Source organism: Metabacillus niabensis, assembly GCF_020524345.1.
GTDB lineage: Bacteria > Bacillota > Bacilli > Bacillales > Bacillaceae > Metabacillus > Metabacillus niabensis_B.
Window position 1 is genome coordinate 57,672 of sequence record NZ_JAIVLH010000019.1, and the last position, 56,266, is coordinate 113,937.

66 protein-coding genes and 1 riboswitch (2 of these 67 only partly in view) are annotated in these 56,266 nt (G+C 36.3%); of the genes, 31 read left to right on the forward strand and 35 right to left on the reverse strand.

Annotated features, from left to right (window positions below; genetic code table 11):
- Together LC095_RS19420 and LC095_RS19425 are read right to left on the reverse strand one after the other, a co-directional pair.
- Nucleotides 1–305, reverse strand: the beginning of a protein-coding gene (locus tag LC095_RS19420; protein WP_226529732.1) for a chromate transporter. Its footprint begins 880 nt before the window's first position; 305 of the gene's 1,185 nt are visible here — the first part of the coding sequence; its start codon is at nt 303–305; its stop codon lies beyond the left edge, outside the window.
- 19 nt (nt 306–324) lie between these two features.
- Nucleotides 325–633: a PadR family transcriptional regulator gene (locus tag LC095_RS19425; protein ID WP_226529733.1), complete on the reverse strand. Its 309-nt coding sequence runs from the start codon at nt 631–633 to the stop codon at nt 325–327.
- Between the two features lie 263 nt (nt 634–896).
- On the opposite strand from LC095_RS19425, the gene LC095_RS19430 reads away from it, so the two are divergent.
- On the forward strand, nt 897–1,481 hold the full coding sequence (locus LC095_RS19430) for a YdhK family protein (RefSeq protein WP_226529734.1): 585 nt from the start codon (nt 897–899) through the stop codon (nt 1,479–1,481).
- A gap of 55 nt (nt 1,482–1,536) precedes the next feature.
- Here the strand turns inward: LC095_RS19430 and LC095_RS19435 are convergent, their stop codons facing one another.
- The 3 genes from LC095_RS19435 to LC095_RS19445 form a co-directional block, all read right to left on the reverse strand.
- The gene (locus LC095_RS19435) at nt 1,537–2,223 is read right to left on the reverse strand and encodes a response regulator transcription factor (protein ID WP_226529735.1); all 687 of its coding nucleotides are present in this window, start codon (nt 2,221–2,223) and stop codon (nt 1,537–1,539) included.
- The gene (locus LC095_RS19440) at nt 2,198–3,589 is read right to left on the reverse strand and encodes a sensor histidine kinase (protein ID WP_226529736.1); all 1,392 of its coding nucleotides are present in this window, start codon (nt 3,587–3,589) and stop codon (nt 2,198–2,200) included. Before LC095_RS19440 ends, LC095_RS19435 begins: the two co-directional genes overlap by 26 nt.
- Before the next feature lie 135 nt (nt 3,590–3,724).
- A complete protein-coding gene (locus LC095_RS19445; RefSeq protein WP_226529737.1) occupies nt 3,725–4,054 on the reverse strand; it encodes a four-helix bundle copper-binding protein in 330 nt (109 codons plus the stop codon).
- 191 nt (nt 4,055–4,245) lie between these two features.
- Here LC095_RS19445 and LC095_RS19450 point away from each other — a divergent pair, with 191 nt between their 5' ends.
- From LC095_RS19450 to LC095_RS19495, 10 genes are all read left to right on the forward strand, one after another.
- Nucleotides 4,246–5,157 (forward strand): ferritin family protein, encoded by a 912-nt coding sequence (locus tag LC095_RS19450; protein ID WP_226529738.1) that lies wholly within the window; start codon nt 4,246–4,248, stop codon nt 5,155–5,157.
- 259 nt (nt 5,158–5,416) lie between these two features.
- Entirely contained in the window at nt 5,417–5,791 is a 375-nt protein-coding gene (locus LC095_RS19455; RefSeq protein ID WP_226529739.1) for a hypothetical protein, read from the forward strand.
- A gap of 14 nt (nt 5,792–5,805) precedes the next feature.
- Nucleotides 5,806–6,069 carry a metal-sensitive transcriptional regulator gene (locus LC095_RS19460; RefSeq protein ID WP_226529740.1) on the forward strand — a complete coding sequence of 88 codons (264 nt, stop codon included), beginning with the start codon at nt 5,806–5,808 and terminating at the stop codon, nt 6,067–6,069.
- 84 nt (nt 6,070–6,153) lie between these two features.
- Nucleotides 6,154–6,381: a sulfurtransferase TusA family protein gene (locus LC095_RS19465; protein ID WP_226529741.1), complete on the forward strand. Its 228-nt coding sequence runs from the start codon at nt 6,154–6,156 to the stop codon at nt 6,379–6,381.
- Nucleotides 6,382–6,431: 50 nt separating this feature from the next.
- Nucleotides 6,432–6,911, forward strand: coding sequence for a DsrE/DsrF/DrsH-like family protein (locus LC095_RS19470; protein WP_078435516.1), 480 nt, complete (start codon nt 6,432–6,434; stop codon nt 6,909–6,911).
- A gap of 44 nt (nt 6,912–6,955) precedes the next feature.
- Nucleotides 6,956–7,318 carry a rhodanese-like domain-containing protein gene (locus tag LC095_RS19475; RefSeq protein WP_226529742.1) on the forward strand — a complete coding sequence of 121 codons (363 nt, stop codon included), beginning with the start codon at nt 6,956–6,958 and terminating at the stop codon, nt 7,316–7,318.
- A 15-nt stretch (nt 7,319–7,333) separates the two neighbouring features.
- A complete protein-coding gene (locus LC095_RS19480) occupies nt 7,334–7,630 on the forward strand; it encodes a rhodanese-like domain-containing protein (RefSeq protein WP_226529743.1) in 297 nt (98 codons plus the stop codon).
- A gap of 50 nt (nt 7,631–7,680) precedes the next feature.
- Complete coding sequence (locus LC095_RS19485) at nt 7,681–8,256, forward strand: sulfurtransferase TusA family protein (RefSeq protein WP_226529744.1); 576 nt, start codon at nt 7,681–7,683, stop codon at nt 8,254–8,256.
- A 46-nt stretch (nt 8,257–8,302) separates the two neighbouring features.
- Complete coding sequence (locus LC095_RS19490) at nt 8,303–9,430, forward strand: MBL fold metallo-hydrolase (RefSeq protein ID WP_226529745.1); 1,128 nt, start codon at nt 8,303–8,305, stop codon at nt 9,428–9,430.
- A gap of 70 nt (nt 9,431–9,500) precedes the next feature.
- The gene (locus LC095_RS19495) at nt 9,501–10,277 is read left to right on the forward strand and encodes a sulfite exporter TauE/SafE family protein (RefSeq protein WP_226529746.1); all 777 of its coding nucleotides are present in this window, start codon (nt 9,501–9,503) and stop codon (nt 10,275–10,277) included.
- 74 nt (nt 10,278–10,351) lie between these two features.
- Here LC095_RS19495 and LC095_RS19500 read toward each other — a convergent pair whose 3' ends face one another.
- Together LC095_RS19500 and LC095_RS19505 are read right to left on the reverse strand one after the other, a co-directional pair.
- Nucleotides 10,352–11,650 carry a voltage-gated chloride channel family protein gene (locus LC095_RS19500; RefSeq protein WP_226529747.1) on the reverse strand — a complete coding sequence of 433 codons (1,299 nt, stop codon included), beginning with the start codon at nt 11,648–11,650 and terminating at the stop codon, nt 10,352–10,354.
- An 86-nt stretch (nt 11,651–11,736) separates the two neighbouring features.
- Entirely contained in the window at nt 11,737–12,057 is a 321-nt protein-coding gene (locus LC095_RS19505; RefSeq protein WP_226529748.1) for a YnfA family protein, read from the reverse strand.
- 267 nt (nt 12,058–12,324) lie between these two features.
- Between LC095_RS19505 and wrbA the strand changes: the two genes are divergently transcribed.
- The 5 genes from wrbA to LC095_RS19530 all read left to right on the forward strand — a co-directional run bounded on the left by wrbA (nt 12,325) and on the right by LC095_RS19530 (nt 16,655).
- Nucleotides 12,325–12,990 carry an NAD(P)H:quinone oxidoreductase gene (gene wrbA / locus LC095_RS19510; protein ID WP_226529749.1) on the forward strand — a complete coding sequence of 222 codons (666 nt, stop codon included), beginning with the start codon at nt 12,325–12,327 and terminating at the stop codon, nt 12,988–12,990.
- Between the two features lie 103 nt (nt 12,991–13,093).
- Nucleotides 13,094–13,945, forward strand: coding sequence for a VOC family protein (locus LC095_RS19515; protein WP_226529750.1), 852 nt, complete (start codon nt 13,094–13,096; stop codon nt 13,943–13,945).
- A gap of 61 nt (nt 13,946–14,006) precedes the next feature.
- A complete protein-coding gene (locus LC095_RS19520) occupies nt 14,007–14,762 on the forward strand; it encodes a GTP cyclohydrolase II (protein WP_226529751.1) in 756 nt (251 codons plus the stop codon).
- Nucleotides 14,763–15,056: 294 nt separating this feature from the next.
- Nucleotides 15,057–15,542 carry a PCYCGC domain-containing protein gene (locus tag LC095_RS19525; protein WP_226529752.1) on the forward strand — a complete coding sequence of 162 codons (486 nt, stop codon included), beginning with the start codon at nt 15,057–15,059 and terminating at the stop codon, nt 15,540–15,542.
- Nucleotides 15,543–15,785: 243 nt separating this feature from the next.
- The gene (locus tag LC095_RS19530) at nt 15,786–16,655 is read left to right on the forward strand and encodes a cation diffusion facilitator family transporter (RefSeq protein ID WP_226529753.1); all 870 of its coding nucleotides are present in this window, start codon (nt 15,786–15,788) and stop codon (nt 16,653–16,655) included.
- Between the two features lie 45 nt (nt 16,656–16,700).
- Here LC095_RS19530 and LC095_RS19535 read toward each other — a convergent pair whose 3' ends face one another.
- Entirely contained in the window at nt 16,701–17,567 is an 867-nt protein-coding gene (locus tag LC095_RS19535; protein ID WP_226529754.1) for a Cof-type HAD-IIB family hydrolase, read from the reverse strand.
- Nucleotides 17,568–17,749: 182 nt separating this feature from the next.
- Here LC095_RS19535 and LC095_RS19540 point away from each other — a divergent pair, with 182 nt between their 5' ends.
- A complete protein-coding gene (locus LC095_RS19540) occupies nt 17,750–18,736 on the forward strand; it encodes a Gfo/Idh/MocA family protein (RefSeq protein WP_226529755.1) in 987 nt (328 codons plus the stop codon).
- A gap of 202 nt (nt 18,737–18,938) precedes the next feature.
- Here the strand turns inward: LC095_RS19540 and LC095_RS19545 are convergent, their stop codons facing one another.
- Nucleotides 18,939–20,645 (reverse strand): catalase, encoded by a 1,707-nt coding sequence (locus tag LC095_RS19545; protein ID WP_413467523.1) that lies wholly within the window; start codon nt 20,643–20,645, stop codon nt 18,939–18,941.
- A gap of 133 nt (nt 20,646–20,778) precedes the next feature.
- Between LC095_RS19545 and LC095_RS26920 the strand changes: the two genes are divergently transcribed.
- Nucleotides 20,779–20,907, forward strand: coding sequence for a hypothetical protein (locus LC095_RS26920; RefSeq protein WP_264196121.1), 129 nt, complete (start codon nt 20,779–20,781; stop codon nt 20,905–20,907).
- A gap of 59 nt (nt 20,908–20,966) precedes the next feature.
- On the opposite strand, the gene LC095_RS19550 is transcribed toward LC095_RS26920, so the two are convergent.
- Nucleotides 20,967–21,713 carry an STAS domain-containing protein gene (locus LC095_RS19550; RefSeq protein WP_226529757.1) on the reverse strand — a complete coding sequence of 249 codons (747 nt, stop codon included), beginning with the start codon at nt 21,711–21,713 and terminating at the stop codon, nt 20,967–20,969.
- 13 nt (nt 21,714–21,726) lie between these two features.
- Nucleotides 21,727–22,371: a B12-binding domain-containing protein gene (locus LC095_RS19555; protein WP_226529758.1), complete on the reverse strand. Its 645-nt coding sequence runs from the start codon at nt 22,369–22,371 to the stop codon at nt 21,727–21,729.
- A gap of 331 nt (nt 22,372–22,702) precedes the next feature.
- Here LC095_RS19555 and LC095_RS19560 point away from each other — a divergent pair, with 331 nt between their 5' ends.
- From LC095_RS19560 to LC095_RS19570, 3 genes are all read left to right on the forward strand, one after another.
- Nucleotides 22,703–23,599 carry a YitT family protein gene (locus tag LC095_RS19560; RefSeq protein WP_226529759.1) on the forward strand — a complete coding sequence of 299 codons (897 nt, stop codon included), beginning with the start codon at nt 22,703–22,705 and terminating at the stop codon, nt 23,597–23,599.
- Nucleotides 23,600–23,714: 115 nt separating this feature from the next.
- Nucleotides 23,715–24,311, forward strand: a complete 597-nt coding sequence (locus LC095_RS19565; protein WP_226529760.1) for a DedA family protein — start codon at nt 23,715–23,717, stop codon at nt 24,309–24,311.
- A 254-nt stretch (nt 24,312–24,565) separates the two neighbouring features.
- Nucleotides 24,566–24,718, forward strand: coding sequence for a transcriptional regulator SplA domain-containing protein (locus LC095_RS19570; RefSeq protein ID WP_226529797.1), 153 nt, complete (start codon nt 24,566–24,568; stop codon nt 24,716–24,718).
- Between the two features lie 75 nt (nt 24,719–24,793).
- Here the strand turns inward: LC095_RS19570 and sda are convergent, their stop codons facing one another.
- The 3 genes from sda to LC095_RS19585 form a co-directional block, all read right to left on the reverse strand.
- Nucleotides 24,794–24,967 carry a sporulation histidine kinase inhibitor Sda gene (gene sda / locus LC095_RS19575; protein ID WP_319005823.1) on the reverse strand — a complete coding sequence of 58 codons (174 nt, stop codon included), beginning with the start codon at nt 24,965–24,967 and terminating at the stop codon, nt 24,794–24,796.
- Between the two features lie 203 nt (nt 24,968–25,170).
- Nucleotides 25,171–26,217 carry a ribonucleotide-diphosphate reductase subunit beta gene (locus LC095_RS19580; RefSeq protein WP_226529762.1) on the reverse strand — a complete coding sequence of 349 codons (1,047 nt, stop codon included), beginning with the start codon at nt 26,215–26,217 and terminating at the stop codon, nt 25,171–25,173.
- A gap of 305 nt (nt 26,218–26,522) precedes the next feature.
- On the reverse strand, nt 26,523–28,799 hold the full coding sequence (locus LC095_RS19585) for a ribonucleoside-diphosphate reductase subunit alpha (RefSeq protein WP_264196122.1): 2,277 nt from the start codon (nt 28,797–28,799) through the stop codon (nt 26,523–26,525).
- A 133-nt stretch (nt 28,800–28,932) separates the two neighbouring features.
- Nucleotides 28,933–29,109: riboswitch (cobalamin riboswitch) on the reverse strand.
- Between the two features lie 316 nt (nt 29,110–29,425).
- Here LC095_RS19585 and LC095_RS19590 point away from each other — a divergent pair.
- Complete coding sequence (locus LC095_RS19590; protein WP_226529763.1) at nt 29,426–29,602, forward strand: hypothetical protein; 177 nt, start codon at nt 29,426–29,428, stop codon at nt 29,600–29,602.
- Between the two features lie 30 nt (nt 29,603–29,632).
- Here the strand turns inward: LC095_RS19590 and LC095_RS19595 are convergent, their stop codons facing one another.
- Nucleotides 29,633–30,379: a hypothetical protein gene (locus LC095_RS19595; protein ID WP_226529764.1), complete on the reverse strand. Its 747-nt coding sequence runs from the start codon at nt 30,377–30,379 to the stop codon at nt 29,633–29,635.
- A gap of 66 nt (nt 30,380–30,445) precedes the next feature.
- On the reverse strand, nt 30,446–30,700 hold the full coding sequence (locus tag LC095_RS19600; RefSeq protein WP_078435545.1) for a hypothetical protein: 255 nt from the start codon (nt 30,698–30,700) through the stop codon (nt 30,446–30,448).
- Between the two features lie 200 nt (nt 30,701–30,900).
- Here LC095_RS19600 and gsiB point away from each other — a divergent pair, with 200 nt between their 5' ends.
- The gene (gene gsiB, locus LC095_RS19605) at nt 30,901–31,290 is read left to right on the forward strand and encodes a KGG domain-containing protein (RefSeq protein ID WP_226529765.1); all 390 of its coding nucleotides are present in this window, start codon (nt 30,901–30,903) and stop codon (nt 31,288–31,290) included.
- Nucleotides 31,291–31,424: 134 nt separating this feature from the next.
- Here gsiB and LC095_RS19610 read toward each other — a convergent pair whose 3' ends face one another.
- The gene (locus LC095_RS19610) at nt 31,425–32,654 is read right to left on the reverse strand and encodes a helix-turn-helix domain-containing protein (protein WP_226529766.1); all 1,230 of its coding nucleotides are present in this window, start codon (nt 32,652–32,654) and stop codon (nt 31,425–31,427) included.
- Nucleotides 32,655–32,896: 242 nt separating this feature from the next.
- Between LC095_RS19610 and LC095_RS19615 the strand changes: the two genes are divergently transcribed.
- The 3 genes from LC095_RS19615 to LC095_RS19625 all read left to right on the forward strand — a co-directional run bounded on the left by LC095_RS19615 (nt 32,897) and on the right by LC095_RS19625 (nt 37,278).
- Complete coding sequence (locus tag LC095_RS19615) at nt 32,897–34,408, forward strand: MFS transporter (protein ID WP_226529767.1); 1,512 nt, start codon at nt 32,897–32,899, stop codon at nt 34,406–34,408.
- Nucleotides 34,409–34,477: 69 nt separating this feature from the next.
- Nucleotides 34,478–36,286 carry a beta-glucuronidase gene (uidA, locus tag LC095_RS19620; protein WP_226529768.1) on the forward strand — a complete coding sequence of 603 codons (1,809 nt, stop codon included), beginning with the start codon at nt 34,478–34,480 and terminating at the stop codon, nt 36,284–36,286.
- Nucleotides 36,287–36,477: 191 nt separating this feature from the next.
- Nucleotides 36,478–37,278, forward strand: a complete 801-nt coding sequence (locus tag LC095_RS19625) for a peptidoglycan-binding protein (protein WP_226529769.1) — start codon at nt 36,478–36,480, stop codon at nt 37,276–37,278.
- A 99-nt stretch (nt 37,279–37,377) separates the two neighbouring features.
- Here the strand turns inward: LC095_RS19625 and LC095_RS19630 are convergent, their stop codons facing one another.
- From LC095_RS19630 to LC095_RS19660, 7 genes are all read right to left on the reverse strand, one after another.
- Nucleotides 37,378–37,599, reverse strand: a complete 222-nt coding sequence (locus LC095_RS19630; RefSeq protein WP_226529770.1) for a hypothetical protein — start codon at nt 37,597–37,599, stop codon at nt 37,378–37,380.
- A 216-nt stretch (nt 37,600–37,815) separates the two neighbouring features.
- The gene (amyS, locus tag LC095_RS19635) at nt 37,816–39,363 is read right to left on the reverse strand and encodes an alpha-amylase (RefSeq protein ID WP_226529771.1); all 1,548 of its coding nucleotides are present in this window, start codon (nt 39,361–39,363) and stop codon (nt 37,816–37,818) included.
- 424 nt (nt 39,364–39,787) lie between these two features.
- Nucleotides 39,788–40,330 (reverse strand): DinB family protein, encoded by a 543-nt coding sequence (locus tag LC095_RS19640; protein WP_226529772.1) that lies wholly within the window; start codon nt 40,328–40,330, stop codon nt 39,788–39,790.
- A gap of 103 nt (nt 40,331–40,433) precedes the next feature.
- Nucleotides 40,434–41,810 (reverse strand): Na+/H+ antiporter NhaC, encoded by a 1,377-nt coding sequence (gene nhaC, locus LC095_RS19645; RefSeq protein ID WP_226529773.1) that lies wholly within the window; start codon nt 41,808–41,810, stop codon nt 40,434–40,436.
- 185 nt (nt 41,811–41,995) lie between these two features.
- A complete protein-coding gene (locus LC095_RS19650; RefSeq protein ID WP_226529774.1) occupies nt 41,996–43,306 on the reverse strand; it encodes a globin-coupled sensor protein in 1,311 nt (436 codons plus the stop codon).
- A 124-nt stretch (nt 43,307–43,430) separates the two neighbouring features.
- A complete protein-coding gene (locus LC095_RS19655) occupies nt 43,431–43,958 on the reverse strand; it encodes a universal stress protein (RefSeq protein WP_226529775.1) in 528 nt (175 codons plus the stop codon).
- Between the two features lie 133 nt (nt 43,959–44,091).
- Nucleotides 44,092–44,412, reverse strand: coding sequence for a hypothetical protein (locus tag LC095_RS19660; RefSeq protein ID WP_226529776.1), 321 nt, complete (start codon nt 44,410–44,412; stop codon nt 44,092–44,094).
- A 207-nt stretch (nt 44,413–44,619) separates the two neighbouring features.
- On the opposite strand from LC095_RS19660, the gene LC095_RS19665 reads away from it, so the two are divergent.
- On the forward strand, nt 44,620–44,823 hold the full coding sequence (locus LC095_RS19665) for a hypothetical protein (RefSeq protein WP_226529777.1): 204 nt from the start codon (nt 44,620–44,622) through the stop codon (nt 44,821–44,823).
- On the forward strand, nt 44,804–45,121 hold the full coding sequence (locus tag LC095_RS19670) for a YbjQ family protein (RefSeq protein ID WP_026560356.1): 318 nt from the start codon (nt 44,804–44,806) through the stop codon (nt 45,119–45,121). The genes LC095_RS19665 and LC095_RS19670 overlap by 20 nt, the downstream gene beginning before the upstream one ends.
- Nucleotides 45,122–45,152: 31 nt before the next feature.
- On the opposite strand, the gene LC095_RS19675 is transcribed toward LC095_RS19670, so the two are convergent.
- The 3 genes from LC095_RS19675 to LC095_RS19680 all read right to left on the reverse strand — a co-directional run bounded on the left by LC095_RS19675 (nt 45,153) and on the right by LC095_RS19680 (nt 46,407).
- On the reverse strand, nt 45,153–45,773 hold the full coding sequence (locus tag LC095_RS19675) for an NAD(P)-dependent oxidoreductase (protein ID WP_226529778.1): 621 nt from the start codon (nt 45,771–45,773) through the stop codon (nt 45,153–45,155).
- A 93-nt stretch (nt 45,774–45,866) separates the two neighbouring features.
- Complete coding sequence (locus LC095_RS26925) at nt 45,867–45,992, reverse strand: hypothetical protein (RefSeq protein ID WP_264143627.1); 126 nt, start codon at nt 45,990–45,992, stop codon at nt 45,867–45,869.
- A gap of 196 nt (nt 45,993–46,188) precedes the next feature.
- A complete protein-coding gene (locus tag LC095_RS19680; RefSeq protein ID WP_078435568.1) occupies nt 46,189–46,407 on the reverse strand; it encodes an alpha/beta-type small acid-soluble spore protein in 219 nt (72 codons plus the stop codon).
- 377 nt (nt 46,408–46,784) lie between these two features.
- Between LC095_RS19680 and LC095_RS19685 the strand changes: the two genes are divergently transcribed.
- Complete coding sequence (locus tag LC095_RS19685) at nt 46,785–47,027, forward strand: hypothetical protein (RefSeq protein WP_226529779.1); 243 nt, start codon at nt 46,785–46,787, stop codon at nt 47,025–47,027.
- A 48-nt stretch (nt 47,028–47,075) separates the two neighbouring features.
- Here LC095_RS19685 and LC095_RS19690 read toward each other — a convergent pair whose 3' ends face one another.
- The 8 genes from LC095_RS19690 to LC095_RS19725 all read right to left on the reverse strand — a co-directional run bounded on the left by LC095_RS19690 (nt 47,076) and on the right by LC095_RS19725 (nt 54,693).
- Complete coding sequence (locus tag LC095_RS19690; protein ID WP_226529780.1) at nt 47,076–48,188, reverse strand: ABC transporter ATP-binding protein; 1,113 nt, start codon at nt 48,186–48,188, stop codon at nt 47,076–47,078.
- Nucleotides 48,189–48,315: 127 nt separating this feature from the next.
- A complete protein-coding gene (locus LC095_RS19695) occupies nt 48,316–49,212 on the reverse strand; it encodes a PucR family transcriptional regulator (RefSeq protein WP_226529781.1) in 897 nt (298 codons plus the stop codon).
- Nucleotides 49,213–49,303: 91 nt separating this feature from the next.
- Nucleotides 49,304–49,495, reverse strand: a complete 192-nt coding sequence (locus tag LC095_RS19700) for a hypothetical protein (RefSeq protein ID WP_226529782.1) — start codon at nt 49,493–49,495, stop codon at nt 49,304–49,306.
- Nucleotides 49,496–49,542: 47 nt separating this feature from the next.
- Nucleotides 49,543–49,752 carry a YheE family protein gene (locus LC095_RS19705; protein WP_216776014.1) on the reverse strand — a complete coding sequence of 70 codons (210 nt, stop codon included), beginning with the start codon at nt 49,750–49,752 and terminating at the stop codon, nt 49,543–49,545.
- A 58-nt stretch (nt 49,753–49,810) separates the two neighbouring features.
- Complete coding sequence (locus tag LC095_RS19710) at nt 49,811–50,857, reverse strand: YheC/YheD family protein (protein ID WP_226529783.1); 1,047 nt, start codon at nt 50,855–50,857, stop codon at nt 49,811–49,813.
- A complete protein-coding gene (locus tag LC095_RS19715; protein WP_226529784.1) occupies nt 50,844–52,217 on the reverse strand; it encodes a YheC/YheD family protein in 1,374 nt (457 codons plus the stop codon). Before LC095_RS19715 ends, LC095_RS19710 begins: the two co-directional genes overlap by 14 nt.
- Nucleotides 52,210–53,307, reverse strand: a complete 1,098-nt coding sequence (locus LC095_RS19720; RefSeq protein WP_226529785.1) for a YheC/YheD family protein — start codon at nt 53,305–53,307, stop codon at nt 52,210–52,212. The genes LC095_RS19715 and LC095_RS19720 overlap by 8 nt, the downstream gene beginning before the upstream one ends.
- Before the next feature lie 18 nt (nt 53,308–53,325).
- The gene (locus LC095_RS19725; RefSeq protein WP_226529786.1) at nt 53,326–54,693 is read right to left on the reverse strand and encodes a YheC/YheD family protein; all 1,368 of its coding nucleotides are present in this window, start codon (nt 54,691–54,693) and stop codon (nt 53,326–53,328) included.
- A 116-nt stretch (nt 54,694–54,809) separates the two neighbouring features.
- Here LC095_RS19725 and LC095_RS19730 point away from each other — a divergent pair, with 116 nt between their 5' ends.
- Both LC095_RS19730 and LC095_RS19735 read left to right on the forward strand, forming a co-directional pair.
- The gene (locus LC095_RS19730) at nt 54,810–55,946 is read left to right on the forward strand and encodes a DUF445 domain-containing protein (RefSeq protein ID WP_226529787.1); all 1,137 of its coding nucleotides are present in this window, start codon (nt 54,810–54,812) and stop codon (nt 55,944–55,946) included.
- Nucleotides 55,947–56,035: 89 nt separating this feature from the next.
- A protein-coding gene (locus tag LC095_RS19735) for a YlbF family regulator (RefSeq protein WP_026560343.1) crosses the window boundary here: on the forward strand, nt 56,036–56,266 show its 5' portion. Its footprint extends 117 nt past the window's final position; the window shows 231 of its 348 coding nt (coding positions 1–231); the start codon lies at nt 56,036–56,038; the stop codon falls past the right edge of the window.

The following is a 56,266-nucleotide window of genomic DNA, read 5'->3' on the forward strand; positions in this document are numbered from 1 at the left end:
GCAAAGATAATAAGTGCTAAAACCGAGGGAAGGGTAAAACCGATAAAGGAAGTGATACCTCCCAATACTCCCGCACGCATGACACCAATCCCAATCCCTACCTGGCTACTGGCCGGCCCGGGTAGAAACTGGCAAAGTGCTACTAGATCCGCATAGCTTTTTTCATCCATCCATTTCCTTCGACGGATATATTCTTCATGGAAATAGCCTAAGTGTGCAATTGGTCCACCAAATGATGTAAAACCAAGCCTTGTTGAAACAATTAAAATTTCAAGCAACGTCCTTAGTGTATTTTTTTGTTTCATTATTATTTACCTGCCTTTCCTAGTCTTTAATTTCTTTAAATAACTCATATGCTTTTGCTCGGGCTTCTTTAAGAACCATGTTTCCTTTTTCTGTTGTTGTATAATATTTGCGTATTTTTCCTTCTACATTTCGATCTTCTCTCTTTAAGAGACCATCTGACTCCATGGAGTGGAGGATGGGATAAAGGGTGCCGGGACTGATGTTATATCCGTGTTCCCTAAGTTCTTCGAGCATCCAGACACCAAAAATGGGGTGTTCTTTTGCATGGTGAAGAATGTGAATGTGAATAAACCCGAGAAACAATTTCCGCAAGACTTTGTCTTCCAATAAATCACCTCATTAACTTTTATCGATATCGTATTCCAATATTGAGTTTCAATATTATGTATTGTAACATCTTCAATTAATTTTTCCACTCATACCTACAATATTTACAAAACCTTTACATTTCTAAAGAAATTAATAAAGTTGATATGAATTTTGCATACTTTCTGCAAAGTCATTTGTTATTTTTGAAGTATAGAGACCTATAAATAAAGAAAATATAGGGAAATACTTTAACAACCAAAATATGAAAAAGGAGTAGTGATATGAAAAAAATTAACTCAATTATGTTGACAAGTTTTATAGCCATTTTATTAACTGCATGTACTAGTAATATTGAGAAAACATCTGAAAATAATGAGGATATGAATACAAATACGGAAAAACATTCGGAAATGGATCATTCTGAGATGAACCATTCAAGTTCTGGTGAGGTTCCGGAAGGTTTAAAGGAAGCAGAAAATCCTACATATAAAGTGGGGAGCCAGGCTATCCTTGAAACAGATCATATGCAAGGTATGAAGGGAGCAGAAGCAACAATTGCTGGAGCTTACAATACAGAAGTTTATGCTGTTTCTTATACACCAACAACTGGCGGAGATATAGTTGAAAATCATAAGTGGGTCATTCATGAGGAAATCGAAGATGCAGGGGATCCACCATTTAAGCCAGGTGAAGAAGTTGTTTTAAATGCTGATCATATGAAAGGTATGAATGGTGCAGAAGCTGTAATCGACTCTGTTGAAGAGACGACTGTGTATATGGTTGATTACACACCTACAACGGGTGGAGAAGAAGTGAAAAACCATAAATGGGTAACTGAAAGTGAATTATCAGCAATAGAAGAGTAATAATAGGAAAAGAGAACTTGGGTTAACCTGAGTTCTCTTTTCAATATCGCTTATTTTAATTGTCGGAAACCCATTTATAACCTATTCCCCAAACTGTTTTTAAATATTTTTCTACAGGGAAGTTTGCTTTACGCAGCTTTTCTCTCATATTACGTATATGTGAGTCAATGGTTCGATCTTCTGTTTCAGCCTTTAGGCCCCATAAAGTTGAAAGTAAATGTTCTCTTGAAAATACTTTGTTTTGGTTTTCTAAGAACAAACCGAGTAGGCCATATTCCTTGGGGGTCAGAACAAGCTCTTTCTCATGATATGTAACCTGATATGTGGACTGATTTATTAATAACCCTTCAAAACGAATTATGTTTTCAGAGTGAGAAGTTCTGCTTGTTCTTCTCATAATGGCTTCTAAACGAGCGATTAACTCTTCTTCATGAAATGGTTTGACCAGGTAATCATCAGCACCTTTTTTTAAGCCTTTTACAACATCTTCCTTTTCACTTCTTGCTGTTAACATGATTATTGGTACTTCAGATATTTTCCTTATTTTTTCACAGGTTTCCCATCCATCCAATTCAGGCATCATAATATCCAGGATTACAAGGTCAACGCTTTTGTGATAAAGAATTTCTAAGCCTTCATGACCAGATTTCTTTTTAATACATGTATATCCATAAGGCTCTATATATAAAGATAATAAATCGAGCATTCTTTGCTCATCATCTATCAGCAAAACTTTTTTCATCATACAGCTCCTTTAAAGTAATTTTAAAGCATGTTCCCTTATTTAATTGACTTTCTATTGAAATAGTTCCTCCATGGGCATCGATTATTTCTTTCACTATTGATAATCCTAACCCATAACCTCCTGTTAACCTTGAGCGTGATTTATCTACTCGATATAGGCGGTCAAAGATATATGGTAAATCTTCAGCAGGTATTCCTTGACCTTGGTCTCTGACATAAATATCTATGATATTCTCTTTCTTTGTGAGTTCAATTGTAGTCAATGTTTTGGTATCAGAGTATTTGATTGAGTTATCCAACAAATTTAAGAAGACTTGTTCAAAACGAATCGGATCGATATGTGCAAAGGTTTCTTTTTGACAAATAAACTCAAGTTTTATTCCTTTGCTTTCAAAAGCCGGTTTCATTTTTTGAAAAATAGATTGCATGAATAAGCAGATGTTAACTTTCTCTTTTGAAATAGAAAAAGTATTTTGATCCATTTTTGCTAAATTAAATAGTTCTGTTAGAAGATTACTCACATGGTTTGATTCTTCATAAATAATATGTATGTAATGCAGTCGGTCCGTTTCTGATAAGTTGTTTCTTTTTGCGATATCAGCATAACCCTTAATATAGGTAAGAGGGGTACGCAGTTCATGAGAAATACTACCTAAAAATTCATTTCTTTCTTTTTTTAAATAGTTTAAGTCGTTAGCTAAAATCTGAATAGAAGTTGATAACTCTCCTATTTCATCATTTGAAGTTTTAGGCAGGGAAACTGAAAAATCCCCTTTGCTTATTCTTCTTGTTGCTTCCTTCATCAAAATCAAAGGTTTAGTTAGAGCTTTTGATAAGAAGAATATGGTAAACAGCATGAGAAAGATAATGAGAACTGAAGCCAGGATAAAATGTTCATTTAATCTTGAAATAACATGTTGTATCTGGTCGGTACTTTTGAACATATAAACATAACCAATCTCTCCATTAGGAGCCTGGAATGGAGAAACCGTCGAAATATATCGTTCATCTTGCCAGTCAGATTGAATGATAAGACCATTTTGAGATTCTTCATGTTTTGTTTTTAGGATTTTGTCCATTTCTAGGTCTACTGTTTTAGATGAAGTAATGACTTTTCCAGCATCATTTGTTATAACAACCTCAGTATCTGTTTGTGACTCCATTATTTTAATGTGATGTAACGTGGACTCATCATAGGAAATTTCAATAACATCACGATGGCTGTTACCCCGTAACTTTAGGGCGTTTAACTCTTCATTAACAAGAGAATGGACAACATTACGGTGTAAGAAGAACATAGAAGATGCTTCAATGATAAAAATGCAGATAAAAAACCATAAACCGAGTTTAATAGAAATTTTCATAGGATACACCTTCTTAGTTTTATAAGACTATTGTAAAGGTAAATTGTTGAGAAAATATGCAGAAATAAAAAAGCAAAGCTAATTACGCTTTGCTCTTTGACTATACCCCTTAGATTGTCCAATTTCTAGTGCTGCTTATGAAGCCATTTGGCGACAGGCTTCAGCACATTTAAAGCAAGAATCCGCACAGTTTTTGCAATGATCATGGTCATGTTTCTGACATTCTTGACCGCATGCTTTACATATATCGGCACATAGCTTACATATTTGTTTAGCAAAAGGACTATTTGATTGCATAGCTTTTACTGCAAAACCACAAAAATCGGCACATTCTATGTCCAGACGAATACAGTCTGACATCATGGCTACATCATCTTCTTTAAGGCAGGCATGATAACAAGTATTACAAGCCTCCATACACTCTAGACATGCCTGAATACAGTCCTTATATTGTTGATTTAACATATGACATTACCTCCTTATTTTTTATATAAATAATAGTACCCGTCCAAATTTTTAAAGAAACGTATTTCTATCAAATCCTTTGAATCTGCACATTTAGGTAATTATAAATAGAAAAATTGAATGGGCCTTGCACAACAGCTTTTCCATAAAGCATATGATAAGTTGACATTTTATGTTTGAGGAGGACAATCATGTACACGTATAATCCCACCTATCAATATGCTCCATTTCATAATGGGTATCATCGGAATACAAATGATAAAAGGCTCTTAAAGGATATTCAGAAAGCGATCAATGCAGAATACAGTGCCATTTCTTGTTATGAAAAATTAGCTAAATTGGCACCTAACCAGGAGGTAAAAAAGCAGATTTTAGAGATACAAAAAGATGAGAGACGACATCTTGAAGAGTTCAGTAGAATTTACACGAATGTCACAGGTAAACAGCCAACCTATAAAATCAGTGAAGAATGTCCAGGAAAGTTTACAGAAGGAATTGAATTTGCATTTAAAGATGAGCAGGAAGCTGTTGATTTTTATTTAGATATTGCTGATCAAGCTCAAGATCCTTTTATTAAAGAAAGGTTCAGACGAGCTGCAGCTGATGAGCAAAATCATGCTGTTTGGTTTTTATTTTTTTTACAAAAAATAAATAAGAAATTAGATAGACAAGGTGAAAATTACGGTGCAAAAGGGGCTTTGAGTGCATCAACACTGACCTTACCCAGTATGCTAACCTATGCTCTTCAAGATGAATATTTAGCACAGGCACGTTATATAAACATATTAGAAACATTCGGAAATATCCGCACATTTGCCCGAATAAAAGAAGCGGAATTGAGGCATATAGGTGCATTATTACCACTTTTTGAACGTTATCAAGTGTCTATTCCAGAAGATAATTCAACCTCATATGTAACAACACCTCCAAATATAAAGTCAGCCTATTCTGCTGGTGTTAAAGGAGAAATTGATAATATTTCTATGTATGAGAAATTCATATCACAAGATATTCCTAATGATGTGAAAGCAGTCTTTACACAGCTACGCAATGCTTCGTTAAATCATCTAGAAGCATTTAAAAGAGGGCAAGCCAGAAAGTAGGAGTTTCATATCTCAGGAAAGGATCATGTGGAGTGTATTCCTATTAATAAAAGTATTCAAAGTTAAAGTATCATTTTATATATGAAGGAGAAGGGTACAAGTTGTACTCTTCTTTTTGAACCTTCAGGTTGGAATCATGTTTTATTAAAAGTAAGATGGAAAAAATAAATATGAGGTGTTGACAATATACCCCTAGTGGTATATTATGAATCTTGTAAGTTGTTCCTTGCTATAAACAAAGGAGGAGCTTTTAAGCATGGTGATCGTCAGTTTATTTGCGCTAACAATTATCAGCTATTTCTTATTTTTAAGAAGTTTTCCCGTTTTTGGATTAGTTGATATTGAAAAGAAAAAAATAGAGTCAAACAATTTTTATGTAATAGATTTAAGGGATTATAACGAATCATATAAAGATCCTTTGAATACAGGAATGAATATTCCAATAGCTTACCTTAAAAGATACTACAATGAAATTCCCAATCTTGAATTAATTGTCGTAGCCTCGAATTGTAAGGAAAGAAATATTGGAGTTCGAATTCTTCGTAAGAAGGGATTTAAGGTAGTGGGATACAAGATGACAACTCGCAAAGAAATAGCAAAGGAAAAACATTTAAGATCAGGTATTTTGTGTTAAAGGAGGTCTTGTAGATGGAGTATACTGATCAAATGAAAAATAGAGTAAAGCGTATTGAGGGACAACTTAGAGGTATTTTAAGATTGATGGAAGAAGGAAAAGATTGTAAAGAAGTTATCACACAGTTATCTGCAGCAAGAACGGCAATTGATCGAACAATTGGTGTTGTTGTTAGTTCGAATTTAGTAGAATGTGTTCGATATGCAGAAGAAACCGGAGAACACAACACAGAAGAATTAGTGAATGAAGCCGTAAATTTACTTGTTAAAAGTCGATAATGAATGGGTTGACATCATCTTTTATTTACATTATTATATACCCGTAGGGGTAATTGTATAAATGAAAAACTAGGAGGATTTTAAATGAATATAGATAAAGTATTAGATGCAAAAGGTTTAGCATGTCCAATGCCGATTGTTAAAACGAAAAAGGCTATGAATGAACTAGAGTCAGGTCAAATCTTAGAAATTCATGTAACAGATAAAGGGGCAAAAAATGATTTAACAGCTTGGGCTAAATCTGGTGGTCATGAGTTTTTAAAGCATGAGGAAGAAGATCAAGTGTTAAAGTTTTGGATTAAAAAGAGATAAAAAAATTTTTTGCCGATTTTATACCCATAGGGGTAAGAGGAGGAATTACTTTGACAGAAAAGAAAAAAACAACGATTGTATTATTCAGTGGGGATTATGACAAAGCGATGGCAGCTTATATTATTGCGAACGGTGCAGCTGCTTATGATCATGAAGTAACCATCTTTCACACATTTTGGGGATTAAATGCTTTACGTAAAGATGAAAATATCCAAGTGAAGAAAGGGTTTATGGAAAAGATGTTTGGCAAAATGATGCCTAGAGGAGCAGAAAAGATGGGATTGTCTAAAATGAACTTTGCCGGATTTGGTCCTAAAATGATCAAAGACGTGATGAAGAAGCACAATGCCATGCCTCTTTCAAATTTAATTGAAATGGCACAAGAACAAGAAGTTAAATTAGTAGCATGTACGATGACGATGGACTTACTTGGTCTTCAACAAGAAGAACTATTAGACAACATTGACTATGCAGGTGTTGCAGCATACCTCGCGGACGCAGAAGAAGGAAATGTGAACTTATTTATCTAACACGAATAGGGGAATACTCCCCTAAGTATGCAGGGAGGAGACCAATGGAATACTTGAACTATATCGTCATTGCTTTTTTCATATTTTTCATCCTGAACAGGATCATTCCTACTAAAGGAGTTAGACAGATCTCGACATCAGAATTGAACAATGAATTGAAAGATAAAAATAAGCAGTTTGTGGATGTGAGAACACCTGGTGAATATAATGGTCATCGCATTAAGGAATTTAAAAATATTCCGCTTCATGAACTGAGTCAAAAAGCTAAAAAAGAATTATCAAAAGAAAAAGAAGTAATTGTCATTTGTCAAAGTGGGATGAGAAGTCAAAAGGCTAGTAAGATACTTAAAAAATTAGGTTTTACACATGTTACAAATGTAAAGGGCGGTATGAGCGCCTGGAGATAAAAGGAGGATTTTGAATTGAAACAATTTACTGCAAAAGAAGTCGAAAACATGCTAACTCAAGGTCAAAATCTAAACATCATTGATGTGAGAGAAGTAGAAGAGGTGGAAGATGGGAAAATACATGGTGCCATTCATATTCCTTTAGGATTATTGGAGTTTCGTATGAATGAGTTAGATAAATCGAAAGAATATATAATGGTATGCCGCTCTGGCGGAAGAAGTGGTCGAGCTTGTCAATTTCTTGAGAGTTATGGCTTTAATGTGATCAATATGACTGGTGGAATGCTTGACTGGGAAGGCGAAACAAACTAATTTTTTAAATATAAATATACCTCATTGGGTAATTAGGAGGAACTTAATAGATGAACTCAATTAATACAGATTTATTAGTAGATGCAAAAGGATTAGCATGTCCAATGCCGATTGTTAGAACAAAGAAAGCGATGAATGAAATCGAGGCAGGACAGGTCTTAGAAGTTCAAGCAACAGATAAAGGGTCAAAGGCGGATCTCCAAGCTTGGGCGAAAAGCTCTGGACATCAATATCTGGGTACGCTTGAAGAAGGGGATGTTCTTAAGCACTATCTGCGTAAATCTTCAGATGAAGAAATGGTTGAAACAAAACATCCACATGTAACAACTAACGAAGAACTTGAGAAAAAACTAGATGCTGGAGAAAACATTGTTGTAATAGATGTAAGAGAATCTGCAGAATATGCATTTAATCATATTCCAAACGCAATTTCGATTCCGTTAGGAAAATTGGATAAACATATTAGTGAATTGGATAAAGAACATGACATTTATATCGTATGTCGAACTGGTAGCCGTAGTGATCTCGCATCTCAGAAACTGGCTGAAAAAGGTTTTACAAAAGTAAATAATGTTGTACCAGGTATGAGTGCTTGGTCAGGTCTAACGTCTACATTGAATAAATAAGTAAAAATTTTTTTAAAATAAAATATACCTTAGGGGGTAATTTAGAATGGGTGTAAAAGCAATGACTTCAAAAGAAGTAACAAGAAAGGTCTTTGATAAAGAAGCATTATTTATTCTTGATGTTCGTAATGAAGCTGATTTTCAGGATTGGAAGATAGAAGGAGAAAACGTTGGTTATTTAAACATCCCATATTTTGAATTACTTGATGGTGTTGAAGAAATTTTAGGTAGTATTCCTACTGATAGAGAAGTTCTAGTTGTGTGTGCGAAAGAAGGCTCTTCTATCATGGTAGCAGAAATGCTTTCAGAACAAGGTGTGGATGTTTCTTATTTACAAGGTGGTATGAAGGCTTGGAGTGAACACTTAGAGCCTGTGAAAATCGGCGATCTAAGAGATGGTGGGGAAATTTATCAGTTTGTTCGTATCGGAAAAGGCTGTTTATCATACATGATTGTTTCAAATGGAGAAGCGGCAATTATTGATTCAACTCGTATGACTGCTACCTATCTGGATTTTGCAAAAGAGATTGGTGCAACCATTACTCATGTATTTGATACTCATCTTCATGCTGATCATATTTCAGGAGGTCGCATCATCGCTGAAACTACTGGTGCAACATACTGGCTGCCGCCAAAAGATGCAACTGAGGTAACATTCGAATATAGCCCGCTAGAAGGCGGCAATACAGTGACAATCGGAAATACAGCCATTGATATTGATGCTTTATATTCTCCAGGTCACACAATTGGTTCAACATCATTTGTTGTTGATTCATCTTACCTTTTATCAGGAGATATTCTCTTTATCGATTCAATTGGAAGACCGGATTTAGCAGGGATGGCTGAAGATTGGGTTGCAGATTTAAGAGAGAGTTTATATACACGCTATAGAGAATTATCAGAGGAACTAATTGTTTTACCTGCTCACTTTATGATCATTGAAGAGTTAAATGAAGATGGAAGTGTAGCTAAAAAGTTAGGAACGTTATTTGCAGAAAATCATGGCTTAAATATCGAAGACGAAAATGAATTTAGAAAGCTGGTAACTGAAAATTTACCACCACAACCAAATGCATATCAAGAAATTCGTGAAACAAATATGGGGAAAATCACTCCGAATGAAGAAGAGCAGCGAGAAATGGAAATCGGGCCAAACCGTTGTGCGGTTCGTTAATTTATACAAAAAGGCTGAAATATAAAGGGAACCGAGTGTGGTTCCCTTTTCTAAACCGGAGGTAGGAAACATGGATTTAGGGTTTATGATTACAATTTTTCTAATAGGATTTATTGGTTCATATATTTCAGGAATGTTAGGTATAGGCGGTTCTATTATTAAATATCCTATGCTATTATATATCCCGCCACTTTTTGGTTTAGCAGCCTTTAGTGCTCATGAGGTTTCAGGCATTAGCGCGGTACAAGTATTTTTTGCGACTATCGGTGGTGTTTGGGCATATCGAAAAGGCGGATATTTAAATAAAACCTTAATAGGCTACATGGGAGTTAGCATTCTCATAGGAAGCTTTATTGGAGGATATGGTTCAAAATTAATGTCCGAAGAAGGCATTAATTTAATTTATGGAATGTTAGCTTTCATTGCTGCTGTGATGATGTTTATTCCTAAAAAGGGAATCGACGACATTCCACTCGATAAAGTGAAATTTAATAAATGGCTGGCAGCTATACTAGCCTTAATCGTTGGTTTAGGGGCAGGAATCGTAGGGGCTGCAGGAGCGTTTTTACTAGTCCCAATTATGCTAGTTGTACTTAAAATTCCTACTAGAATGACAATCGCTTCATCTCTCGCAATTACGTTTATTTCTTCCATTGGTGCAACTGTAGGGAAGATAACGACTGGGCAGGTTGATTACGGTCCGGCAGCGATAATGGTTATTGCAAGTTTAATTGCATCCCCACTTGGGGCAATGGCGGGTAAGAAGGTCAATACAAAAGTTTTACAAGTTATTTTGGCCTTATTAATTTTTGCAACGGCTATTAAAATATGGGTGGAGATCATTTAGAAGTGCTAGAATAAATAAACTCGTGAAATTAAAAAACTCCACACCCTCAGTTTAATGAGGAACAGTGGAGTTTTTTATGCCTTATTTCTTTTCCCTTTTTTAGTTAACTTGAACGTTTGCAGTGTATCATTATGATGAATCGGTATCAGTTTACTTTTTGACACACCAATTTGCTGCGAGGTATAGATACCTGTGTGCCCAGAGAATAAATAGCTAATAATACAAACTAGAAATAAATACAAGCTGGCTTCTGATCCGAAAAGTTCAATACCCATGATAAAGCATGCGATTGGTGTATTTGTTGCTCCGCAGAAAACTCCGATAAAACCTAAAGCGGCCAGGAACGGAATGGATACTTGCAAGATGTCACCTAGTGTACTACCAAGTGTTGATCCGATAGCAAATAATGGTGTCACCTCACCACCTTGAAAACCTGCTCCTAAGGTAAGAGAAGTAAAGAGTAGTTTTGTGATAAAGGTAAAAGGTGAGACCTCTCCTTCAAACGCATCATCAATAAGTGGGATCCCTAAGCCAAGATATTTCCTCGTTCCCACAATATACACGAGCCCAATAATCATAAGTCCCCCAATAAAGCTTTTTAACATCGGATTGGGAAACAATTTTGTATACTGTTTCTTTAACCACTGAGTGAGTTCTGAAAAAAGTGTGCTTGTTAGACCGAATAAAATGGCAGCAAATATAATTTTTAGTAATAAAAGTGCTGACAATAAAGGGATTGCGCCAATTTCATAATGATGATGACCAACTCCCCATACAGTGGTCGTTGCAATATCACCTACAAATGCAGCAATAAAAGCCGGGAAAATTGCTTCATGTCTAATTAAACCTAGTGCCAGCACTTCTAAGCCAAATACAGTACCGGCTAAAGGTGTACCAAAAACAGAACCAAATCCACTGCTGATCCCACAAATAATGATTATTTTTCGGTCAACTTCATCTAATTTAAATAGTTTTCCTACAAGTTCGGAGAAAGCTCCACCCATCTGAACAGCCGTACCCTCACGCCCGGCAGAACCACCAAACAGGTGAGTAACGATCGTTCCAAATAACACTAAAGGAGCCATTCGAAACGGAATGCTTTCCTTTGCACCATGTGCCTGCTCAATTAGGAGGTTATTCCCTTTTGCAGAATTCAGCCCATATTTCCAATACAAAAAGCTGACAAGCATTCCCCCAAACGGAAGGAAAAAAAGAAACCAGGAATAAGTCTCACGGGTTTCAGCAGCCCACTCCAAACTCACCAAGAAAAAGGCAGAAGCAGTACCCGCAAGCAAACCGACCAATCCTGCTAAAACCGCCCATTTTATAAGAAAGAAAAATAAATACAAATATATGTTTTGAGTCTTGGACATACAAGTCTCCTTTCATTGTTTGGATATGGTGGAACAGGGGGACAGGTTCCTCGTCCCAAAGGGACAGAGAACCTGTCCCTCCGTCCCTATTGTCTTGATGGAAGAAGCATAACAGCGACACCTACAAGACAAATACCTGCACCGATCCAATCGAATTTATCTGGTGTCTGTTTATCAACTCCCCATCCCCATAGCACAGATAGGATGATAAAAACTCCACCATAAGCAGCGTACACTCTTCCGAAAGAAGGGAAGGATTGAAATGTGGCAATTACACCGTATAAGGCTAAGGCTAATGCTCCACTCAAACCGAAATAGAAGGGCTTTCCTTCTCGTAACCATAGCCATATAAGGTATCCGCCACCAATTTCGGCTAAGCCTGCAAGTAAAAATATTAAAATAGTCATAAACACTATCACTCCAAATGACTTTCTTCTATTAATGTACCACAAGAATGGAACGGGGGGACAGGTCCTCTGTCCCACTTGGGACGAGGGACCTGTCCCCCCGTTTCTTCCCGTTCCTTGACAACAGAGAAATACCTTGATACAATAAATCTCGAATTAACAATAAATGAATTAAAGATATAAGATTTAATACTATAAGGTCTGGGTATAATTTAGTATGACCCGACTTTTATAGGTAAACAACAAGAGAGAACAGGTGGGGTGAGTATGGGTTTTTTATCAAAGCTATTTAAAAATGATTCCAAAAAGGAGATGGAAAGTATGTCAAATGTGAAACTTGCGGTTATTTATTACAGTTCTTCAGGTACCAACTATCAATTAGCTCAGTGGGCAGAGGAAGGAGCAAAAGAAGCTGGTGCTGAAGTTAAAGTGTTAAAAGTACCGGAAACTGCGCCACAATCAGCCATTGAATCGAATCCAGCTTGGAAAAAGCATCATGAAGAAACAAAGAATGTTCCTGAAGTAACATTGGAAGATCTTGAGTGGGCAGATGCTATTATCTTTAGTGTACCAACACGCTTTGGTAACATGCCATCACAAATGAAAGCATTCCTGGATACAACCGGTGGTTTATGGTTTAATGGAAAGCTTGTCAATAAAGTAGTAAGTGCTATGGCTTCTGCACAAAATCCGCACGGTGGACAAGAAGCAACTATTTTATCTTTATATACAACGATGTATCATTGGGGAGCACTTGTAGCAGCTCCTGGCTATACAGATCCTGTAACATTTGCGGCCGGTGGAAATCCATACGGAACAAGTGTAACCGTTGATCAGGATGGCAACATGATTGAAGATGTTCAAGCTGCTGTTAAGCATCAGGCGAAACGTACAGTTTCAGTAGCGGAAATGGTGAAAAAAAGCCATAATTAAGTGAAAATAAATGAAAGTGAAAGGGACTATCCCACATACAGGATATATTGATATTACTTCCTGACATTTGGGGTAGTCCTTTTTTTGAAAGGAAGGAAACATCATGTCGTTTCATAAATATCCAACTACTTTTGTATCTAAGCTTAGCTTAAAAGTATTAGATCTGGATCGATCTTTAGCGTTTTACCAGGAAATAATAGGATTCCAAATTCTTGAGCAATCAGAGAAAAGGGCTATTTTAACAGCAGACGGAAAAACAGCACTTTTAGAGATTGAACAACCCGCTGATGTGATTCCAAAACAACCGCGAACAACAGGTTTATATCACTTCGCATTATTACTTCCATCGCGCTCTGATTTAGGAAGTGTGTTAAAACATCTACTGAAAGTTAAGTATCCATTACAAGGTGGATCTGATCATCTTGTTAGTGAAGCACTTTATTTAGCAGATCCTGATGGAAATGGGATTGAAATATATGTTGACCGCTCTCCATCACTGTGGAACTGGAATAATGGTGAAGTAGAAATGTCAACAGACCCGATTGATGTAGAAGGGTTATTGGCGAGTGGCAGGGATGAATGGAGTAAGCTTCCTGAAGGTACAGTAATGGGACATATTCATCTGCATGTGTCAGAGCTTGAAAAAACTAAAGAATTCTACTGCAAAGGACTCGGATTTGAAGTGGTTTGCAACTATGGTAATCAAGCATTATTTATTTCAACAGGAAGATATCATCATCATATCGGATTAAATGTTTGGAATGGCATCGGTGCACCACAGCCTTCTGAGAAGAGTGTTGGTCTAATGGATTATACAATCGTATATCCAAGTGAGATTGAAAGGGACCATGTCACTCAAAAATTACAGCAATTAGGCTTTGATGTAACAAGAAATGATAAGGTGATCATCACAGCAGATCCTTCTGGGAATAAAATCCGTCTCACCGTTAATTAACCGTATTAAAAAGTCTCCTCTTTACACAAAATAAAATAGGACGTAAAGGAGGAAGACGCATTTGACACAAACGAAATTGAAATCAGATGTAATATCTTTGCTTCAGGATAAGATTCGACTTATTAGAACGCAAAAGGGTGCCATTTATTTAGTAGGGCCAATTCGACTTCCTGTTAACTTGTTTGAAGAGACGACTGTATTTCACTGGTATTGCTGGTTAAATTGTGATGAAGTCACAGAAAACTATGAGAAGATAATTGAAAAGCTCTCTAGCATCAATTTAGCAGAGCTTCAGCAATCAAGCGTTTTAGTGTACGGGAACTTTGAAGATGAAGAAGAAGCACTTATTAGAATGCATTCTATTTGTCATACAGGTGATATTTTTGGCAGTAAGCGATGTGATTGCGGATTTCAATTGAAGCAATCGATGAAAATGATTGTTGATCATGGAACAGGTGCTTTATTTTATCTGGCAAATCATGAAGGTAGAGGAATTGGTTTGTTTAGTAAAGCAATGGCTTATATCCTTCAGGAGAATGGCTATGATACCGTAGAAGCAAACGAAAACCTTGGGTTTGTTGATGACTCAAGAAATTATGAGGATGCCATACATGTACTAAAAGCGTTGCGTTCAAAACCAGTTACTCTTATAACAAATAATCCAAAAAAGCTAGAAGCATTGAAAAAATCAGGACTATATGTTTCAGAACGAAAACCGTTGTGGGGAGACCGGTCTGAGTTTAACGAAAAGTACTTGCAAACGAAGATAACAAGATCAGGTCATTTTAGTCAAGATACTACTTGTACAAATGATTAGAGAGGTAAAGGGCAGTTTTTCAAATCTGTCCTTTTTTGTCGTTAGGAAACTATAAAATTCTTTGAACGGTGGATAAGTGTGCTACGTCCAGCTCCGAAGCACAGGATGTGCAAGTGCAGTTTTTGCGACAGGATGTCGCGCTTTTAAACTGCCAGCGCCTAGCCACAAATGAATTGAAGACAAAGATCGTCCTCTATTCATTTGCGTCTTATTTGCCCGAGGCTGATCAAGGCGCTTGCGCTTTTGTTCCTGTGTTAAAATAAACTAGGTACCATATATTGAGGGGGATAAAACATGCGCAAAAGAAACATTCTAATGTTCGCCTTGCTGGGTGGTATGTTATCAGGATGCGCCAGTACAGAGGAACATAATGCATCTCATGGTCAACATGATGGTCATGAAGTGGTGAATGATATACGAGAGGAAACAGCGGGTATAGAGGTATTGCCTACTTTCTTAAATGAGAAAACAGAAGATATGCAAACAATCTACCAAGCTGCTGCAGGACATAAAGAGTTGGTGGAAAAAATGCCTTGTTATTGTGGATGCGGTGAAACTGCAAACCATACAAGTAATTATGATTGTTTTGTTAATGAAAATAAAGAAAACGGAGCTATTGTTTGGGACGACCATGGAACGAAGTGTGGAGTGTGTTTAGAAATCGCGGCACAATCGATTGTGGATTACCAAGAAGGAAAAACGATAAAAGAAATACGAACTAAAATCGATAACATGTATAAAGAGGGCTATGCCGAACCGACCCCAACTCCCGAAATCTAAAACGTTACATGTATAAATATTCCATACACTAATGATACGCCTTAATCCCTTGGAATAGAGGAGTTATGGTGTTTTCTTTGTCTCAAGGATAAATTAGTTTCATAGCCGCCGATAAATTGCCCGAATTCAACTTAGTTGTACACTGCTTATTAAGTAAAATCCATACAAAAAGATTGCTCTAGACCCACCCGTTTTCAGTTTGATATTATAGTCAAGGCAAATGAGAGTAGGAGGACATGTGGAGTGGAAGAGCAAAAATATAGTGATCTTAAATTAGGAGAGCGCGGGGCAATAATCAGTATAGTCGCCTATATTTGTCTTTCTGTCTTAAAATTGATTATTGGATATATGAGTAATTCAGCTGCGTTAAGAGCAGATGGTTTAAATAATACAACAGATATCATTGCATCTATTGCAGTGTTAATAGGACTCAAGCTTTCACAAAGACCTCCTGATGAAAATCATCGATATGGCCACTGGAAAAGTGAAACAATCGCCTCAATGGTTGCCTCCTTTATTATGGCAACTGTCGGACTTCAGGTATTAATTGATGCATGTATCGGATTAGTTCAAGGAAGAGATGAATCTCCTGATGTAATGGCAGCATATGTAGGTGTTTTTTCGGCAATCGTCATGTATTTTGTCTATCTATATAATAAAAAATTAGCGGAGAAAATTAATAGTAAGGCTGTTATGGCAGCTGCAAAAGATAATATCTCTGATGCATGGGTAAGTATAGGAACTGCCATAGGAATCTTTGGATCCCAGCTTAACATGCCGTGGATTGATACGGTAACAGCTATTATTGTAGGATTATTAATCTGCAAAACAGCATTTGAAATATTTATGCAGGCTTCACACGACTTATCAGATGGATTTGATGAAAAAAAATTACTTCTTTATGACGAACAAATTAGAAAAGTTGATGGTGTCAAAGGCATAAAGCAGATCAAAGGAAGAAGTTACGGCAACAACGAAGTGGTTGATGTTGTGATCTTAGTAAATTCCAGACTCGATATCACGGAAGCCCACGATATAGCTACTCAAGTGGAAAAAGTAATGAGAAATGATTACGGAGTTTATGATGTCCATGTTCATGTTGAGCCGAATTAAATGATATAGAAAAGGAGCTAACAACAATCTGTTAGCTCCTTTCTATTATTTCTCTGCTAAAACATATTTTTCAATCGCATGTGCAACACCGTGTTCATTGTTTGTAAGTGTTACAACATCTGCCATTTTTTTAATCGTAGGGTCACCATTGCCCATTGCAACTGATAAACCTGCTGCTTCAAGCATCGGGACATCATTAAAGTTATCTCCGATTGCCACAGTGTCTTCGATAGGAATATTAAAGTATTCTGCCATCACACGGATACCGTTTCCTTTGTGACCGTTCGTGTCCATGATTTCGATATTGTATGGACCGGAAGTTGTGATGGAAATGCCCTCAAGATCTTGTAGAGATGCAATTAAATCATCTTTACCAGAGATCGTCGGAATAAAGAATTTTTGAACGGTAATGTCTTCGATGCTAAGTACTTCCTTAACATCTTCAAATATTTTAATACTATCGGTTTCTTTTGGTTGCTCTGTCATAAGCTTATACTCTTTTTCAGTGAGATGATTCAGCACATCTTTATTCTTCTCTAAGAAAGAAAGTATCCGTTCAGACCATGTAGAGGCCACAAAAATTCCTTTATTTGAATAAATTTTAAATGGGTATTGTTTTTCATTAAGAATGGCTGTAACACTCTCAACTAAATCCTTCCCGATGGAAATTTGGCTTAAAAGTTTACCATCGGCAATAACCATTGTTCCGTTACTGCCTGCAACCGGACATTGAAGAGGTGTCTTGCTGATAACAGTTTTAATATCCTCCGGAGCACGACCGGAACAAATCATCACGATGTGACCAGCATCTTGAGCTGCTTGAATAGCATTGATATTTTCAGGAGAAATATCAATGTTGGAAGATAACAAAGTTCCGTCGAGGTCTATTGCAATAAGTTTTTTCATTATCATTACTCCTTTATAAAAACGTCTCTATGTAATTCAAACCTTTACTCAATTATCTATTATGACATATTTTTCACAAATCCATTAGAAAAACGTTTGAAAAACGACTAAAAATGACAAAAGCTTTTTCTTTTTAGAAAAAAAAGATATACTTGCACGGAGAAGACTTAATTTGGGGGTAGTTTAATATGGTTCGTTTCGGTATTATCGGAACAAATTGGATAACAGAAAGCTTTATTCAAGCGGCTAGTAAGGTAGAACAGTTTTCACTTACAGCTGTTTATTCGAGAAGTAGTGACAAAGCTTTAGAGTTTGCTGATAAATATGGCGCTGAACATACATATACTGACTTATACGAATTTGTAAAAAGTCCCGAATTTGATGCTGTCTATATTGCAAGCCCGAATTCATTGCATGCATCACAAGCTGTTCTTTGTATGCAAAACGGAAAGCACGTTATCTGCGAAAAACCTATCGCTTCAAATGCAGATGAAGTAAGGAAGATGATTGCAGCTGCTAAGGAAAATAATGTTGTTTTAATGGAAGCCTTAAAAACAACACAATTACCTAATTTCCTTGCTATAAAAGAAAATTTACATAAGATCGGGAAGGTAAGACGATATTTTGCAAGCTACTGCCAGTATTCTTCCCGCTATGATAAATACAAGGAAGGTACTGTGTTAAATGCTTTTAAACCAGAGTTCTCGAATGGAGCATTAATGGATATTGGTATTTATTGTGTGTATCCTGCTGTAGCATTATTCGGAGAGCCAAATGAAGTAAAAGCATCCAGCTATATGCTAGAATCCGGTGTAGATGGAGAAGGGAGTTTGCTTCTTTCATATGATGAAATGGATGCTGTTATCATGTATTCGAAAATAACGAATTCTTATGTTCCTTCTGAGATACAAGGGGAGAACGGCAGTATCATCATTGATAAAATTCATACCCCGGAAAGTGTGAAAATACAGTACAAAGACGGCACAGTTGAAGATATCACAAGAGAACAAGTGTCAGAGAGTATGTATTATGAAGCTAAGGAATTTATTTCATTAGTCTCAGAAAATATTCAGCAATCTGAGTTAAACTCTCACCAAAATTCACTCATTACTGCTAGAATTTTAGAAACAGCTCGTAAGCAAGTTGGGCTAGTTTATCCGGCAGACCAAAAATAAAGCAAAAAGGACAGTTCCAAATACGGAACTGTCCTTTCGTTTTAATAAGTAAGAAAGTTTACATTTTGTACTTAGTGATGGTGTTCAGCTCCAGCACATAGCCCCTCGAGGTCAAAAGCAGCAAATGAATTGAAGACAAAGAACATCTTCTATTCATTTGCGTCTTATTTGCCCGAGGCTGATCAAGGTGCTTGCGCTTTTCTTAATAAGGATCTGCTTCGTGCCCTTTTTTTACAGCATCTTCAGTTGCTTCATTTGCAGCTAATGTCCCTTGGCCATATCGTGATTGACCTGATTCACGACCGGGCGCTTTATCAAGCTCCACATCTTTCATTTCTTTCATTTTGCTCATTTTCATTTCGATGCCTTCCTTCACACGACGACCATAATCTTCATCCGCTTGTGTAAAGTGTTCGATCATTGCATCCTGAATTTTTTTATCACAAATGGCTAGTGCATCCGATAAGTTTTTAATTAATTCATCACGTTCCCAATCTTCAAGGCTGCGGTAGGTATGGCCTGCTTGACCGTAGTTGTTAGGACGGTCAATTGGTGAAGTCATCGCCGCTGCATTATACGTTGGACGGTGTGGTGCACGGCCTTCGGTGCTTGCTTCCTTAAAGCCTCCGAGCATGGATGGCTCATAATTAATATGAGGGTTAGGGCCTGATTCTGCAGGATCACGTACATCCATTTGTCCTCGCTGTTGATTTGTATGAACAGGTGATTTTGGCGCATTCACAGGTAATTTCAGATAATTTGCTCCAACACGATAGCGTTGCGTATCAGAGTAAGAGAAGGTACGACCTTGTAACATCTTATCATCTGAAAAGTCCATTCCGTCAACAAGAACCCCTGTACCGAAAGCAGCTTGCTCAATCTCTGCATGGAAGTCCTTTGGATTACGATCAAGTACCATGCGTCCGACAGGCAACCATGGAAACTTATCTTCAGGCCATAGCTTTGTATCATCAAGAGGATCAAAGTCGAGCTCAGGATGGTAATCATCCTCCATTATTTGAACAAAAAGCTCCCATTCCGGATAATCACCACGCTCAATGGCTTCATATAAATCCTGTGTTGCATGGCCAACGTTTTTAGCTTGAATGGAATCAGCTTCTTCTTGAGTTAAATTTCGGATTCCCTGCTTGGGCTCCCAGTGATATTTGACCAGTACGGCTTTACCCTCTGCATTCACCCATTTATATGTATTGACACCAGAACCTTGCATATGACGGTATGTAGCAGGAATACCCCATGGAGAAAACAAGAATGTAATCATATGAGTTGCTTCAGGAGTGCGGGATACAAAATCAAACATACGCTCAGGATTTGGAACGTTTGAAGCCGGATCAGCTTTGAACGCGTGAATCATATCAGGGAATTTCATCGCATCACGAATAAAGAAAATTTTTAAATTGTTCCCAACAAGATCCCAGTTTCCATCCTCTGTATACATTTTCACAGCAAAGCCGCGTGGATCGCGTGCTGTTTCAGGTGAATCCTTTGCTCCTGCCACTGTAGAGAAGCGGACCATTAATGGAGTTTTTTTACCTGCTCCGGAAAAAACTTTTGCACGTGTATACTTTTCAACCGGTTCATCTCCTACTTTTCCATAGGTTTCAAAATACCCGAAAGCTCCAGATCCGCGTGCATGTACGACACGCTCTGGTACTTCTTCCCGGTCAAAGTGGGAAATCTTTTCAATAAAATGATAATTTTCAAGCGTTGCCGGCCCACGATCACCAATTGTTCGGATGTTTTGATTATCAAAGACAGGGTGGCCTTGTCGAGTTGTTAACGTTTCACCAGATTCATTATTTTTTACGTTACCTTCATTTAAATCTCCAAATTCTTCATTATGGTCTTTTTTCAATGGTTTGCCTCCTAATAGAAAATAAAGGATCATTTACATTTATTTGCTATGGAGACTAAAATTATACAAAATCTTACGGATGTATTTCATTATCATTGTATGAATTTCTTTTCACTGCAGACAATAGAAGGTGAGAAAACAGTAAATAGAAAAGAGGGTTTGTTTAATGGCAGAAAGAGATAGTCATAAAAATCAGCAGAAGAAAATGAAAAAAGCCAGTGATGCGATTAATACGGATAAAGACTTTGGAAATGACATGGCTGAAAGAAAGCACAATGAAAAAAGATCAAATTAATCATCTTTTTTTAGAAAAAGACCCCAAGATTCAATCTGAGGTCTTTTTCGTTGTATAAATTAGACAATAAAGCTTTTAATAGCAGTGTGTAAATCTTTCAGATAATATGTATTAGGATTAATAGGAAGGCTGTTTAACACCTTCGCATGATGAGGGGAAACGCCTATAATATAAGATTTTGTCCCTATTACTTTAAGTTCTAAAACTAAGTTGCGCAGGGCTCGAATTCCTTCATTTGTAATATCACCAATTCCATGAAAGTCAATAAGAATCTTCTCGATTTGCTTGTTGCAAATTGTTTCTAGGATCCGTTTGTGATTTTTATTAACCAATTCAATATTTAACTCACCGATAAGGGGGACAAGAACCATCCCTTCAGCAAGATCAATCATTGGAACAGATAATTCCAGGATTCTTTCAATAGACTGTTCAAGTTGTTCCTTTTTTTGTAATAATTCAATATTGGTGTCTGACAAACGTTTCCTATGTTGTTCAACAGCATCAATCAGTTCTTGAATCCGTTCATCTTGCTCGATACATACAATATGGCCAAGCTTGTTTTGCCAATTGATTTGTATTTGGTAAAGACCATAGGGAGAATTTTTCATGTTCATAACAAGCTCTGTAGTAACAAAAGTAGCTGATGTGAGCATTCGTCTGGCCTTTTTTTGACTTTCACGATCAACTATATCTAAAAAACTGTCAGATTTATTGAATGTTTCAAGTGCAATATCAGAGGCATCAATAATGTGAAAGTCTTGATTAATCGTAAAATATGGAAGTGGAATATGCTTTATTGCTGACATGTTGAATACCTCCTTAAATCGAGTATTGCTTTATCCATTCTTGAAGATCAGACAATGATGTAAATAATGTTGTTCGACTTGAAACGTAGGGAGAAAAATCATAGTCCCCTAAAAGACGACCCCCGACAATAACAGCTGGTTTATGGGGAAGTTCTTCTAATGCTTTACTATATGTAGTTAAGAGTTCTGCATGATACCAAATTGAAAATGAGAGTCCAATCACATCCGGTTCCCATTTTTCAGCAAAACTGATAGCTTCTTCTAACGGTAAATTTGGTCCTAGTAATCTAGTATTCCACCCATTCTCTTCGAATAGCTGGGCGACCATTTTGATACCAAGATCATGCAGTTCCTTTTCAAGGCATAACAACATGACTTTTCTTGGTTCAACCTGGTGGAACCGATGGGTGTTTTTCATATGGAAATCAAATCGAACCAGAATATATTCGCATGTAGATGTTGCAAGATGTTCATCTGCAACAGTAATTTCATCCTTTTCCCATAACTTACCAATATATTGCATTGCTTTTGTTATTAGGTTTTCTAGTACATCTTTTCGACTTATATCATGGCCGACTTCGTTCATCACGATGTTCCAGGCAGCATCTTGGTTCCCTTTCAGGAGTGAATCGGCAAATTCATGAACCGTGCATGTCATGTTCTCACCTCACTACAAAGGAATTTTTGTACGCAAGCGAAGTTTTGCAAAAATAATCGCTAATCCTTATTTTAACATATCTATCGTTAGCCTGTTTAAAAACTAACACATTGGGAGGAAAGTACTGAAGGATGGCGGATAAAGTCATCATACAGTCTTTATTTATCTAACTATGTGGAAAAAGGACCAACAGATCAGAACGAAGAGCTAATTCACAAACAGCTAATTATTACAATTTTCAGAACTCCTGCGGTATAATAAAAAAATAGAGACAAGCATATTATGTTATATAGATAAAAGACAAGCTATTTAGCTAAATTGGGGGAATCGTATGACAGAAATACCAATGGAAGTACAAAAACAAATAAAGAAACACCAGGGTTTATCAAAGACCAAAATATTGAAACGTGCACTCTTTATATTTATTGGTGCCGTCTTAATGGGAGTTGGACTTGAGATCTTTTTAGTTCCCAATCAAGTTATTGATGGTGGTATTGTTGGCATCTCAATTATTCTCTCTCACTTACTTGGAATGAAACTGGGATTATTTATCTTTATCTTAAATATTCCGTTTTTCTTTATAGGATATAAACAAATTGGAAAAACCTTTGCTCTTTCGACTTTATTTGGAATTGCGATATTATCCATTACAACAGCACTCTTGCATCCTGTACCGGCATTTACAGAGGATGTTCTTCTTGCAACAGTATTTGGCGGGATTATATTAGGTGTTGGTGTTGGAATTGTTATTCGATATGGCGGGTCACTTGATGGTACAGAGATTTTAGCTATTCTGGCAAATAAAAAGCTTCCATTTTCTGTTGGGGAAATTATTATGTTTTTTAATATTTTTATTCTTGGAAGTGCAGGTTTTGTGTTTGGCTGGAATAGAGCTATGTACTCATTGATTGCCTATTTCGTTGCATTCAAGACAATTGATGTTGTGATTGAGGGGCTTGATGAATCAAAGTCTGCTTGGATCATAAGTGAGCAATATCAGGAAATTGGGGATGCCATTATTGCCAGGTTAGGTCGCGGGGTCACATATCTTAATGGTGAAGGTGCCTATACGGGTGATAATAAAAAAGTTATATTCTGTGTGATTACACGTCTTGAAGAAGCAAAGTTAAAATCAATTGTAGAAGACTTAGATGAGTCAGCCTTTTTAGCAGTAGCAAACATAGCAGAAGTAAGAGGCGGTAGGTTTAAGAAAAAAGATATACACTAAAACTTGTGGCAGCTTCACAGGTTTTTTTTGTGGCTTCACATATATTTCCTTATGTCTTTTCATACCTATTACTAATGGACAGGAAGTACAAGTTCTTACTAAAGGGTGTGAAGGGATGGAAAACGTCATCTTAGATGTATTAGATTGGTTAACAAATCTCGGGTATGCAGGAATAGCGATTGGATTAATGCTTGAGGTGATTCCGAGTGAAATTGTATTAGGATATGGCGGTTATATGATTGTGCTTGGGAAAATTGGGTTTTTAGGTGCCTTGCTTGCAGGTGTTATTGGAGGAACGATTGCACAACTGTTTTTGTACTGGATCGGAAGTTTAGGAGGGAGACCATTTCTTGAAAAGTACGGAAAATACTTGTTTATTAAAAAACACCATATCGAACTATCCGAATTATGGTTTGAAAAATACGGATCCGGTGTTATTTTTGGTGCAAGATTTATACCGGTAGTAAGGCATGCCATTAGCATACCAGCGGGAATTTCAAAGATGTCACTTTGGAAATTCACTCTGTATACGATCGCGGCGATGATACCATGGACAATCTTTTTCTTGTATTTAGGTATTGAGCTCGGGAGCAATTGGATGTATATAAAAGAAGCGGCTAAACCGTATTTTATTCCAATAGTCTGTACGGCACTCATGCTTGGCGCGGTTTATTACTTAGTTAAGAAATTCAAACAACCAAGATCAAACTAAAATACATAAAGTGAGACTTCCATCAATTGAGATTTTCTTCATCCACATTGATGGTTAGCGAGACTTATCACGCTCAAAATGCCACATCATGTGGCTTCACCTGACTTGGACGTCAATCGTTCGTCGGATCTTTACGGGCAGTTTCTCCCACTTATCCTTCTGTGTTTCTCTCAAATCTTTCGTTAAGATGGGATAAAGATAATGCTTAGTGGAAGAATGTTAATGAAACGATTGATAATAGGGTGGTGAAGGAAATGAAAGAAAAAGATCAAGAATTTTATGATCATGATGTATTTGCTCAAGCTGAAGTGGTACAACATCCTAAGGAAGAAAATCATTCAGCATTAGTACTGAATCAATCTTTTAATGTGTTTTCAAACCAGGATTTAACTCTAGATGAAAATTGAACAAATGGACAGTCATGTTGACTGTCCATTTTAGGTAATTAAAGGTTAATGAAGACTGTTAACACCGTACATTTTTTAATTAATTTTTTTGAGTTTTTGTTCTATCATTTGTGATTTGTGAAGACCTCTTTCCTTTATCTCTGCCTCAAGCATTTTAATAAAGTCAGGGTTAACCTCTATTTTTTTTGCTTCGTGAAAGCTATATAATAAGGTCTTGTCTGAAAGTGGTGAAAACCTCATTTTTATCATCCTCTACCATTTCGTACTTGCTATATACCATTTACCACTAGCAAACTAATGTTAAACGGTTTTGTGTAAAAAATGTAGCAGGAATGTTTAAAGATATTGAACAGGTAAGGAAGATGAGAGATCGGGATTTGAAGAAGGAAGGCAAGTAAATGAGTCGCTTCCCCTCTTAATTAAACGTTTGTTTAAGTAGGGATGACCTGTGTTTAGAGGTCATCAAATCCATTATCAGCATGGTTAACCTTTGTATATTGTCTTGACTTTTGCTCAAAGAAGTCGGATTTTCCAAGATCAACTTCTTCATATGCTTTTATCCATTTAAGCGGATTTGTGCGATATCCTTCAAACGGACGTTCAAACCCTAATTGGTTAGATCGAACATTCGCATAAAACTTAATATAATCTTCAACATCTTTTATATTAATTCCATCCATTTTGTTTCCAATGATGAATTGACCCCATTCAATTTCAAGTTCAGTTGCTTGAATAAATGTTTCTTTAACAAATGTAGCAAGCTCTTCTGTATCGTACTCTGGATATTGTTTCAGTACTTCCTTAAAAATTTGGACGAATAAGTCAACGTGAATTTGTTCATCGCGGTTTATATAATTAATCATTGTACTTGTCGCGACCATTTTTTGATTGCGGGCCAAATTGTAAAAGAATGCAAACCCTGAGTAAAAGAAAAGGCCCTCTAATATCACATCATATACGATCGACTTTAGTAGGTTCTCAACATTAGGTTGTTCAGCAAATGCTTGATATCCATTTGTAACAAACTCATTTCGCTTTCTTAAAATCGGTTCACTTCTCCAGTATTCGAACACCTCATCCTGTACATGCTTTGGTACCAGGCTTGATAGAACATAGGAGTAGGAATGGTTATGGATGACTTCCTGCTGTGCAAGCATGATCATTAACGCATTGATACTTGAATCTGTTATATAATCAGAAACTTTACCGGCATAATCAGTTTGGATGCTATCTAATAGTGCCAGCAAACCGATAATCTTCAGAAAAGCTTCTTTTTCATCTTCTGTTAAATCAGGGTATTGCTTAATATCTTGAGCCATATTGATTTCAAAGGGTGTCCAAAAATTTGCCAGCATTTTTTTATAGCGGGGATATGCCCAAGGAAATGAAACATCATCCCAGTTTAATACGTTTGAGCTTTCACCATTTATAATACCTGTTGAGCGGTTTGGTGCAGCTGCATCCATGATTTTTCGTTTATTTAAGGTTGTTGCATCCATAGGAATTCTCCTTTTGTCGAATAGAATATAGTGAGAATGATTTTAAGGAAAGCTCTTTTTAAAAAAGGCTGTTTTTAATATAGTAACGGTGGAAAATAATTCGTTCCATTGCGCTCCGGACACTCCATGCGCCGGGGAGGAAGCCGAGCCTCCTCAGCTTCGCCTGCGGGTCTCGCCCTTTCCTCTTCTCCCGCAGGAGTCGAGTGTCTTCCGCTCCATTCCACTATAGAGTGAAAAAATGAACTTAGAAGCAAACATCTTTATGAAAAAAGCCTTAAGAAAGTCATTCTCTATAATACTTAAAGTTAACTAGCGCAAGAATCACATTCTTCAATCGTACTGGAGGTAGATCGTAAATAATACGTTGTTTTTAAACCTTCTCTCCATGCTGATAAATGCAGGTCAAGCAGATCCTTGGCTTTAATTGTATTTTGTACGTAAAGATTGAACGAGATTGATTGGTCTACATGGCGTTGTCGTGCTGCATTTTGTTTAATGCTCCAATGCTGATCAATAAAATAAGCAGATTTATAATACCAAGTTGTTGTTGAATTAAGATCCGGAACAGTTACCGGAATTTTATAGTCTTTCTTTTCTTCTGAATATACCTTTTGGAAGATTGGATCAATACTAGCTGTGCTTCCTGCAATAATAGATGTCGAAGCGTTAGGAGCAACAGCCATTAAATATCCATTTCTTACTCCGTAATTTGCCACTTTCCTTTTTAGTGCGTCCCAATCAAAGCTACTTTCTTTTGTGTGATACCCACGTTTGTCAAAATAAGCACCTGTTTCCCAATCGGAGCCTTTAAACACAGAGTAGATACCTTTTTCCTTCGCAAGCTCCATGCTTGCTGAAATCGTTAAGAAGGAAATCTTTTCGTATAATTCATCAGCAAATTGAATCGCTTCTTCATGCTCCCATTTAAGCTGCTTTAGAGCTAATAGGTGGTGCCAACCAAAGGTTCCTAATCCAATTGCGCGGTATTTTTCATTTGTTAATCTTGCTTGAAGGACAGGAATTGTATTTAAGTCGATCACATTGTCCAACATTCTTACTTGGATAGGAATCAGTTTTTCCAAGACATCATCAGTTACAGCTTTCGCAAGGTTTATGGATGATAGGTTACATACGACAAAATCACCAGGTGTTTTAATTGTAATGATTTTTCCATCTTCCGTATATTGCTCTTCCACAGTTGTTTGACTTTGGTTTTGCGTAATTTCCGTGCAAAGATTACTGCAATAGATCATTCCTTGATGAGAGTTTGCGTTTTTACGGTTTACCTCATCACGATAGAACATATATGGTGTTCCTGCTTCTAATTGACTTATCATAATTCGTTTCATAATCTCAATAGCAGGAACCTTTTCCTTTGAAAGCAGTTCATTTTGAACACATGCCCAATAACGCTCTCTGAAGCTTCCGTTTCCTTTTTGCTCGTCGTAAAAATCTTCAATGCTAAAGCCCATAACAGTACGGACTTCATGTGGATCAAATAAATACCAGTCAGCTCGTGCTTCAACCTGTTCCATGAAAAGGTCTGGGATGCATACGCCTGTAAAGATATCATGTGTCCGCATTCTTTCATCACCGTTATTGAGCTTGGCATCAAGGAAGGAGAAGATATCTTTATGCCATACATCAAGATAGACAGCGATCGCTCCTTTACGTTGTCCCAGCTGATCAACACTGACAGCTGTATTGTTCAATTGCTTCATCCATGGAATAATGCCGGAAGAAACACCTTTGAATCCACGGATATCACTTCCACGACTCCGGATTTTACCAAGATAAGCCCCAACACCGCCACCGGATTTTGATAGATTGGCAATGTCTGTGTTGCTGTCAAAAATTCCTTGAAGACTGTCATCTATCGTATCAATAAAACAGCTTGAAAGCTGTCCAACAGGCTTTCCTGCATTTGAAAGAGTTGGTGTTGCAACTGTCATATAAAGATTACTCATAGCCCAGTAGGCTTGCTTAATAAGCGCAAGACGATTTTCCTTATTTTCGCGAGCCATTAACGTCATTGCGATTACTAAAAATCGTTCTTGTGGCAATTCATACACCTGTTTTGAGAAATCCTTTGTTAAATAACGGTCAGCTAATGTGCGAAGTCCAATATATGTAAAAAGGTAGTCATTATCAGGGTTTAAAAAGGAACCAATTTGATCAATTTCATTCTTCGTATAATTTTCTACTAAACTTGTGCTGTAAAGCCCTTTTGATACAAGTGTTGTAAGTAGTTCGTAAAAATCACCGTATTTTTGTTCTTTATTATATCCGCGGTTTTGCGCTGCTTCTTTATATAGCTTGGCTAAATAAATATGTGCACAAAAATAAGTCCACTCAGGTTCTAGTTCATGGATATTTGATAGCCCTTCTAAAATAAGTAGATTTGTTAATTGTTCAGATGTATAGGAATCTCTTTGAAGAATCGTATTTTCAATTCTGTTCAGATATTCGTCAATATTTAATGATGGAAAATGTTGATGGATATTTTTAATAAATGCAGTTAGTTTTGTAAGATCAAAGGCTTCTTGTCCATTGATCATTGGGGATAAGGTTGTCTTGCTCATGAATATTCCTCCGTCTTGTCGTTTATTAGGCGGGGGTAAGGAGATAAAACGACAGAAAGAGAGCATGTTCTTGTGAAGTTGAATAGCTCAAGAGGTTACTATCGTTTCATCTTCTCAGTCCCCGAAGAAATTGAAACTTTCACAAGGTATAGGTAGGTCTCCTGACTTATGGTCTTCCTACTATGAGTCCTTCCCATACATGAGGTACAGTGGTTTTCTCAATTCGTCACATTTACAGTTGCGGGGACAGTTCTGGATTTTCACCAGATTCCCTTTTAAGCTAAATTGCGCCTATTTCTTGTAGATATACAATATATAGTTTTGGGGTAGAAATAAAAATCAATATATAGTTGATTTTTAGTATAGTTCCATCATAATGCAGTTGGATGAAATAAGCAATAACATTTTTTTGAACTAAACAAAGATTCATAGATTTCGACAATCATTAAAATGATCCAAGAACAAAGATAACAGGAAAATGAAGTGAACTCAAAAAATAAGCTTAAAATGATTGAACTGTATATAGATTATAAAAAAGTCAAATTTGTTGTTTCGTCATTTATATATATGGGTAAAAGCTCCATAAAGAAAACTACTACTAATTTATAAGAAAGGGAGAATGGAAAATGAAATCTAGTAAAGTAAGCTTAGATAATCTATTAGGAAAAAGCACAAGGGCCAAACGGAAAAATAAAGTTGGTCGTGAAGGCCAAGATATGGAAGAGTGTATTATCCATAGAGAGATTCATGGAGATAAAGTCTATGTTCCATTAAATCTGGAGCGAGTTTGGAACCATATTTAGTATAGACTTAAAGTCCAAAAGCAAAGCCCATTAAGGGCTTTTTTCGCGCTTTACCGAGTGCTCTACTATTGGAGTATGCTTCTGCTTTTTACGTTTCTCTTCCATGATTTTTACATCCTCTTTAAAGTGTTCACTAATTACCGCCTTTTTACCAAATAGTAGAATTTGGTCGCCTTCCTGAATTTTTGTATCATAAATCTTCTTTCTAATCTTCATTTCACCTCTTTTGATAAACAGAACAACAAATTCCAACTGCTCATACTCTTTTATCACTTGGCTCATTGTTTTAGAAAAGAGTGATGATTCTTTATAAATGTGGAGGTTGAGGAGATCATCTTCTTCCTCGGTTAAAAATACATCCCGAATCGGTAAATCAGCTATTTCAATATTTCTTTTTAGTCTATTTGCAAAGAGATTTGATAATAAATTCTGAATGTATGGCAGTTTGACTAAACCAAGGATGAGGATTGCTCCACCTGCTATATATAAAACTTCTTTTGTTTTAATACTATTAGACAGGAAATTACTAATAGACGATATGATTACAGCAAGTGAGACAGCACCAAACGAAATAAGAAAGATAGCCAGTTTTCTGCGGATGGGGTGACCTAAGATAAGCTCGGATTCACCTGTTGTAAAGCCTGTACCTGTCATAAGTGATATGACTTGGAATCTTGAAACTTCCAGCTTAAGATCTGTTAACCGAAATAAAATCACATGAATTTCAATGACAGTTGCAATAACGATGAAGTAAATTAATAGAAAAAATAAAGCCATTTTTCCACCTCACCAAGATGATAGAAGAAGAACTTTTTAAGGCTTAGTAATAAGTAATCATGTTTTCTATTGTAATTTTTCATTATAGAAATTTACCGAATACATCGCACCTTCGCTGACCATTTTATTGTCTTCCAGATCATAAGGGTGTGGATTTCCTCCCTTTTCGATTGGGAGATTTTTATTTTTTACATAACAAGAAGGTTTTATCATTCGTTTCCAATCTCTTAATAAGTTTTCCAGCTTCATTCTATTCGACTTAGAAGATAACCATATAGATGCGGATGCTCCTATACCAACAATCATTAATGCTCGTTTCATAACCTTACCTCCTTTGGATGTAGAATCTTTCATTCTACTTTTGTATTTTTTACCCAATAGATAATAGATAAAACATAATGATTTGATTAAAAATATTACAAAACGATTAAACGTGAAAAAGGAGGTTTTAGAGGGAAAATAAGGTGGTACAAGATTAGCGTAAGCAAATAAGAAGAAAAATTTAAAGGAGGATGTATAAAATGAGTAAAGATAATAATAAGAAAATGACATTAGAGGAAGCAGGTCGTAAAGGTGGAGAAGCGACTTCTAAAAATCATGATAAGGAGTTCTATCAAGAGATTGGACGTAAGGGCGGAGAAGCCACTTCTGAAAACCATGATAAGGAATTCTATCAAGAAATAGGACAAAAAGGCGGAGAAGCCACTTCTGAAAACCATGATAAGGAATTTTATCAAGAAATAGGACAAAAAGGTGGAGAAGCGACTTCTGAAAACCATGATAAGGAATTTTATCAAGAAATAGGACAAAAAGGTGGAGAAGCGACTTCTGAAAATCATGATAAAGAGTTTTATCAAGAAATTGGAGAAAAAGGCGGAGAATCACGCAGAAAACAAAATGATAATGACTAATACGAAAATAAAGTGACTTTTTAAGCAATGAGAGCATTTTATTTTCGTAGAAAAGTAAACTAAAAGCTGCATGCATCGAGGTTCGGTGTTTGCAGCTTTTAGTATGTTTTTGAGTAAATTGCGGTTTTGACCTTTTAAAATTTCCCTTTTCTAAATTGTGCTGGTGTTACTCCTTCAAATTTCTTGAATACCTTTATAAAGTGACTTTGATCATGGAAATTTAATAGGCTGGAGATTTCCTTCATTGTATAGTGAGTATAATTTAATAGGTTTTTTGCTTCGTCTACTTTAGTTTGGTGAATATATTGCCGAATTGAGATTCCAACTTCTTTTGTGAATAGAACGGACAGATAATTTGGATTCAATGAAGTTAATTCAGCTAAATCTGATAAAGTTATTTCCTCGTAGAGATTGGTGAAAATATAATTTATACAAATGTTAATTGGTTTAGAAAATTTATGCCTTTTGCTATTGGCAACTCGTTTAGCAAAATCTACTAGAACATGCTCGGTTAATAGTACGACTGCTTTAATTTCGTCTAATTCCTCTAACCTTTGTATATATAAATCGCTAAGGTTATATGCCACCTCTTGATAAAGTCCACCTTCAACTGCTGCTCTAGTTGCTAGGGAAATAGCAACAATGCCTAAGTTTTTTTGACTACGCAAATAACTGGTCTTTGATAATATTCCTATTTTTCCTTGTTTAAAAATAGTATGGAATGTTTCTCTTATTGCCTCACTTTGTCCAAGTTTTACATAATCATTTAGTTTCTTTTCAATTGCTATGTCGGTATGCACCAGATTGTTTTGGCGTTGTTCCGTTATGTGACTGGTTACATTTTCTAGCTCAATGCTTCGCTTATCTAGCTGTTCATTTTTTTCCAAGATTTCCACCATGGTCAGTTTTTGGTGATAAACCATGAAATGCAGAACCATGCTCATATTAATATAATCAAAATTACTTAAAATCGTAAGTTGATTGTAATATTGGACCATATCTTCCTTCCTTCCTTTTATATCAAGGTCTTTAAAAATTCCATTAATCGTTTCTGTTGTCATTCTAAAGTTTAAAATTGGACCAACAATAATATTTCCCTCATATTGGTTGTCGGTAAATAAATTTATAGAAAAGAATTTTTCAAGGTAGACGGTTTCCTTGAGAATAGGGAAATGGTAATCTTTCGATTCCGAAAATAGTTGAATTAATAAAGCGGTATGTGATGTATACGCAGGATTAGAAATAGAACCTGAAGATTCTTCATATATCAATTTTTCTTTGGAATCAAAAAGGTAAACGGGGGTTTTGTACAAATTAAATACTAATTTACAAATGTATTCTATGTCCTTTCTAGAGTCGTTCATGTTCATCACCTTACTTTCTAAACGGTAAAATCATGTGTGATTCTTACACTTTTTCTGAATAACATACCATATTTATTGAGATGTAGTAACTATAATTCAATTAAGTAATCGTTTTCAAATTCTTGTGGAAGGGAGAATATGTTCTCAAAAAAAGTACATCTTTATAAAAGGGATCACTCATTACAGATAAACACTGACATGATCAAATTTGCATCAAATACATTTTAGAAAGAGGCGATTTCATGAATGCAACATCGGATACTTTAACAAACCATTCATTAGCATCTGAAAATAATTTTGTTAATCGTTCGAAACTATGGCAAATAGGTTTTTTTGCTCTAAACAATACCGCAACAAATCTCTATGCATTTGCTATGGGGTTTGTCTCATATTATGCAACTGGGATAGCTGGGATGTTAGTTGTTGTCATTAGTACTCTATTAACTGCTACGCGGATATTCGATGGAATTACAGATCCGATTATAGGCTATGTGATCGATAAAACAGAATCAAAAATAGGGAAATTCAGACCTTTTATGATTTTGGGTAATATCATTTTAGCGATAACCGTATTATTAATGTTTAACATTACGCATCTACTATCATCAGAATGGCGTCTTCCATTCTTTGTTGCAATAAATGCTATTTATATTATTGGTTATACATTTCAAACAGCTTGTACAAAAGCAGCACAAACGGTACTAACAAATGATCCAAAGCAAAGACCTCTATTTGTTGCCTTTGATGCTTCGTATAATACGATTTTATTCGTTGGCGGGCAATACTTTATTGCATCTATTCTTGTTCCAAAGCACGGTGGTTTTAATAGTGAATTTTTCACAGAATTAAATACAATTGTTATTGTTTCTTCTGCCATTTTTACACTATTAGCGGTTATCGGGATTTGGAAAAAGGATCGGTTGGAGTTCTTTGGATTTGCAGAAAAGAATGTAAAGGTATCTATTAAGGATTACTGGCCGGTGATTAAAAGAAATCGTCCGTTACAAATGCTAATTGTAGCTGCATCTACAGATAAATTGGCGGCGGCAGTTATACGACAACCGGTTGTACCTGTTATGTTTTTTGGGCTCATTATAGGTGATTATGCGTTAAGTGGGACGATTTCCCTCGTAACTGTTCTCCCAACCCTTCTGTTAACATTTATAGGAATAGGACTTGCTCGAAAAAGTGGCCTAAAAATGTCATTTGTGGCAGCTACATGGGGCGCAGTTATTACTTATGCTCTGCTTTTAGTAATCATCATTACTGGAGTGCCACAAGAGATCTCACTTTCGAATTTAGGGTATATGACGGTTGCATTTCTTGTCCTTTATACATTAGGAAACGCATTTATGGGTGTAACCGGTAACATGGTCATCCCAATGATTGCAGATGCTACTGACTATGAACTTCATATTACCGGAAGATATATTCCAGGTATGCTTGGAACCATCTTCTCTTTTGTTGATAAGGTCATTTCTTCCTTTGGAGTTACCATCGTGGGAATACTTCTGGCCTTGATCGGTTTTAAAAATGCTTTTCCTGAAGTCGATACACCATTGACGGCCAGTTTGTACTGGATGGGATTATTCTTTATGTTCGGTATACCTATTCTTGGATGGATTGCATCTATCATTGCGATGAAATTTTATGAACTTGATGATAAGCGAATGGCAGAAATTCAAGATGAAATTGCCGGTGTAAAACAAATTCTCGTTGATAAAAATGAAATATCTTTGCCAAATAATAAATAGAGAACTAACTATATATTGCTTTTTGTTAACCAAATCTATATATTTTTTAAAAATTAAGAGGTGCTTCTTATGTTATATCCAATTATTACAGATTCACGAACAATCATTGATTTAAATGGTATATGGTCATTTAAGCTGGATAATGGTTTGGGCCTAGAAAAAGAATGGTATGCAAAAGAACTTCAAGACACGATAAGTATGTCTGTTCCTTCCTCCTACAATGATGTAGGTGTGTTCTCCAAAATAAGAAATCACATTGGCTGGGTGTGGTATGAAAGAGAATTTACGATTCCGGGGATGTTATCGGCAGAGAGAATCATATTGCGTTTTGGTTCTGCAACACATCACGCAAAGGTTTATGTAAATGGGAGTCTTGTCACAGAGCACACTGGGGGATTTACTCCTTTTGAAGCAGAACTCAATGAGTTTTTAAAACCTGGAAAAAACCGGCTCACAGTAGCTGTGAATAATATTGTGAATGAAACCACTTTACCAGTCGGCAATTTTACGTTAGAAAACATTGAAGGTATTGGGACGGTTGAAAAAAACACACCAAATTTTGACTTTTTTAATTATGCAGGTATTCATCGCCCTGTTAAGATCTATACAACGCCAAAACTATTTATTAAAGATGTCACAATCGTCCCGGATATCACTGGAAATGTGTCTTATAGTGTTGAAACGTCAAATCCAGCTGAGATATATATCAAGGTGATAGATGAAGAAGGAAAAGTTGTTGCTGAGGAATCAGGGAGTGAAGGGACAGTCTTTATTCCTTCTGTTACTTTGTGGGAACCATTAAACGCGTATTTATATACCTTGAAAATAGAACTAAAGGAAAATAATAGAGTACTAGATGTATATGAACAACCTTTTGGTGTTCGTAAAGTTGAAGTGAAGGATAGTCAATTTTTGATCAATAATAAACCATTTTATTTTAAAGGGTTTGGCAAGCATGAAGATACCTATATTCATGGACGTGGCTTTAATGAAGCAGCAAATGTTCTTGATTTTAATCTATTAAAATGGATTGGAGCTAATTCATTCAGGACTGCTCATTATCCATATTCTGAAGAAATCATGCGACTAGCGGATCGGGAAGGAATTGTTGTTATTAATGAAACACCCGCAGTTGGGATTCATTTGAATTTTGCAGCTACAATGTTCGGTGCACCATACCGTGACACTTGGAAAGAAACGGATACATTTGAAGCACATAAGCAAGTTATTGAAGAACTAGTTACTCGTGATAAAAATCATGCATGCGTCGTTATGTGGTCAGTGGCAAATGAACCGGCATCAGAAGAAGAAGGGGCACTGGAATATTTTGAGCCACTAGTCAAACTAACAAGAGAACTTGATCCGCAGAAACGTCCAGTAACAATCGTAACACATGGAGGAGCAAATCCAGATACAGATAAAATTGCCGAAATAATAGACGTCCTTGCACTTAATCGTTACTATGGGTGGTATTCAGAGGGAGGAGAATGGGATAAAATACGATTGAAATTACGTGGAGAGTTCGATAAATGGAAAAAACGATGCCCAGGAAAACCTATCATGTTTACTGAGTATGGTGCCGATACTGTAGCGGGTTTTCATGATGTTGATCCTGTAATGTTTACAGAAGAATATCAAGTGGAATATTATCGTGTAAATCATGAGATCTTTGATGAGTATGAGGAATTTATTGGTGAACAAGTTTGGAATTTTGCTGATTTTGCAACAAGTCAGGGCATAGTCCGTGTTCAGGGCAATAAGAAAGGGATCTTTACACGGGAACGTAAGCCAAAAGCTGCTGCTCACGAATTGCGGAAACGCTGGAATGATATACCGAACTTTGGATATAAACAGAAGAAAAGTCTGTATAAGGAATAGTCTATTCAAGTTAGTAGCACCCAATCAACTTGACTGTTGAAACTTCATTTTTATATGTACCAAATAGAACAGTTAATTTCAAATTTGTGGATGATTGAGGGCCTAATGATGTGAATCTTGCTCTTATACACGAATAATGTAAGTTCCTCCCGAATTCTGTAGTGAAAAAAGAATTTAGGGAGGATTTTTTTATGTTAAAAAGGTATAGAGACATGTTTATAGTCTTCGCTGTTGGCGTCCTTGTGATTGTAGGGCCTACTTTTACAGCTTCAGCGCTAGGGGATCGGATACTCACGAAGGGGTCATCAGGTAAGGATGTTGCCGAACTACAGGATTATTTGATGACAAAAGGAGTATTCCCATATCATACCTCTACCGGATACTATGGTGATATCACTGTGGAGGCCGTCAAGGACTTTCAGCGTAAACGCAGCTTGAAGGTTGATGGAATTGCCGGGCCGCAAACAAACCATGCGTTAAAAGTGTTGCGAAATGGAAACATTGGGAAACAAGTTATACATATTCAGTATCAGTTAAAGCAAACAGGTCACTATAAATCAAGTGTAGACGGTATATATGGAGACGGCACAGTAAGCGCGGTCAAGAGCTTTCAAAAGCAACAAGGACTTGCGGTTGATGGAATTGCAGGACCGAATACAAGGTCGGCGTTAGATCGTAAGGCTGAGCGTGGTTCAGCTGCTGGTAAAACATTAACGGTGGAAAGCACAGCATATACGGCAAGTTGTAACGGTTGTTCAGGTGTGACAAGAATGGGTCTTGATTTAAAAAAATATCCCGATGCAAAAGTAATCGCGGTAGACCCTAACGTCATTCCACTTGGTTCCATTGTAAAAGTAGATGGTCATGGTATTGCCATAGCAGCTGACACAGGTGGCGGTGTGAACGGGAATTCAATCGATGTGTTCATTCCTAACCATGATGATGCTCTGCAATGGGGACGAAAAACCGTACGTGTGGAAATAATTGAATAAGGGTAAGAAGCTGATGTACGGTATTTTGTAGATCAGCTTCTTTGATGTGTTGGTTTAATGAGCTCTTCGCTCAAAGTTAAGTTGAATCCTGTGTTGTAGTCATTTACCTGAACAATATCGGGGATATGAAGGAACGTGCTGCCACCAAGTAGGGACGAAGTGGTAATTATAATAAGGCGTATAATTGTTGTTATGATTGTAATGGTTGTTAGTTGGAGGATTGTGGTGGTTATAAAGAGTATGGTGATTGTACTCTGCTGTACATGCCCCCGGCTGTCCCGGATGTGCTCCTGTAGTAATGGTATGATAATGTTGATACATATTTAACTCTCCTTTACCTATAAAATAGTTAGAAGCTGATATAAACTATGCACACCATTGTTTGTTTGTATGGACTTTTGTGAAAATGGGACTTTGATAAAAGGGGAAGTGATTAATGATAAAGTTTATTTAAAACCATAAATTAAAGATGCTAGATAAGAATCCATTTTGATCGACATTTATCAAAATGGATTCTTCTTATTTAATGTTTGACTATTACTTTAAAGACTGGGTATAAACTGATACGGACCCACCATTTACAGAGAAATTACCCCATCCATCACTATTGATCGTAACAGTATTAGAGGAGTTTCCAGTAATATCTGTCCATGTTTCACCAGCATTTTGCGTTCCTACATACATCCACTTGCTTCCAGCAGGCCCATCACTAATAAGAGTTGCTAAGCGGGAATTTGAATGTGAACTATCTCCTTCTCGAGTCCATCCTATCACATCATGATGGTCAAAATAATCATGTTGCGTACCGTAGGCATAAGTCTTACGTGCTTTTAATATAGGATCAAGTTTAGTGCCTAGAGCTGGAATTTCATACGAAGATGAACCTTTTGTTCCATAATAATCACCATAGAATAGTGTTGGATATCCTTGTGACCTAGTTAAAATAAAAGCATAAGCTAGTGGTTTAAACCAGCTTTGAACTGTTGATTCTAATGCTTGCCCCGGCTGCGAATCATGATTATCTACGAATGTTACCGCTTTGGTTGGTTGTGATTTTACCAGAGTACCATTTAATAGATTTTTCATATCATAATTACCGCCACTATTTGAGGCTTGTTGGAAATTATAATGCAATGGCACATCAAAAGCAGAGTGAGTGTTACCGCTTTTTGTAAGATAATTTTCAATTGCCCCTAAGTCATTCTGCCAATACTCTGCTACTGTAAACATTTCTTTTCCTGTACTCTGTCTTACACTTGTAACCCATTCACCTAAATAAGAATGTTTTATGTGCTTTACAGCATCTAAACGGAAGCCATCAAGGTTAAGTTCATTGGCATACCAATTCCCCCAATTCTTTATTTCTTGTTGAACATCAGGGTGATCAAAATCTACATCTGCATACATGAGATAATCATAATTACCCTTCTCCGAAGATACTTCCCAATCCCAACTTTTCCCTATTCCACTAAATTTAAATATACTATTTTTGCTTCTCGATTGATCCCAATCAACTCCATCAAAATGGTACCATTGCCACTTAAAATTGGAATGTGTATTGCTTCTTCCTGGAAAATCAAAACCCGTCCAAGCTTGGATTTGGTACTGACCAGTAGTTTCATAATTTCGATTATTTGGATCAACTTCAACTGCATCTACTAATTGTGTGAAATCAGCACCACCTTTATGATTTATAACTACATCACCATATACATTTATTCCCTTTGATTGAAGATTTGATATAGCGCTTTGAAGTTGTGCTTTCGTTCCATATTTTGTTCTTATGGTACCTTTTTGATTAAATTCACCTAAATCATATAAATCATAAGCTCCGTATCCAACATCATTTTGTGATGTCCCCTTATAAGCTGGTGGAATCCATACTGCTGTTATACCTATATCCTGTAAATGCGTACTATCATTGTTTAATTTGTCCCAATGTTGGCCGTCATTTGGTAAATACCATTCAAAATACTGCATCATTGTACCATTTGTGTATGCACTAGCATTCGATATCCCTAAAGATCCTGTGAAGAATAATCCCGTAAAAAGTAAAGCGGCTATCAATCGTCTTAATAATTTCAAACCTATTCCTCCCAACAAAATAAAAGATATGCAAACGATTGCACAAAAAGATATGATATGAGCAAATGGGTTTTCTCTCTGTCACCTCACTTCTTCTAAAATGGCCCGGATTTTTATGCAAGCGCTTTCCTGAAGATTATATCACACGGATTGTAAAAGTATTTCGAATATATCGAAAACGATAAAATTTTCCTAATGAATTAATTCTCTTGTAGTTCATTTGACATAATAACTTTTCATTTAATGTGTACTAAAAATAGAGAGGATTTTTCCTGAAGTTTATGATGAAGTGAAACAAAGGTTGTTACTTATAAGTTATTTTCGCAAAGTTGCATTTACTATTATATAGTAAAGCTATAGTGGAATGCCTGGAGCGCAATGGAACAAGCTGATTTTAACTTTATGGAGGAAAAAGGAAGTTGTTTCAATTTCCTTTTTCCACTGAATCTTTGTTTATCAAATATCTTTCCTTGATAATTGTTTGATGATGTAGTTCATGACCAGCAATAATGTATGCCAATGCACGTGCAGTAATAGGGTGGTTTAATACTTTTCCTGTACGAATCCATGAATCATCAGGAAGACTGGTAATCAATGAAGAGGTACATTGTCTTACAATCGTAAAATCTGAAAGTATGTCCTTGAAATCAAGTTGTCTGAAATTTGCATTAGTCATAAATAAATCTTTATCAAAGGGAGTAAATGAGACCGTATCGCCACGAGCAATGACAAGAAGGTGATAACTCAGTACACGTTCTATATCTGCCATATGTCCGACTACTTCTTTCAATCTCCATTTTTTCTCCTCATATTGGTATTCTGCTTGTTCACTGGTTATATTACTTAGAAGATTAATAGTTGTTTCTTGCTGCTTCTTTAGAATATCTTGTAATCTTTTATCAGGAACAAGTTCCAAGTATCTCTCAAAATACGGATGATATTCATTCATATTAGGACGTTCCAGCATTATTACCGCCTCCATACTAGTTATATCTTCATGTTAACTCATCTTAATGAAAATGTTAATTTTTAACTGTCATTCTTTTTGAAATGACAAAAAAACCGCCTCATTAAGAAACGGTTCTACGATCCTTTAAAAATCCATAAAAAATAGTAAAAACAGGGGAGAGGTATAAGAAAAACGCGAAAGGTAAAAATGCCAAAACAGGTACACCTAGAGTTTGAGCAAAGAACGCACCACTAACTCCCCAAGGGATAAGCGGGTTAATTAACGTTCCTGCATCTTCCAGCGTTCTAGATAAATATTTTCGATCCAGCTCCATGTCTTCGTATAGGGACTTAAATGATTGCCCTGGTATTAAAATCGACAAATATTGCTCACCAGTAAGTAAATTGACACCTAGTGAAGAAGAAGCTGTTGAAAGAATCAACTGTCCTTTTGAATGAATTCGATCTATTACCCCGTTTATTAATGTTGGAATGATTTTAAGAGAATCCAACAATCCTCCAAAAGCAAATGCGATTAGAATAAGTGAAATCGACCACATCATAGATTGTAATCCGCCACGATTTAACATATTGCTTATTTGTTCATTTTCAATTGAAAAGGATGTCCCGTTTTGTAAGACATGTAGAAACTGACTAAATGAAATTCCTTGTATGCTGACTGCCGTTATTGATGCCGTCACTATACCGATAATTAATGAAGGAATAACGGGTATTCGTTTAATAGCCAAAACGATGACAATTATAGGAGATAACAATGTTAAACTGCTCACCTTAACATGTGATTCAATCGTCAAGACCATGATTTTCATTTCACTCAAGTTTGTAGCATCGATAGGAGCCATTCTTCCCAAAATAAAGAAAATAACGGTAGTAATGAGTATACTCGGGATCGTTGTTAAAGACATATGTCTAATATGAGTAAATAGATCAACTTTTGCAACACCTGAAGCAAAATTTGTTGTGTCTGACATAGGAGACATTTTATCCCCAAAGCAGGCCCCTGAGATAATAGCTCCGGCAACCCATTCGATTGGTAAGCCGATTGCAATTCCTGCCCCCAAAAGAGCAACTCCGATTGTGCTAACTGTTGTAAATGAACTTCCAACTAAACTTGAGATGACCATACAAGAAAATAGTGATGTGATAAGCAAGTAATCGGGATTAATGATCATTAACGCGTATGTCATAATCGTTGGAATGGTTCCACTGCTCATCCAGGCACCTATTAACATACCGATTAAACCTAAAATAATAATTGGCTGTATACCATTTTGGATTCCTTTTATCAAGCCTTCTTCTAACTTTTTCCATTTGAAGCCTCGTAACAATCCAATTAGTAATATGACCAACAAGCAATTGAGCAACGCTATATGTGGTTCAGTTTTTAATAAAAATAAACTTAAAAAAATAACAGCTAATATAAGAATGAGAAGCCCGACAGCTTCTTTAAAATGAAAGGTTCCTTTTACTTTATTCATGAAAAACTCCTTTATAACTTAAACGCTTTTACGCTTTTTCGTACAAAAGTATTATACCAGTCTAGTTTTTTGTGTCAATTTAAAACAGTATTTTGAATGTTCTAAAATTGATGAACATTTTGTTGATATAACAATTGACAAAAAGAAAAATCAGTGAAAAAGTTCACTGATTTTTAGAGTCTTTACTAAATTGTTTTTGCCATATCTTTTAATTGGTCCGAAGTGTCGGCAATTGAATGGATCGCATTTGAGACGTCATTTATAACATCTGTAAAGTTTGTCAGGTCTGTTTTTGCTTGCTCGCTTTGTTGTTTGTTTTTGTTCATAATATCAAGTATCGTATCAAAGAACGAGCTCATATCATCCATTTGATCAGATCCTTTGGTTGTTAAGTCTGCCACTTTATTAATTGAGTCAGAAATACTGTCAATTTGAGTGTGTATATTTGTGATTAAGCTAGATACACCCTGTACAGAACTTTTTGTTTCTTCTGCAAGCTTGCGAACCTCACTTGCTACAACAGCAAAGCCTTTTCCATATTCCCCCGCACGAGCTGATTCAATCGCTGCATTTAATGCTAATAAGTTTGTTTGTTCGGCAATGGATGTAACAATAGAAACAACTTGATTAATTTTCTCGGATGTTTGTTCAAGAGACTTCATTTTTTCAAGGATTTCAACATTGCTTTGTTCAATGAATGTCATTAGTTTACTTTGCTTTTCTAAATCACTTTTTCCGTGGTGAGCTTGTTTTTCCGCGGTTGCGGCAGCTTCCGAACGGTCAACTGAATAAGAAGCGATTTCTTGTGATTGAGCGAGAATTTCCTGAATAAAAGCCTTTGTATGATCAGTTGTCTCTGCTAATTGTACAGCCAGGTGGTTTACTTCCGCACGAATTTGCTGTTTTTCATGCTCACTTTCTGCGCGGACAGAAGCATATTCACGATCATATGCTTCTAAAACAATCTGTTGTTCCAAGCTGAATAATTTACTGATGCTCTGTATGGCTTGTATGATTTCACTTTTTGAGTGGAAATGTGGCTCAATTGTATGAATGACAGATGCAAGAAGCTGCTGAAATCCAGCCATATACCATTTTGCCTCAAGGCCGATTTTTACATGGATATGTGCAATTCTTCTCATTCGCTTAACATCCTCAATATCCATTTGTCCATCAAACATTTTCAATACATGTGCTTTAAGCGTTTCTTTTAAGCGGTCAACTGAGCTGTGTTTGTTAATAATATCAATAAGACCTTGTCCGGCTTCAAATGATGCGTAAAAAGTTTGAACAATTTCTTGAATGTTTTCTTCAATATAAGGTTTAACTTTCAATGCAATCGCGAGGTCGTGTTTTGTGATACCGAGCATGTTGATTTGTGAGAGTAATTCCGGTTCGTCTATTTGTAAAACAACTTTTGATAAAAGTGCTTCGTAATCTTCGTTTTGTACTGAATTTACGGCTTTCTTCTCTTTTCTAAACGATAAGATACCCATGAAAATAATTCCCCATTTCGTAAATATATACTTACTAGGTATATCGGCATGGATGATCAGAGTATTAAGTTTTTAACAAAAATAAAAAAGGTAGAAAGTAAATTCTACCTTTTTGAAAAGTAAATTATTTTGCAATTAAGACTGGAATGGTTGATAATTGTGAGACTTTTTCACTGACACTGCCAAAAATTAATTTCTTTAATCCGCTAATATTACGGTTTCCGACGATGATCAAGTCACCTTCATTTTCTTGGGCGTAGGAGACGATTGCGTCAGATGGTTCACCGTAGGATACAGCAACATTTGCTTTCGCATGATGATGTTGTAATATACGTTTTGCCTCTGTTTCCAGAGTAATTTCTTCTTGAGTTTTGTCTGGATCCACTTCTGAAGATTCAGAGTTTAGCTCCTGTTCCTGTGGTACAGGTATTGCAGGATAGTTTCTCATTTCTCCAGCCGGATAGGAGTGAACGGGTGAAATTAAAGGTGTTTGATCCTGATCTGTTAAGGGATTTAGTGATTTTTCTGTACTTATATATACGACTGATAACTGAGAGTTCATTTTTTTACTCATATTAATTCCTAATTCAAGTGCTTCTTTACTATCGTCTGTCCCGTCAAATGCAACAATTAAATGGTTAAGATCTTTCATGTAAGATCATCCTTTCAAATTGGATTTTGTTAAGACCAAATTAAAAAATGAAATTAAGTAAGATGCTAATGACGACAATTGCTCCAACGACCATTAAAATAGTTCGTACCATGAATGATTCCTCCTAGTTTGTCTATTCCATATTTGCTTTCATAGCTGGTTGTAACATTGGTTTTTTTGCTAGTTTTGCTTCTGAAGAAATGATCTTCTTTAAATCGTTTAATTTTAAATGTGAATATTCTCCATTAATAATGAACGTTATTTCTTGTCCATTTTTAACAGTTAATAAATAGGTAATAAACGTAGTGAAATTTTCTGCATTGATAACGCTTTTATTTTTTGTGACTAGGTAAATACTTCCATTATAGGATTTTGCTAATTGACTAATTTTTATCACTTGATCAATTCGTAAATGATTTTTAAATGTAAATTGTAATGTAATGGGTTTATTCATATGAATTCCTCCATGAAAAATGTTGTATGTTTGTTTTCTCTTTACTTACCTCCTCTTGTAGGGTGAGAAACCTATTTGAAGAAAAATACGACAATAGTCCTGCAGTGGTACTTAGTGCCTATACGACGTATAATGTCGGATGAAAACCATTCATCTTTTAAGGGAAACAAGGTATAGTAGAAGGTGAAGAGAGGAAGGAAGATGGGGATGGAAAAACTAAAGTACATAAGCATGCTTTCTGCCGTTATAACACAGATTGTTGGAATTATTTTTTTATTTATTAACATAAAAATTGCTATTGGATTATTTTTTGTTTATTTTCTTTCATTGCTTGTGCTAGTTATAACCTTTATTAAGATTCGAATAGATGAAAAAAAGGAGGACGACAAAAATGATTATCGTGACTACTGAGACAGTTCCAGGTAAAGAAACAAAGGAATATAAGGGTTTTGTTAGAGGGAGTACTGTTCAATCTAAACATATTGGAAAAGATTTAATGGCCGGGTTAAAAACAATTGTTGGCGGCGAACTAAAAGAGTACACAGAAATGATGGAGGAAGCTCGTCAAAAAGCGATCTTTCGTATGGTTGAGGACGCGAAAGAAAAGGGTGCTAATGCCATTGTATGTATGAGACTTGAATCATCCGCGGTCATGCAAAATGCATCAGAAATCATTGCTTATGGAACAGCAGTTACAGTAGAAGAATAATGGAAAAGAAAAAAGGGCTGCCAGCCCTTTTTTAGTAGCAAATCCCAACTCGTTTATAAATAAATTTATTGTTTAAAAGTTCATGATAGGCAAAATGTGCTGTATCTTGGACAGAGATTTTCATTCCGTCTGGGGGAAGGAAATCAGGGGTAAAACGATAATTTTTCGTTAAATCTCCATCTGGAAGATAAGTTGGGCATACAATCGTCCACATTAAAGAACTGGACTGAAGGTATTGATAGGCTGTTACATGTTCTTCAGCTGCTCTAGTTGTTTTTCTTCTAGATTCGCTTGATTGATATCGATAAAGTTCCGGTTGTGTGCGGGATTGCAAGATACCTGCCGTTCCAATTGTTACAATCCGCTTGATTTGATTAGACTCCATCACCTTGATGATATGGGGAGTAGCTGTTGAGAGAACCTGTTGACCATCTGTGCTTAATGCACTAATGACAGCTTCCTGGTTTTTGATTGTTTTTAAAACATCTTCATACTGTGTGGCATCACCTGCTATGACGTTTAAGTTGGATGATGCTACATCCACTTTCTCAGGAGAGCGAACAAGTGCTGTGACGAAATGACCCTCACGTAAAAGGTAAGACAAAAGTTCTTTCCCCACACGACCTGTTGCCCCAAATAATGCGATATTCATTACCAAAACTCACCTCTTAATATGCTGTGTTTACATTAATGTAACGTATATTCGTAAAAATAGAAATAAACATGCCTATTAGAGGATTAACTGTTAATCTGACTTTTTCTTTACTAGATCCCAATAGTATATTTGTGGAAAACGAACATATATCATATATTCATGAAATAATGTATAACCAACAAACCCAACTTGCTTCCAATCAATCGCATCAAACATATCATTCAGCTCCTTTTCAAAAAAGGTATGTGAACAGGGAAGTCATTTTCTCTACGAGGAATGATGGTGAAATCACATAAAGATCATTTGAGGGTTTACTTATACTATATGGTTCAAAGAACTTGTTTGATACATTTTCATTCAACTGAAAGAGACCAACACATTGTGTTGGTCTCTAGCCAATTATATGGAATTGTTATTGTTGAGAATAACCGCTCATAGATTGTTGAGCCATTGATACTAAACGCTTAGTGATTTCTCCTCCAACAGAACCGTTAGCACGTGAAGTAGTTTCTCCACCAAGGTTAACACCAAACTCAGAAGCGATTTCATACTTCATTTGATCAATTGCTTGAGCTGCTCCTGGTACTACTAATTGATTTGACGAATTGCTGTTTGAACTATTTTGTGCCATCTTATATTCATCTCCTCATAATAGGTTTTTAATGGTTGGGTTAGCTGGGATTGCACCAACATATGAAGGATATTGTCCTTCATAGCCTAACTCGGCGTAACCCATTGATAAAAGGTAGCTGGTTGTGTGTTGCGCTGTTGTTACTAAGTATTATGGTTTTTTTCTTTTATTATATTCAATTTTTTTCTGGTAATTTTTTTCATCTTTGCTTGTGTTTAAAAGAAAAGAAAAAACATCTGATGATTGTTTGTATTATAAAGCAATGCTTACAAAATTATACGCTTATATATAAAGATTCTAATATCCTAGAGAACTTACATAAATGATGATTTATTTTGGGATTCTATAGCTATGAGAGTAATAAAGGGGATGACATGATGCATTTATGTCCTTTGTGTAACGGGCTTGAGCAGAGAACGTTCCAATGTCCAAATTGTCATACAATTATGGAAGATCAGGGAAAGATAACGGATTATTTTGATGATTACAGTGCATATATGGATATTGACATTATGAAACTCTATGATGGTCAACCTGCTTCACTAGAAAATCATCTATGCTTACATTTTTTTTACTGTCCAAGTTGTCAGCATCAAGAAACAACTTCTATTCAGGAATAAGGGAATAAGAAAGAGAGGGCCGTAATGGACCCTCTCTCAATGTTTATCTTATTTTTCACCTGCAGGACGAATTCTTAATTCTGTTTCGTTATCGAAGAAGTGAGCTTTGTTCATATCTAATGCTAAGTCAAGTGATTGACCAGGTTTTACGTCAGTACGAGAGTCAACACGAGCTACGAATGATTGACCATCGATTTCAGAGTAAAGCATTGTTTCAGCACCCATTAACTCGGCAACCTCGATTGTAGCTGTGATTTTTGTGCCTTGGGAAGCATCAATGAAAACAGGCTCATCATGGATTTCTTCTGGACGTACACCCATAAGAATTTCTTTGTTTACATAGCCTTGCTCACGTAGGTATTTCATTTTTCCTTCCGGTACAGCTACAGAAGTCGATCCAAATGAGAATTTACCATCTGTAAGAGTTCCTTTGAAGAAGTTCATTGCAGGTGATCCGATGAATCCACCAACGAATGCATTTTCAGGCTTGTCATACACTTCTTTAGGAGAACCAACTTGTTGGATAATACCATCTTTTAATACAACAAGGCGAGTAGCCATTGTCATCGCTTCTGTTTGGTCATGTGTTACGTAAATAGTTGTTGTTTGTAAGCGTTGGTGAAGTTTTGTAATTTCAGCACGCATTTGTACACGAAGCTTCGCATCAAGGTTTGATAAAGGCTCATCCATTAAGAATACCTTTGCATCACGAACGATCGCACGACCTAATGCAACACGCTGACGCTGACCACCTGATAATGCTTTTGGTTTACGTTGTAAGTATTGTTCAAGACCTAAGATTTTAGCTGCTTCGTTTACACGACGTTCGATTTCGTCTTTTGGTAATTTACGTAGTTTTAGACCGAATGCCATGTTATCATATACATTCATATGTGGGTAAAGAGCGTAGTTTTGGAATACCATCGCGATGTCACGATCTTTTGGTGCAACATCATTCATACGTTTTCCATCGATGAAGAAATCACCTTTTGAAATTTCCTCTAAACCTGCAACCATACGAAGTGTAGTAGATTTACCACAACCAGATGGACCTACGAATACGATAAATTCTTTATCTTGGATATGAAGATTGAAATCTTCTACCGCCGTTACTTTATTGTCATAAATTTTATAAATATTATCTAATTTTAACTCAGCCATTCTTAATTCCTCCCCTTATTTGAAAGCGTTTTAACTTGGTTTTATTGTAAGGGATTTCACTTAAAGAAGTAAACGTACAAGTTGCACGAAAAATACTAGGCTCTTTTGTGCAACTTGTAAACGCTATCTAGTTTTCGTAATGAACCAAAATACTTGCTAGAAAGATAAAGGATGCATTTGAAAATGTACGAATATCCAATCCTGTTTTTTCTAGTAGCTTCTCTAGTCGATATTGAAGACTATTTCTGTGAATAAATAATCTTTTCGCTGTAGATGATGCATTCAAATTTGAGTGAAAAAATGCTTCAATCGTATGGTGAAGTTCTTTGTCCTCTATTGCCTCTAGTAAATGATTTGAGAGTAAGTCTTTTTTACTTGCAGTAGGGGCTTTCATAATGAGAATCGGAAGTGCTTCATAAAAGCTCATCACTTTTTCGCGATTACTAGTTCGATGTAAAGTATGAAAACAACTTTGTTCTAATAAAAACTTTTTCTTTAGATCTTCATCATTTTTTTGTAGTTGTCCTATATAAATAAACGGTTCAACATAAAAGTCGGTTGTCAGTGTATCACTAAAGTCTTTTAACATATCTATTTCAAGTGTAACTTGAGGTTTGTCCTCTACAATGATTCCGTGTGACAGGCTTAACCAAATAACAAGCTCGGAGTTTATGATTCCTTTTACAGCTTCTTCAAAGTTTTGTTTATCATCAATCGGTTGTTTTAAGAAAAAATAATAAAAACGAACAGATGTGTTTTCAGTAGGCAATGGAGATGGTCCCATCTCTTCTGAAAATAAAAATGTATACCATTTCTGTTGACTGATTGTAAACGAATCTTCACTAATATTTTCTAATGGCTGAAAGAGGGAGGAGAGTAATACTTTTTCATTAGCGTGTATAGCCGTTTTCGAAATACCAAAAACTTGACCTGTATCTGTCTGAAACCAGTCATAAGTCGTATCATGTGGAATATATGTAGTTGTCATTGCGTCTTTATAATGTTTCATCAAGTTATCTAACATGAAAGTACTCCTTTTTATCCGTTGTCCATAACTCTATTATAAGTAAGAAACAACATGTATAAAAGGAAAAAGACAGTTCATATCGAACTGTCTACTTATCAGCTATAAACGGAGGATCTTCTTCTATAAGATCGCGGGCTTCTTCAATATTTGTAGAATCCTCTCTCATGTGGACAGAGCCTCCCGATAACCCTTCATTAATCATACGATCTATATCTAAATATGCCTTGTCTTTACCTTCATAATTAAGATCTTGCTTTACACCTAATTCTTTATCGGCCATCTTTTTAACCCTCCTTTTGCACATAGTTTGTGCGGAAGGAGATATGTTCATTCATAAACATGAAACAGCATTAATTCGTGAATTTGTGATTGGAGGTCTGTTTCCGCTTCTTTAGGAGGCTTTTGGGATCCCCACTCAATTTGACCATTTTTATGATACACCCCATCATAGTGTGCTCCCCGAAAGTAAAAGGAAATTCGCCAACCAGGTAAATTTGCTTGTTTGAACATTGGTTTGTATTGAAAATGTGTAATCAACTAAACCGCTCCTTTCCTGTTATATTGAAACTATACGGCGAAAAGGGGGGAATTCCTCCTACCTAATACTGGAATGTTTGGTTAGGGATTGAAAGAGTTCACCTAACTGGACAATCCGTTTAAGTTGAATATCCTTTTCATCAAAAATCATCGGTTTTGAATTCACTTCAAAAAGAATAGGGGAACCGGTTGATGTTAAGCCTATATCCATTGAAAATTCTCCAATGAACCCAATCCTCTTCGTTAATGTGTTTCCGATCTCATTGGCTAGCCAGTCAATTTCCTTAATGGAACAGCGGTCTTGAACTTTATGAAAGGGAAGAATTTCTCCTCCATTAGGTACATGTGTAACAATGGAGTCTTTCCTCCCCTTACGGACCCCAATGCCAACAGATGTATATCTTCCTTCTGTATACATACAAAGAACCCGTAAATCATATTTACACGCATCAAACTTGTCCGTTTGAACTTCTTCTTGCATTATATACAAATTAGGTTTAAGAGAGTTCTCCAGCCAATTTGAAAATTCTTCATTTGAAAGTGGACTTTGTTCCAATGTTGTTTGAACTGTAAAGTGATGTTCGTTTTTCATAACTTTAATGATTCCGCTGCCTTTATAACCATTTACAGGTTTAAGGTAGAGCGAAGGATATGTATGAAGGAGTTTAACCAGATCTGATTGTTTTGTGTATTTCCAAGTAGCAGGTAAGTAAGATTGCAGGTTTTTCTCTTTAGAAAGGATCAAGTGACAATCCCATTTGTTGAAAAAGCCTGGATTAAAGAATGGTTTTTCTGTTTGCTGATAAAGTTCATATAGATGTTGAAATTCAACAGATAATTCTTCAGATCTTGTCGAAATCTTATTATAAATGAGGTCTGGAAAAGGGAAAGAGATCTTTCCCCATCTGTTGTAACCTTCAAAATAAACATATCCTGTTATCCCTGTTTCGTGAATGCCGGCGGTTGTAAAAACAAATGATAGAATGCCGCTTTCTTTCAATTCCTTCTGAATGGCTTTAAAAACAGAGATGTCTCCTCGAAACGCATCCTTTTTTTGTCCTTTACTTGCGAATATGCCAACAAGTGGGTGGTTATAGGTCTCCATTTACAAGTTCCTCAGGTTGAAGAATCGCTTTTTTTGATAAATAAAGGCCATACTGCAAGGATGCTTTGCGGGTTAATAGGTCAGCATCTTTTAGCTCAGGGTGTGAAAAGATGGACCTTCCAGGCTTAGAATTTGCCTCAAACATCCATACTCTTCCATCTACATCAATTCCTAAATCAAAGCCAATTTCTCCAATAAAGCCTGTAATCTGTTGATCAATTCTTTTGCTTAATTTGATTGCAGCTTCTGTTAAATGATGGAGGGCTTTCAATCTCTCTTGTGGATCATCGTAAATTTCCTCCAGGCTTTTCACAACACCGCCATTGTTTAAGTGGGTTGTCACACTTCCTCTACCTGCAACCTTAGCCGCAAGTGCTGTAACCTTCCATTCTTCATGTTCATCTTTATTTGTATGAATGCGAAAATCAATCGGTTTCCCATCGATTCGGGCAAGTTTTATTCCTTGTTGGGCCAAATAGCTTGAGAGCCGTCTGTCTTTAAAGCATGCTTTTAGAAAGCTTTCAAGTGAAGAATACTTCCTGAGCCGATTGATTTCATGATCGTCACGATATCGTGAGTAATACATATTCTCGTCACGAGAATACATGAGATGAAATACGCCTAAACCTAAACTGCCATTTGCAGGTTTTAAGTAAATGCTTTGGTATTTAGCAAGCATCTCTTCCATTTGGCTTATTGTGGGTGTATGAATGGTTTCAGGTAAATATAAGGAAGCATCATGGTCATGAATGAGAAGCTGATGAATGGACCATTTATTGAAAAAGCCTGGATTATACCAAGGTATAGAGTACTCTTCTATGAGACGTTTTTTGACTAGTTTAAGTGCGTTGTGGTTTTCGATTCGTCGATTAGGAAGACGGTCGTACACCACATTAGGGAATGGAAAGAGCTCTTTTTTCCAACCGGCTTTTCCATATGTGTATCCCTCAATTGTGCCTTCTTCCCAATTAATATGATGTGCTCCGAACACATAAGAGTGTATTCCAAGTGATTGATCAATTGATAAGAACTTCGCGAAAAAGAGAGAACGCTCACCAATTGGTCGTAATAGTGACTCCGTAAATCCTGCTGTGAAAATACCGATAATAGGTCCTAAATATAAAATGTTTTCATGTGTAATAAGAGTGGTGCTTCCACCGATCGGAAGAAGAAGCTGTTTGGCGACTTCTTGTGAAACGAGAATCGTATCTTGTAAGTGATCTTCATAAATGATTTCACAAGGCATGATGAACGTACCAAATGAAACGGAGTGAATCTCTTCATCAAGCTGTGAATGTGTAGGTAAATGAATCATAAAGTCCTGTGAATCCGTTTGTTGGATTGAGTATATCTTAGTCAATGATCGTAGCTCCTTTTTGATTATTTTTTGAGCTCAAATAGTTGCAATAAGCTAATGGTGAATCATAAAGAGTGTGTTTTAACTCAGGCTTTGTTTCAATGAATGTTTTTCTCCCGGGCTTTGAATTTACATCCAATACCCAGATTGAGCCGTCTTTGGCATAGCCAATATCAATTCCAAGCTCGAAAAGCCGACCAAAGCTGTCTTCAAGTAGGGGTGGAAGATGTGAAGTAATAGTGGATAGCTCATCTTCAAGAAGAAATCTTTGTCTGGGTGTGAGCTGCTCAGACCACTGCTTATAGGTAATGGGCTCTCCACCAGTTGTTAAATTTGATAAAAATGATCCTTGGTACCCTTTTCTTACACCTTTTTCAACTAGTGACCAGTTACCGTCCGCATCCTTTTGGAGAAGAATGCGTATATCAAATGGATATCCTTCACGATCGACAAGTGGAAGGAGAGGTTGAAGAAGATAGCTTTGTTGCTTTAGTAGACGTCCACACCAGTCTATAAATCGTTCTACATGTTCAAACGATTTCGTTTTTTTATCAGGGCCGCTATGGTATGTGATCGTTATTTCTTTTTGAGTTTGATGTATGGCGACAATGCCGATACCTCTTGATCCAACAACAGGCTTCAATAAACAGCTTGCATCATTTCTTAAGCGATTTAAAATTTGTATGGGTGTTGAAATCAGCTCAGTGTCAGGTAAGTATGAATTAAGGTGGTTATGTTTTTGAATGGTAGAATAAACCTCCCATTTATTAGGTAACCCAAATCCTAAAAACGTGGTAACGGGATTTTTTTTCAGCCACTCGACAATTGGTTTACATCTCTTTGAAGCTTTACTTTGATTGTAAAAGCAGCGGTCATAAATAAATGGAGGAATCGAAAATGTATCACTTATCCAGGATTGCGTTTGCGGATCAAACGTTTCACCTTTAATCGTTAAGTCTAAAGGGTCAATAGAATCAGGGACAAATCGAACACAATTCATCCCGTATGAAGTACTTCGTTTGGCAATCTCTGTCACGTATCCATGTTCATGTGATAAGTGAACGGACATTATTCCTAATGATATCTGTTCCAAGTACAACACTCCTTTTGTCTAAAATGCCGGCTGTTTTTGTTCATATAAAAAAATACAATATTGGATTATGGATTTTGCCGACGGCCGGACTTTTCCGGATTTAAGATCATCCTCTGATTTTGATGGTTTAGTATTAACCTCAATGATCCAAGGATGGCCATTTTCATCGAGTGAAAGGTCAATACCAAATTCCCCGAATTCTCCACCAGCTTGAATGCAGATAACCTCTACAATTTCTATCGAAAGCTCAGCTAATAACTTCCGTAAATGACCTGCTTCTTTCTCTCCGAAAAGCTCTTGCAGTATTTCTTTTGTTTTGTATATCTCGCCGCCTCTTGCTAAATTTGCAACAAACTGCTGTTCTGCTGATACTCTTGCGACAGCAGAAGTAACCTTCCATTGGTGACGGTCTTTTTTATGACATAAAAACCGGAAATCAAGGGTGCGATTTTTATAGGATTTAAGTGGGATTGTTTCTTGTAAAAGAAAGCCTTCTTTTTTTAATCTTGGATACAATGTTTTGAATAGTTCTTCAAAGCTTTGATATTCTTTGTTGATATCACCGGAAAAAGTTGTGTAATCAAGATAGTATTGGTTTTCGTCGGTTTGTTTTACCCGAAAGATTCTTTTTCCCTGACTACCGTTGATCGGCTTTATAAAAAGATCCCTTTTCTCAGTGAGCATATTTTTTAACATGTTCTTCGATTCTAGCAATTGACTTTCAGGTAGATAGGGTAGGAGATGTTCATTTGCTGAAAGAATTTGATGCACTTCCCATTTGTTTAAAAAGCGATCATTAAAGTACGGAATTTTATTTTCAATTAAATCTGACGTGAGATCCAAAAACTTCTTTGATTTTTCTAGGAATCGAGAATGAATTCGGTTGTGTACAACGTCAGGATATGGCACAGTTGTTTTGATCCACTTATCTTGATGAAAACAATAACCCTGCATCATTTGTTTGTTATAAGATGAAAAGGAAAAAATATAGAATAAACAACCATTGGTATAACAATTTGCAGCAAGCTCTTTGCAAAACTCATGGATGGATCCAAAATGTACATGGCGATCTTTTTCTTTGATTTCCGTTAAAAGGCCAATGATGGGACCAAGCTTTAAATGTCTTTGGGTCATTAATTGCCCTTGAAGTGACAGTGTTTGATGTGGTAGATGAAGTTCATCAAAGATACGGGTAGGTAAGGACAAACTAAGATCCTCTTCATCTATAAATACGATTGGACAGGACACAGTATGCATCCCGCAACTAATTTTCAAGGTAAGAATATTTTTGGAGAGACCCAGATGTTTTCTTAGGCCCACGCTTATTTCACATATATCAAGTTTAGAAGTTACATTTTCTGTAATTTCAATTGTTTTTTGTATCATGTAATTCCCTCATTTGCTCGAGATGAAGCCAACCTCTATAATGTTCTTAGGCAGATGTTGATATAACATCGTATGTGACGAAAAAAAATCGGTGATGTTGTGGAAGGTAGATGGTAATGGAACAAATGATAACAGCATTAATCATGATAATTGTTGGGGCAGCAATTGGAGGAGTGACAAACTCCCTGGCTATTAAAATGTTATTTCGACCCTATAAAGCAATCTATTTTTTAGGGAAAAGAGTACCTTTTACACCTGGTTTGATTCCAAAGAGAAGAGATGAGCTTGCAACTCAGTTAGGAAAAATGGTTGTGGAACATTTGTTAACAGCTGAAGGAATTAAACGCAAATTTCTGCAAGCACAGTTTCAAGACCAGCTCATTTCATGGGGGGAAACACAAGTAAAAAAGGTGACGAACTCAGAAAAAACAGTTGAGCAAATTTTGGAGTCTTTTAATGTGAATGAACCATCACAAAAGGCTGATGAGCTGCTCAAAACGTTTCTAAAGGGAAAATATGAAGAGCTGATTCACGAGAATAAAAGCAAACCTCTTCAAGAACTGCTTCCAAAAAACCTGTTAGATGAGGCGTACGTTGCGATCCCAAAAATTGGACAATTTATTATTGATAAAGGTATTTCCTATTTTGAAAGTAATGAAGGCAAGCAAAAGCTCAAAAAAATGATCGAAGACTTTTTGGCGACTAGAGGAATGCTCGGAAATATGATCGGGATGTTTTTAGGAAATGAAAGTCTTGTAGATAAGGTTCAACCCGAGGTCCTGAAATTTTTGAAAAACAAAGAAACACATGTACTCATTACAACATTAATTGGTCGGGAATGGAATCACATTCAAGACATGACTCTTGATGAACTGGATCAAAAATGGGGCATCTTTGAGAAGGGCTCAACAATCGTAAATACAGTCGTTGAGACATTAAACGTTCAGGATTTGCTATCGAAACCAATCTCAGCATATTTAAAGCCAAATGAAGATAAAATCATTCAGGAATGGCTTCCGAAGCTGGTGACTCTCTCCATTCAATATCTGACCTCACACCTTGAGGAAATGCTTAAGAAATTAAAGCTGGAAGATGTTGTGCGCGAACAGGTGGAAACTTTTGCAGTGGAGCGGCTTGAGGACATTATTCTCTCTATTTCCCGTAGAGAGTTTAAGATGATTACCTATCTTGGGGCACTGCTTGGAGGAATGATTGGAGGATTACAAGCAATCATTGTCATGTTTATACAGTAAATTCCTCACATCAAATGCAATTTTGAAAAGAGTTTGTTATAGTGAAAGAAGAGCCTACATAGGTTAAAACTAGAAAGGAGGCTCATCATATGTCAGAGAATTTATATGATGTTGCATACAACTTAGAAAAAGCACTACGTGAAAGTGATGATTTCAAAAACCTAAAAAGACTTTATGAAGAAGTGAACGCAGATGAATCTGCAAGCAGAATGTTTGAAAACTTCCGTAATATTCAATTAAACCTGCAGCAAAAACAAATGCAAGGTGAAGAAATTACGCAGGATGAAATCGATCAGGCACAAAAATCTGTGCAGCTTGTT

What these genes read in the sequence shown, in the direction of transcription:
- LC095_RS19730 (WP_226529787.1), top strand. Translation starts at nt 54,810, where the DNA reads ATGGAACAAATGATAACAGCATTAATCATGATAATTGTTGGGGCAGCA.
- LC095_RS19640 (WP_226529772.1), bottom strand. Translation starts at nt 40,330, where the DNA reads ATGCTGGAACGTCCTAATATGAATGAATATCATCCGTATTTTGAGAGA.
- LC095_RS19475 (WP_226529742.1), top strand. Translation starts at nt 6,956, where the DNA reads ATGGAATACTTGAACTATATCGTCATTGCTTTTTTCATATTTTTCATC.
- LC095_RS19560 (WP_226529759.1), top strand. Translation starts at nt 22,703, where the DNA reads ATGACAGAAATACCAATGGAAGTACAAAAACAAATAAAGAAACACCAG.
- LC095_RS19585 (WP_264196122.1), bottom strand. Translation starts at nt 28,799, where the DNA reads ATGAGCAAGACAACCTTATCCCCAATGATCAATGGACAAGAAGCCTTT.
- LC095_RS19695 (WP_226529781.1), bottom strand. Translation starts at nt 49,212, where the DNA reads ATGTTAGATAACTTGATGAAACATTATAAAGACGCAATGACAACTACA.
- LC095_RS26920 (WP_264196121.1), top strand. Translation starts at nt 20,779, where the DNA reads ATGGCAGAAAGAGATAGTCATAAAAATCAGCAGAAGAAAATGAAAAAA.
- LC095_RS19670 (WP_026560356.1), top strand. Translation starts at nt 44,804, where the DNA reads ATGATTATCGTGACTACTGAGACAGTTCCAGGTAAAGAAACAAAGGAA.
- LC095_RS19565 (WP_226529760.1), top strand. Translation starts at nt 23,715, where the DNA reads ATGGAAAACGTCATCTTAGATGTATTAGATTGGTTAACAAATCTCGGG.
- LC095_RS19430 (WP_226529734.1), top strand. Translation starts at nt 897, where the DNA reads ATGAAAAAAATTAACTCAATTATGTTGACAAGTTTTATAGCCATTTTA.
- LC095_RS19650 (WP_226529774.1), bottom strand. Translation starts at nt 43,306, where the DNA reads ATGGGTATCTTATCGTTTAGAAAAGAGAAGAAAGCCGTAAATTCAGTA.
- LC095_RS19555 (WP_226529758.1), bottom strand. Translation starts at nt 22,371, where the DNA reads ATGACATGCACGGTTCATGAATTTGCCGATTCACTCCTGAAAGGGAAC.
- LC095_RS19660 (WP_226529776.1), bottom strand. Translation starts at nt 44,412, where the DNA reads ATGAATAAACCCATTACATTACAATTTACATTTAAAAATCATTTACGA.
- LC095_RS19540 (WP_226529755.1), top strand. Translation starts at nt 17,750, where the DNA reads ATGGTTCGTTTCGGTATTATCGGAACAAATTGGATAACAGAAAGCTTT.
- LC095_RS19550 (WP_226529757.1), bottom strand. Translation starts at nt 21,713, where the DNA reads ATGTCAGCAATAAAGCATATTCCACTTCCATATTTTACGATTAATCAA.
- LC095_RS19700 (WP_226529782.1), bottom strand. Translation starts at nt 49,495, where the DNA reads ATGGCCGATAAAGAATTAGGTGTAAAGCAAGATCTTAATTATGAAGGT.
- LC095_RS19570 (WP_226529797.1), top strand. Translation starts at nt 24,566, where the DNA reads ATGAAAGAAAAAGATCAAGAATTTTATGATCATGATGTATTTGCTCAA.
- LC095_RS19665 (WP_226529777.1), top strand. Translation starts at nt 44,620, where the DNA reads ATGGAAAAACTAAAGTACATAAGCATGCTTTCTGCCGTTATAACACAG.
- LC095_RS19580 (WP_226529762.1), bottom strand. Translation starts at nt 26,217, where the DNA reads ATGGATGCAACAACCTTAAATAAACGAAAAATCATGGATGCAGCTGCA.
- nhaC (WP_226529773.1), bottom strand. Translation starts at nt 41,810, where the DNA reads ATGAATAAAGTAAAAGGAACCTTTCATTTTAAAGAAGCTGTCGGGCTT.
- LC095_RS26925 (WP_264143627.1), bottom strand. Translation starts at nt 45,992, where the DNA reads ATGTTTGATGCGATTGATTGGAAGCAAGTTGGGTTTGTTGGTTATACA.
- LC095_RS19610 (WP_226529766.1), bottom strand. Translation starts at nt 32,654, where the DNA reads ATGAACGACTCTAGAAAGGACATAGAATACATTTGTAAATTAGTATTT.
- LC095_RS19435 (WP_226529735.1), bottom strand. Translation starts at nt 2,223, where the DNA reads ATGAAAAAAGTTTTGCTGATAGATGATGAGCAAAGAATGCTCGATTTA.
- LC095_RS19515 (WP_226529750.1), top strand. Translation starts at nt 13,094, where the DNA reads ATGTCGTTTCATAAATATCCAACTACTTTTGTATCTAAGCTTAGCTTA.
- LC095_RS19675 (WP_226529778.1), bottom strand. Translation starts at nt 45,773, where the DNA reads ATGAATATCGCATTATTTGGGGCAACAGGTCGTGTGGGGAAAGAACTT.
- LC095_RS19485 (WP_226529744.1), top strand. Translation starts at nt 7,681, where the DNA reads ATGAACTCAATTAATACAGATTTATTAGTAGATGCAAAAGGATTAGCA.
- LC095_RS19600 (WP_078435545.1), bottom strand. Translation starts at nt 30,700, where the DNA reads ATGAAACGAGCATTAATGATTGTTGGTATAGGAGCATCCGCATCTATA.
- LC095_RS19685 (WP_226529779.1), top strand. Translation starts at nt 46,785, where the DNA reads ATGCATTTATGTCCTTTGTGTAACGGGCTTGAGCAGAGAACGTTCCAA.
- gsiB (WP_226529765.1), top strand. Translation starts at nt 30,901, where the DNA reads ATGAGTAAAGATAATAATAAGAAAATGACATTAGAGGAAGCAGGTCGT.
- sda (WP_319005823.1), bottom strand. Translation starts at nt 24,967, where the DNA reads ATGATAAAAATGAGGTTTTCACCACTTTCAGACAAGACCTTATTATAT.
- LC095_RS19595 (WP_226529764.1), bottom strand. Translation starts at nt 30,379, where the DNA reads ATGGCTTTATTTTTTCTATTAATTTACTTCATCGTTATTGCAACTGTC.
- LC095_RS19500 (WP_226529747.1), bottom strand. Translation starts at nt 11,650, where the DNA reads ATGTCCAAGACTCAAAACATATATTTGTATTTATTTTTCTTTCTTATA.
- LC095_RS19625 (WP_226529769.1), top strand. Translation starts at nt 36,478, where the DNA reads ATGTTAAAAAGGTATAGAGACATGTTTATAGTCTTCGCTGTTGGCGTC.
- LC095_RS19440 (WP_226529736.1), bottom strand. Translation starts at nt 3,589, where the DNA reads ATGAAAATTTCTATTAAACTCGGTTTATGGTTTTTTATCTGCATTTTT.
- uidA (WP_226529768.1), top strand. Translation starts at nt 34,478, where the DNA reads ATGTTATATCCAATTATTACAGATTCACGAACAATCATTGATTTAAAT.
- LC095_RS19545 (WP_413467523.1), bottom strand. Translation starts at nt 20,645, where the DNA reads ATGATCCTTTATTTTCTATTAGGAGGCAAACCATTGAAAAAAGACCAT.
- LC095_RS19445 (WP_226529737.1), bottom strand. Translation starts at nt 4,054, where the DNA reads ATGTTAAATCAACAATATAAGGACTGTATTCAGGCATGTCTAGAGTGT.
- LC095_RS19460 (WP_226529740.1), top strand. Translation starts at nt 5,806, where the DNA reads ATGGAGTATACTGATCAAATGAAAAATAGAGTAAAGCGTATTGAGGGA.
- LC095_RS19495 (WP_226529746.1), top strand. Translation starts at nt 9,501, where the DNA reads ATGGATTTAGGGTTTATGATTACAATTTTTCTAATAGGATTTATTGGT.
- LC095_RS19450 (WP_226529738.1), top strand. Translation starts at nt 4,246, where the DNA reads ATGTACACGTATAATCCCACCTATCAATATGCTCCATTTCATAATGGG.
- LC095_RS19465 (WP_226529741.1), top strand. Translation starts at nt 6,154, where the DNA reads ATGAATATAGATAAAGTATTAGATGCAAAAGGTTTAGCATGTCCAATG.
- LC095_RS19490 (WP_226529745.1), top strand. Translation starts at nt 8,303, where the DNA reads ATGGGTGTAAAAGCAATGACTTCAAAAGAAGTAACAAGAAAGGTCTTT.
- wrbA (WP_226529749.1), top strand. Translation starts at nt 12,325, where the DNA reads ATGGGTTTTTTATCAAAGCTATTTAAAAATGATTCCAAAAAGGAGATG.
- LC095_RS19615 (WP_226529767.1), top strand. Translation starts at nt 32,897, where the DNA reads ATGAATGCAACATCGGATACTTTAACAAACCATTCATTAGCATCTGAA.
- LC095_RS19535 (WP_226529754.1), bottom strand. Translation starts at nt 17,567, where the DNA reads ATGATAATGAAAAAACTTATTGCAATAGACCTCGACGGAACTTTGTTA.
- LC095_RS19725 (WP_226529786.1), bottom strand. Translation starts at nt 54,693, where the DNA reads ATGATACAAAAAACAATTGAAATTACAGAAAATGTAACTTCTAAACTT.
- LC095_RS19655 (WP_226529775.1), bottom strand. Translation starts at nt 43,958, where the DNA reads ATGAAAGATCTTAACCATTTAATTGTTGCATTTGACGGGACAGACGAT.
- LC095_RS19710 (WP_226529783.1), bottom strand. Translation starts at nt 50,857, where the DNA reads ATGGAGACCTATAACCACCCACTTGTTGGCATATTCGCAAGTAAAGGA.
- LC095_RS19630 (WP_226529770.1), bottom strand. Translation starts at nt 37,599, where the DNA reads ATGTATCAACATTATCATACCATTACTACAGGAGCACATCCGGGACAG.
- LC095_RS19525 (WP_226529752.1), top strand. Translation starts at nt 15,057, where the DNA reads ATGCGCAAAAGAAACATTCTAATGTTCGCCTTGCTGGGTGGTATGTTA.
- LC095_RS19680 (WP_078435568.1), bottom strand. Translation starts at nt 46,407, where the DNA reads ATGGCACAAAATAGTTCAAACAGCAATTCGTCAAATCAATTAGTAGTA.
- LC095_RS19690 (WP_226529780.1), bottom strand. Translation starts at nt 48,188, where the DNA reads ATGGCTGAGTTAAAATTAGATAATATTTATAAAATTTATGACAATAAA.
- LC095_RS19505 (WP_226529748.1), bottom strand. Translation starts at nt 12,057, where the DNA reads ATGACTATTTTAATATTTTTACTTGCAGGCTTAGCCGAAATTGGTGGC.
- LC095_RS19590 (WP_226529763.1), top strand. Translation starts at nt 29,426, where the DNA reads ATGAAATCTAGTAAAGTAAGCTTAGATAATCTATTAGGAAAAAGCACA.